Origin of the sequence: Kribbella sp. NPDC056951, from assembly GCF_042674205.1 — a bacterium.
In the GTDB taxonomy this organism is placed as follows: domain Bacteria; phylum Actinomycetota; class Actinomycetes; order Propionibacteriales; family Kribbellaceae; genus Kribbella; species Kribbella yunnanensis.
Genome location: NZ_JBHUQZ010000018.1, coordinates 57,064 through 112,943 on the forward strand (window position 1 = coordinate 57,064; position 55,880 = coordinate 112,943).

Consider the following 55,880-nt stretch of genomic DNA (forward strand, 5'->3'; position numbering starts at 1 on the left):
GCGGTCTCCTCGATGAGGTGACACAGCACGTACCGCACCGAGGCCTGCCCGCTGTCCCGCACGACTGCGCGCTCGACATCACCAAGGTCCATCGCCGCGACGACCGCGTTGGATCGCGCGTTCTCCGCCTCGTACTCATCAAGCAACTGCGCCAGCGGTACGTCGTCCACCAGCATCTCGGCATCGGGATGCCCATCCGGTGTCCACGGCGTCTGCCCGGTGTCCGGAACCCCAGCAAGGTTCTGCTGGAACCACGAGTACTCCACCCACCGCAGATGCGCCACCAGCCCGGCCACATTGGTCAGCGGCGAAGTAGGCAGAACCACGCGATGCGCATCCTCTTCACTCAAGCCTTCACACTTCACCCGCACCAACGACCGAAGGTGGTCGAGCCAACCAACAAGCTGTGTCCGCTCGTCACCGGTCAGGGGTGGTCTCATGCAATCTCCTCAAGTTTGGTGTAGCCGGTTCGGCCATCGATCAGTTCACGAATGATGTCGAGGTGCCCGACATGGCGGGCGGTCTCCTCGATCAGGTGACAAAGCACGTACCGCAACGACGCGGCTTCGCCCTTCGCGGCGTACGGGCCTTGTTCGAGAGTGTCGAGCGAGAGGTCGGCGATCGTCTCGTTGGATCGCGCACACTCCGCGTCGTACTCGTCGAGGAGCTGGGCGATCGGTACGTCGTCGACCAGCATCTCGGCGTCGGGATGGCCGCCCTCGGTCCACGGGGTCTGGCCGGTGTCGGGGACACCGAGCAGGTTGAGCTGGAACCAGGCGTACTCGTTCCAGCGCAGGTGGGCGACGAGGCCGGCCGGGGTCATCAAGGGCGACGTCGGCACGACGTTGCGGTGGGCATCTTCTTCGGACAGTCCGGTGCACTTCATCCGGACGAAGGAACGCTGGTGATCGAGCCATCCGATCAACTGCTCGCGCTCAGGTGCGGTCAAGGGTGGACGCGGTACGTCGGTCATGCGAAAGCTCCTGTGATGGGGAGCCACCCGACCTCAGCCGTGGGTACGGCGGACGGGCGGCGCGACGGTTCGGTACGACATCGCACTCACCTCCTTCCGCGTAGGGCAGCACCGTAGCCACCCGGCTCCCACGGTGGCAAACACATTTCTGGCAGTCTGTGGATCGACACCGCCCGCCCGCGTGAAGGGGTTCGACGTGGATTCACGGTTTGACCGGCCGTTGTACACGCGTGCCGAGGTGGCGTTGCATCTCGGGCTGCCGGCTACGACGCTTGGGGACTGGTTGCGGTCGGGGGCGTTGGCGGCTGGGTCGGGTGGGCGTGGGGAGCCGACGATCACGTTCGCGGGGCTGGTCGAGACCCACATGTTGCGGCAGCTTCGTCGTACTGGGTTGTCCTTGCAGGCGATCGGCGAGGCCGCGGTGGCGTTGCGGTCGCGGGCTGGGCGGCAGTACCCGCTGGCCTGGTCGGGGCTTGCGCATGACGGACGCGACCTGCTGATCGAGATCGCCGCCGAGGGGCGCGAAGCCGGGTGGGAACGCATCCGCGACAGCCAGGGCGGTCTGCCGGGTGTGCTGCGGCGGGGCTCGGCCGCGATCGGGTGGTCCGATGACGGGTACGCCGCCACGCTGCGACTCGTGATTTACCACGACATCGACGTCATCGTGGATCCGTCGCAGTCGCGCGGTCAGCCGGTTATCGCCGGCTCCGGCGTTCGCGTCGAGGACGTCCTCGACCGCATTCGCACGGGAGCGTCGTACCGGGAGATCGCCGGCAAGTTCGACCTGGAGGACTTCGAGGTCGAAGCCCTCGTCCGCCCGCACATCCGTCCGCCGGCCTTCCGCAAGTCGCGTTCGCCGGAGCCGCAGGACGCGCTGATCTAGCGATACAGCGCGAGTGCTCCGGTTAGGGAGTCGACGGCCTGCCGCGGGCCGTGGATCGCGAGGCCGAGGTATTCGACGTCTTCGGGCTTGGTTCCGGCCAATGTGTCGCTCATCTGCTGATAGGTCCTCGCCTGCTGGGCGATCTGGTTCATGTCGTGCACGACCACGTCGTCGCGTGCCGCGGCCTGTGCACGCAACTCGTGGAGCCGTTCCGGCGACGCCTTCAGGACCGGGATTGGGTACGCCGACATGCCGGTGTGCGGATTCCCGCCGGCATCCACGGTGTCGGCCCCGACCGTCTCGGCATGCCGGTGGCCGAGGCCGACCCCGAGCAACGCCGCGGTGTTCAGAGCGACGCCAACCGGGGCGTCGGCGGAAATGATGACCACGATCTTGTTCGTCAGCACAGTCGGAACGTATCCCGACGTACAAGATTTCACCCGTGCAACCGAACATCATTCGGCAGATCTGCGAAAATCGTGCTCATGGACGAACTTGATACGGCGTTGCTGCGGATCCTGCAGAACGATGCCCGGCGCACCAACCGCGAGATGGCGGCCGAGCTCGGCATCGCCCCGTCCACCTGCCTGGAGCGGATCCGTTCACTGCGCGAGCGCGGGGTGATCAGCGGCTACCACGCCGCGGTCGACCTGAAGGCGATCGACCGCGCCATGCAGGCGATCATCTCGATCAAACTGCGCCCGCAGGCGATGGCCGTCGCCACCGCGTTCCAGGACTACGTGATGCAACTCCCGCAGACCCTCGACATGTTCATGGTCTCCGGCGCCTCCGACTTCCTCGCGCACGTCGCTGTCCGAGACGCCCAGGCACTCCGCGACCTCGTCCTCGACCTCGCCAAACGCCAGGAGATTGCCGACATCCGCAGCTCGGTGGTCTTCGAGCACCACCACCGAACCACGGTCCTCCCGCTGTAGAGGGTCAGCGGTTGTCTTTGATGCGTTTCGCCTTGCCCAGCGAGCGTTCCAGGGCGTGCGGGTCGAGAACCTCGACGGTAGCGGTGACGCCGATGCGGTCCTTGATGCGACGAGACAGTACGGCGGCCGCGGCGCCCCGGTCGGTGAGTCCGGGGGCGGCCTCGACCTGGACGGTGAGTTCGTCCAGGCGGCCCGGGCGGGTGAGGACGCAGAGGTAGTGCGGGGTGAGGCCGTCGACCTCGAGGATCTGTTCTTCGATCTGGGTCGGGAAGACGTTCACGCCGCGGACGATCATCATGTCGTCGGTGCGGCCGGTGATCTTCTCCATCCGGCGCATGCCCGGGCGCGCCGTACCGGGGAGCAGGCGGGTCAGGTCGCGGGTGCGGTAGCGGATGACGGGGAAGGCCTGTTTGGTGAGGGTGGTGAAGACGAGTTCGCCTTCGGAGCCGTCGGGGAGGACCTCGCCGGTGACCGGGTCGATGATCTCGGGATAGAAGTGGTCCTCCCAGATGTGCAGACCGTCCTTGGACTCGACACATTCCTGCGCGACGCCCGGGCCCATCACCTCAGACAGGCCGTAGATGTCGACCGCGTGCATGCCGGTGCGTTGCTCGACCTCGGTGCGCATCTGCTCGGTCCACGGTTCGGCGCCGAAGATGCCGATACGCAGTTGGGTGTCACGCGGGTCGAGGCCGCGACGTTCCATCTCGTCGATGATCGCGAGGAAGTACGACGGGGTGACCATGATGATGCGCGCGCCGAAGTCGCGGATCAGGTCGACCTGCCGCTCGGTCATCCCACCCGAGACCGGTACGACGGTGCAGCCCAGTCGCTCGGCGCCGTAATGGGCGCCAAGCCCACCGGTGAACAGGCCGTAGCCATAGGCAACATGACAGATGTCGCCGGCCCGGCCGCCGGCCGCGCGGATCGAGCGAGCCATCAGGTCCGCCCAGGTGTCGATGTCCTGCTGCGTGTACCCGACGACGGTCGGCTGGCCGGTCGTCCCGGACGAGGCGTGCACTCGCGCAACCTGGGACTGCGGTACGGCGAACATGCCGAACGGATAGTTGTCCCGCAGATCCTTCTTGCCGGTGAATGGCAGTCGGCTCAGATCGGACAACTCCTGCAGATCACCGAGCGCGAATCCGACCTCGTCCAACGCTGACCGGTAATGCGGCACGTTCTCGTAGCACCGCCGTACCGTTGCCTGCAGCAACGACAATTGCCGGGACCGGAGCTCGTCGACCGACAGTCGCTCACCTGGATCCAGCAACTCCTCGGGACACGCATCACCGAGCATCTTCAGTACTCCTAGGGACGAGCCAGCAAGGTCGCGATGCCTTGCCCGACGCCGATACACATGGTGGCGAGCGCGTACCCGGCGTCGCGGTGGCGAAGCTCCAGGGCGGCGGTGAGCGCGAGGCGGGCGCCGGACATCCCCAGGGGGTGGCCGAGGGCGATGGCGCCGCCGTTCGGGTTGACGTGCTCGGCATCGTCGGGGAGGCCGAGTTCGCGTAGGACGGCGAGCGACTGCGACGCGAAGGCCTCGTTCAGTTCGATCGCGCCGATATCGGACAGTGCGACACCGGTTCGCGCGAGAAGTTTGCGGGTGGCCGGCGCGGGTCCGATGCCCATGATCCGAGGCGGTACGCCGGCCGTCGCGGTACCGACGATCCGCGCCAGCGGAGTAACACCGAGCCGCGAGACCATGTCGCCGCTCATCACGAGCAGGGCGGCCGCGCCGTCGTTCACGCCGGACGCGTTGCCCGCGGTAACCGTACCGCCGTCACGGAACGGCGTTCTGAGTCCAGCCAGGGCTTCGAGGGTGGTCTCGCGCGGGTGCTCGTCGGTGTCGACGACGGTCACCGCACCGCGCTTGCCCGGGATCTCGACCGGCACGATCTCCTCGGCCAACCGACCGTTCGCCTGGGCCTTGGCTGCGCGCTGCTGACTGCGCAGCGCGAACAGGTCCTGGTCTTCACGCGAGATGTTGTAGTCAGCGGCAACGTTCTCCGCCGTCTCCGGCATCGAGTCGATCCCGTACTGCGCCTGCAGTGCCGGGTTCACGAATCGCCAGCCGATCGTGGTGTCGAACACCTCGGCCTGCCGGGAGAACGCAGTCGTTGCCTTGGGCATCACAAAAGGTGCCCGCGACATCGACTCGACGCCACCGGCGATCAGTACGTCGTTGTCTCCGGCAATGATCGATCGAGCGGCATACGCCATCGCGTCGAGACCCGACCCGCAGAGCCGGTTGATCGTCGTACCGGGAACCTCGACCGGGAGACCCGCGAGCAGGACGGCCATCCGGGCTACGTTGCGGTTGTCCTCACCGGCCTGGTTCGCACAGCCGAGCACGACATCGTCGATCAGCGCCGGGTCGAGAGTCGAGTGTCTGGCCAGCAGGGACCGGATCGCGTGCGCGGCCAGATCATCCGGGCGAACGCCGGCCAGCGCACCGCCGTACCGGCCGATCGGGGTCCGGACTCCGTCGACCAAGAACGCCTCGCGCGTCATGACTGCTCCTCAAGGATTGTTCCCGACAACTGGCGGCTGCGGCCGCGGAACTCGGCGATGATTTCGTCGCCGCGGCGGACCGTCACGTCGTAGATCGCGTTCCGGCCGAAGGTGGTGCGCTCGGCCGCCTCGGCGACGAGCAGGTCGCCGCGGTGGGCGGGCGCGACGAAGACGATGTCGCAGGCCTGCGCGACGGTGACCTGGTTCCGGGAGTTGCAGGCGAACGCGAACGCGGAGTCGGCCAGGCTGAACACGAAGCCGCCATGGGCGATCCCGTGCCCGTTCACCATGTCGTCGCGGACCGGCATCTCGACCGACGCCGTACCGTCCCCGACCGCGACGAGGCGCATACCCAGGCCGGCGCTGGCGGTGTCTTCCGCCCACATCGCCGCCGCCACGCGGTTCGCCAAGTCGCCCATGCGTAATTGCCCCTTCGGGACGGGGGTTTGTGACACTCTAGCCCCGATAATGCCTCTGACTGTAACATCGCCAGCATGACCGATCTGCTGGCTGCTCATCGTGACCGTCTCGACGCCGCTCTGACCGCGATCCGCAGTCGCGGCTACCACTCCGCGTTCCCGGAGTCCCCCAGCCCGCGGGTGTACGGCGAGACGGCGGCAGCCGACGGCCAGGCCGCCTTCGAGGCCCACCTCGGTACGACGTTCGCCGTGGAGACCCCCGGCTCCCGCGGCACCGTGATCACCGAGGAGTCGCCGTTCGGGATCAAGCTCGACGTGTCGTACCCGCGGACTGTCGAGTCCGGTCTGGATGAGTTGATCGAGGCGTCGCGCAAGGGACTGACCGCCTGGCGCAACGCCGGGGTCGACGGCCGGACCGGAGTCGTACTGGAGATTCTGGACCGGCTGCACAAGCGGGTGTTCGAGCTGGCCAATGCCGTGCAGCACACCAGCGGCCAGGCGTTCGTGATGGCGTTCCAGGCCGGTGGCGCGCACGCGCTGGACCGCGCGCTGGAGGCGGTCGCCTACGCGCATGAGGAGATGAGCCGCTACCCGGCCGAGGCGCTCTGGGAGAAGCCGGCCAAGGGCGACCCGATCCGGATGCAGAAGAACTTCACCGTCACCGGCCGCGGCGTCGCGCTGGTGATCGGCTGCAACACCTTCCCGACCTGGAACTCCTGGCCCGGCCTGTTCGCCTCGCTCGTCACCGGCAACGCGGTCGTGGTGAAGCCGCACCCGCTCGCGGTGCTGCCGCTGGCGATCACCGTCGAGGTCTGCCGCGAGGTGCTCGGCGAGGCCGGTTTCGACCCGAACCTGGTCACTCTGGCCGTCGAGAAGGCCGGCGACGGCCTGGCCAAGCCGCTGGCCACCCGGCCCGAGGTGAAGCTGATCGACTTCACCGGGGGCAGCGAGTTCGGCGACTGGCTTGAGCAGAACGCCACCCAGGCGAGTGTCTTCACCGAGAAGGCCGGCGTGAACGCAGTCATCATCGACTCCACCGACGCCTTCAAGGCGCTGACCGGGAACCTGGCCTTCACGCTCGCCCTGTACTCCGGCCAGATGTGCACCACCACCCAGAACCTCTTCATCCCGGCCGGCGGTATCGAGACGGACGAGGGACACAAGTCGTTCGAGGAGGTCGGCGCCGGGATCGCCGGTGCGATGGGCAAGCTGCTCGGCGACGACGCCCGCGCGGTCGAGATCCTCGGTGGCATCGTCAACAACGCCGTGATCAGCCGCCTCGACCTGGCCGGCGAGTACGGCGACGTCGTACTGGAGTCGCGGGCGATCAAGCACCCGGCCTTCCCGGACGCGGTGGTTCGCACGCCGCTGCTGGTCGCGCTCGAGGCCAAGGACACCGATGTGTACGGGCGCGAGTGCTTCGGGCCGGTGTCGTTCCTGGTGAAGACGGCGGACACCGCGGAGTCGATCGAGCTGTTCCGGCAGACCGTCACCGAGGGTGGCGCGATGACCGCGGGCATCTACTCGACCGATGCCGGTGTCCTCGACCAGGCCCGCGAGGCCGCGCTCGACGCAGGGGTCGCGCTGTCGGAGAACCTGACCGGTCCCGTGTTTGTGAACCAGTCGGCTGCGTTCAGTGATTTTCACGGCACTGGGGCCAACCCGGCGGCGAATTCGACCTATACCGACGGCGCATACGTTGCGAGCCGCTTCCGGGTCATTCAGTCTAGGCGTCATGCCTGACGCTTTGGATGCCGCCAACCTTCGCGAAGCTCTCACCTACTACGACCGCTGGCTGGCGTTCAACCAGCGCTACCAGCGGGTGCCTGGAGTTCAGACTGCTGTCCACGCCGCGGACGGGATCGCCTTCTCCGCGGCGTACGGCCTGGCCGACGTCGAGAACGCCGTACCGCTGACCGAGTCCCACCTGTTCCGGATCGCCTCGCACTCGAAGACTTTCACCGCGACGGCAATCTTCCAGCTGGTCGAACAGGGCCGCGTGCGGCTCGACGACGCGGCCGCGCAGCACGTGACCGAGTTGGTCGGTACGCCGCTCGGTGAGCGCACGGTCCGCGAGTTGCTCGCGCACTCCGGTGGGGTGACGCGAGACAGCGGCGCGGCGGACTGGTGGCAGTTGGCGACACTCTTCCCCGATCGGGATCAGCTGCTCGCCGTACTGCGGGATTCGGGTGCCGCGGTGTTGCCCGAGAACGACCGCTTCAAGTACTCGAACATCGGCTACGGCCTGCTCGGACTCATCATCGAGGCTGCGAGTGGTACGTCGTACAACGCGTTCGTGCAGACCGGGATCGTCGACAAGCTCGGGTTGAGCGGGCTCGGTCCGGAGCTGGATGCGGCACGGCTCGGTGAATACGCGGCCGGGCACAGCGCGCTCTCGTACGCCGAGACGCGGGTGCCGATCGAGCATGTGGACACCCGGGCGCTGGCGTCCGCGACCGGGTTCTTCGGGAACGCTCGTGACCTGGTGACGTACTTCTCCGCGCACTTCCCCGGTGATGAGCGGCTGCTGTCCGACCGCTCGAAGCGTGAGATGCAGCATCCGCTGTGGAAGGCGGGCAAGGACGACGGAGTGCGGTACGGGCTCGGTCTGCAGGTGACGAAGATCGGTGAGCGGGACTACTTCGGGCACGCCGGCGGCTACCCGGGGCACATCACCAAGACCTTCGTCGACGGTTCGCGTCGCCTGGCGATCTCGGTGCTGACCAACGCCATCGACGGTCCGGCCGCGCAGTTCGCCGAGGCCGGTTTGAAGCTGATCGACCTGGCCTCGTCGAAGGATCGCGGGGACGCGGCCGGTCTGCACCGCTTCGTCGGCCGCTACGCCAATCTGTGGGGCGTCACGGACATCACCGTCCTCGGCGGTCGGCTGTACGCGATCGACCCGACCGACACGGACCCCGCCGACGACCCGCAGCCGCTCGAAGCCGACGGCGACCGCCTGCGCGTCACCGGTGGATCCGGGTATGGCGCGTACGGCGAGTCCTACGGGTTCACGTTTGATCCAGACGGGGCTGTGGAGTCGGTGCGCGGTTCCAGCGGACTGCTCATGCACCCCATCGACCGGTTCGCCCTACCCGCCCGGGTTACCGTGCAGGAGTGACGATCCACGGCGACCACCCGTTTCTGCCGCCCGAGTCCGAGCGCAGTCCGGTACGCCGGCTGCGCGGGCGGTTGCCGTCACCGGTCGGTCTCTGGACGACGTCGTACGGCGGGAAGCGCGCGGGGCTGACGGTCTCGTCGATGCTGATCGCCGACGGCGAACCCGGGTTCGTGATCGGCCTGATCGACCCGGACTCGGACCTCTGGGAAACGTTGCACAAGGCAAGGACCGCCGTGGTGTCGCTACTCGGCGGTCCGCACCAACAACTCGCCGACGCCTTCGGCTACGTCGCCCCCGCCCCCGGCGGCCCGTTCCGCATGATCGACTGGACCGACACCGACTGGGGCCCGGCCCCCGCAGGCGTCTCCACCTGGGCCGGCTGCACCCTCGTCACTCCTGACCCGCCCGAGATCGGCTGGGCCCTCCAAGTCCAACTCGAAATAGCCCACGTCGAACTCGCCACCGACGAAATCCCCCCACTCGTCCACCGCCGCGGCCGCTACACCACCCTCTGACTCGACACCCCGGTTGTGCGCGTGGTTCCGTGCGGATCGCCTTGTGTGGTTCAGTGACAACATGCGAGCCACCACGATCCATGCGCCGTACGACATCCAGCTGACCGAGGTGCCGGACCCGAAGATCGATGGGCCGACTGATGCGCTGGTGCGGGTTGTTGCCTCGTGCATCTGTGGGTCGGACTTGTGGCCGTATCGGGGGGAGAACAAGATTCGGCCGGGGAGCCGGATCGGGCATGAGTTCGTGGGAGTCGTCGAGGAGATCGGCGCCGACGTGCGGACGGTCAAGCCGGGGGACTTCGTGATCGCGCCGTTCGTGGTCAGCGACGGGACGTGTGCGCATTGCCGGGCCGGGTTCCAGACCGCGTGCGAGAACCTGGTCGGGTACGGCAGCAAACAGGCCGACGGCGGTCAGGGTGAGTACGTGAAACTCCCGTACGCCGATGGCACGCTCGTTGCGACTCCGGAACCGCCGGACGAGTCGATGATTCCGTCGCTGCTAACGCTTTCCGACGTGATGGGGACCGGCTGGCACGCGGCTCGGTCCGCGCGGGTGAAGGCCGGCGACGCGGTGGTCGTGGTCGGCGACGGTGCGGTGGGACTGTCCGGCGTACTGGCCGCGGCACGGATGGGCGCCGAGCGGGTGATCGCGCTGTCGCGGCACGAATCGCGGCAGCAGTTGGCGGTCGAGTTCGGTGCCACGGACATCATTTCGGAACGCGGTGACGAGGCGCGGGACGCCGTACTGGCACTGACCGGTGGAGTCGGGGCGGACGCCGTACTGGAGTGTGTCGGGACCGGGCAGTCGATGGAGACCGCGTTCGACGTGGCGCGGGCCGGGGCCACGGTCGGGTTCGTCGGCGTACCGCACGGGGTCGAGGTCCCGATCGGGACGATGTTCCGGCGCAATGTCGGGCTGGCCGGTGGGATGGCGCCGGTGCGGGCCTACCTGCCGGAGCTGATGGCCGACGTACTGGCCGGGGAGATCAACCCCGGGAAGGTCTTCGATCTGGACCTACCGCTGGCCGAGGTGGCCGACGGCTACAAGGCGATGCACGAGCGCCGGGCGATCAAGGTTCTCCTCCGCCCATAACGCTCTGTGGTCACGCAATAACCGACAAAAACGCGCGAAACCGCTCGTATGGTCTCGCTCTCACAGCAGTTGTGCGGTGCGATGACGGTTGCGCAACGCGCTCGCGCGCAGCGTTGACACCGGGGTTCGGGATGCCCAGAGTGGGGCGGTGTCAAGGGGGCATCGTTGTCATCGGCGGCGCCACAACTGCTTGATCGGAGAGTGGAAAATGCGTGGTGGTCTGAGCAAGACCTTCGCGGTGCTGGGCGCGGCGGGTCTTCTCGCTGTCAGCGCCTGTGGCAACAGCGACGACGGCGGTGGCAGCGGGAACACCGCCAGCAAGGACGTCACCGTCTTCACCTGGTGGGCCGACGGCGGCGAGAAGGCCGGTCTGGACGGCCTGGTGTCGGTGTTCAAGACCGACTGCAAGGACTACAACTTCGTCAACTCGGCGGTTGCCGGCGGCGCCGGTTCGAACGCCAAGCAGGTGCTGGCCAACGACCTGCAGGCGGGTAAGCCGCCGTCCACCTTCCAGGCGCACGCCGGGGCGGAGCTGAAGGACTACATCAACGCCGGTCAGGTCGACGACGTCAGCGGGCTGTACAAGGACTTCGGTCTGGACAAGGCTTTCCCGCAGAACCTGATCGACCAGCTGACGGTCGACGGCAAGATCTACTCGATCCCGGCCAACGTCCACCGCGCCAACGTGGTGTGGGCGAACCCGGAGGTCCTGAAGAAGGCGCAGATCGACGGCAGCAAGGCACCGGCGAACGTCGACGCCTGGATCGCGGACCTGACCAAGCTGAAGAACGCCGGGGTCAAGGCGCCGCTGGCCGTCTCCAAGGGCTTCGCCCAGGAGATGCTGGTCGAGGCCGTACTGCTCGGCGAGCTGGGCACGGACACCTTCAACGGTCTGTGGGACGGCAAGACCGACTGGGCCGGTGCGAACGTGACCGCCGCCCTGAACAAGTACAAGACGCTGCTGAGCTTCACCAACGTCGACCGCGAGGGTATCGACTGGCCGGACGCGCTGCAGTACGTGAACAAGGGCCAGGCCGGCTACACGCTGATGGGTGACTGGGTCGCCGCGCAGCAGCTCGCCGACAAGGTGCCGGACTCGGCGTACACCTACTGGCCGTCGCCGGGTACCGCGGGCACGTTCCAGTTCCTGGCCGACTCCTTCACGCTGCCGACGAACGGGCAGAACCCCGAAGGCACCAAGTGCTGGCTGAAGACCGTCGGCTCGGCCGAGGGCCAGAAGGCGTTCAACACCAAGAAGGGTTCGATCCCGGCCCGCTCGGACGCCAACGCGGCCGACTACCCGAAGTACCAGCAGGTCGCGATGGCCGACTGGAAGAAGGACAAGATCGCGGGCTCCTGCGCCCACGGCTCGGCCTGCTCCGCCGGTCAGAACAACGACATCCTGTCCGCGCTGAGCCAGTTCAGCGGTGCCCAGGACGTCGCGAAGCTGCAGACGGCACTCGGTACCGCGATGAAGACGAGCTGATGCACAGCGAGTTGGGGATCTGAGCATGTACGGAAGAATCCGGACCTGGGGCCCTGGCGCCCTGGTGCTGTTGCCGACCGTGCTGCTGCTCGGGTACTTCGTCTACGGGTTGATCGCGTGGTCGTTCAACACGTCGCTGACCGATCGGCACACGGCCCGCAAGGGCCCGGCCGATTACGTCGGCTTCGAGAACTACGCGAATCTGTTCGGTGAGGAGCGGTTCCTCAACTCGCTGAAGAACCTCGGCGTGCTCACGGTGGCGTTCATCGTGGGCACGCTGATCTTCGGCCTGCTCTGGGCCCTGCTGCTGGAGAAGGGCGTCCCGGGCGAGAGCATCTTCCGGTCGGTCTTCCTGTTCCCGATGGCGGTCTCGATGATCGCCTCGGGCGTGGTCTGGGCCTGGTTGCTGAACCCGTCCCAGGGCGACGACGCCCGCGGCCTGAACCGGCTCTTCGGGATCCTGCATCTGAACTTCCTGGAGAATCCGTGGTGGACCGCCGGCAGCCGGTGGACCACGATGGCATCGATCGCGCTCCCGGCGGTCTGGCAGCTGTCCGGCTACATCATGGCGCTGTTCCTGGCCGGCTTCCGCGGCATCCCGAACGAGCTGCGCGAGGCAGCCCGGGTGGACGGCGCCTCGGAGTTCAAGCTCTACCGGCACGTGCTGTTCCCGCAGTTGTCCCCGATCGCGCTGTCGGCGCTGATCATCCTGGGGCACATGTCGCTGAAACTGTTCGACCTGATCTACGCGATCACCGGGCCGAACCAGTTCCGCACCGAAGTCCCCGCGGTCTACATGTGGAACACCTTGTTACGCAGTGACCAGGCCAAGGCGGCGGCGATCGCGATCGTGCTGCTGGCGTGTGTCGCAGTACTGGTCATCCCGTACGTCGCGTACACCGTTCGGCAGGAGGCAGAAGAGTGAGCGCCGCAGATGCGACCGGTTCGGCCGCGGCGGCAATCCGTCGTACGCCGAAGAGCCGCGGGGTGATCGCGGACGGTTCCACGCGCAAGAGCCGGACCGTGCGCTATATCCTGCTGATCCTGTTCCTGCTGTTCGTGCTCACGCCGGTCTACGTCGTGGTCATCACCAGCTTCAAGACCTCTGCTGACACCACGGCCGCCGACCAGTGGGCACTGCCCCAGACCTGGACGCTGGAGCCGTGGCGCAAGGCGTGGGACGTCCTACAGCCCTACATGATCCGCTCGCTCACGCTGGCGATCCCGTCCGCGATCATCGCGTCGATGATCGGTTCCGCGAACGGGTTCGTGCTGGCCCGCTGGCGGTTCCCGGGTGCGAACCTGGTGTTCGCGTTCATCCTGTTCGGGATGTTCATCCCCTACCAGGCGGTGATGCTGCCGCTGCGCACGACGTTCACCGAACTGGACGTCACCCGCGGAGTGCCGACGCTGATCATCGCGCACTGCATCTACGGCATCCCGATCTGCACGCTGATCTTCCGCAACTACTACGCGACCATCGTCCCGACGGAGATCATCGAGTCGGCCCGGGTGGACGGCGCCGGCCTGATCCAGACCTACGCCCGGATCATCCTGCCGATCTCGATCTCCGGTTTCGTGGTGACGCTGATCTGGCAGTTCACCTCGGTCTGGAACGACTTCCTGTTCGCGTTGTTCCTCACCCAGCAGAACAACGGCCCGGTGACCCTCGGGCTCGCCGCGCTGTCAGGTGGGCAGAAGGTCGACTACGCGGCCAGTATGGCGGGCGCCCTGATCACGTCGTTCCCGACGCTGATCGTCTACATCGTGCTCGGCCGCTGGTTCATCGGCGGCCTGATGGCCGGAGCCCTGAAGGGCTGAGTCGTTTCGTGGTGACGGTCCGTACATCTTTCCCGTTCGGATGTACGGGCCGTTGTCATGTGCTCACGGCGTGTCTCAATAGTTGTCCACAGGACGCGCGCATGGGCCTGCGGCGAGTTAGGCGTGGACTGTAATCTCACGAAGGTGACCAAGTCACCCCGAGGGCGAGACGGACGGCGCAGCCACCTGCGGCTCGTCGATTCGAACCCGGATCCCACCCAGGCTCCCGCGGCCGGCGTCGACGTCGACACGACGCCGAGTGTCGCCGTGCTCGAGACCCTGCTGGAGACGCTGACCCTCGACCTGGCCGCCGCCCCGCGCAGTCTGCACCCGGTGATCGCCGAGGCCTCGGTGGCCCGGTCCGCCGCGATGCTCGCCGACCAGCTCTGGCCGGCCGGACGCCCGGACGAGATCGGTGAGGTCGAGCGGTTCTTCTGGGCCGACGCCGCACGCGTGCTCGGCGAACGGCGTGACCCCGAGTCCTTCCAGCTACTGACCTCACTCGCCCGCACGGTCGGACCGGCTGGGCGGCTGCCGCTGCAACGCGCGCATCTGTCTCGGTTACGCACCGAGGACGAGGTGCCCGACTGGGTGACCCGGATCGCCGGTTTCCGGCTGACCAGCGCGATCGTCTCCGAGGACATCACCGGCGACGGACTGAGCGTCGTACTGGATTATGACGACGAGCAGCATCCACACACCGTCGTCGTCTTCATCGACAACAACATCGGCGCCATCGTGAAGGACGTCTTCGTCGGTCCACCGGTCGACCGCGTGCTGGACGCCTACCAACGCGGTGGCCGAGTCACGATCCGCACCGTCCGCCCCGCAACCGCAGCCGGCATCATCCTGCAGGCACTCGGCGAAACCAACGACTACGACGACCCGCCGGTGACCGAGGACTTCGAGTTCTTCTCGGCCCTGCTGGTGAATCGCCTCACCCAGTTGCCCGAACGCCCCATCCGGCCGCCGATCCGCCCCCTGCTGTCCCGACGCCAGCGCGACCAACTCGTCGACGAGTTCCTCGAATCCACCTTCGCTTGTGAGCTCCCCGATGACGCGGCCGACATCGTCCGCCTCTGGATCGACCACGCCGTCGACCACACAGTCGGCGGTCCGCTGCGAGTGAGCGCCGTACTGGTCGAGCTCTTCCTGGCCCACTGGCTACCCCGCAAGGTCCTTGCTGACAGCACCTACTTCGCCGCCGTACCCACCGTCGTCAAAGCCTGGCTCGCCCACGCCGGCGACCGCACCCAACTGGCCCTGGACGTAGTAGAAGAAGCCGTCGACGCCGTAGACGTCTGGACCCCAGCCCTGGAAGCCGCCGCCATCATCGACCCCGTCGGCGAACGCGTCTTCCTCGACGACACCACCAGCGACCTGGAAGACGCCTACCGAGCCCTCTCCGGTCTGGGTTCCCCACCCCAACCAGACCTCCAAGGCCTCGACAAGTCCCAAGCCGCCACCCTCTCCGTCCTAGCCCCCCACGCCTGGCTCATGGCCGGCGAAACCCTAGGCACCGCCTACGCCCCCGACGCCTTCGACATCGCCGAACGCCTAGTCCGCGACGCTCCCGACTTGCTGGCCAAGGCTCGCCTCTCCACCTGGCCCCGAGCCATCGTCTGGCTCCTAGCCCACCGCCACCGCCTGGTAGGCCCCGGCGAACCCCTAACCCCCTACTCCCTAGCCACCGACCTGGCGTCGTCCCCCGCCACCCTCCGCAAAACCGCCAAGCTACTGACCGACACCCTCATCCTCCCCCGCTGACCCGACACACGCAGCCTTCGGCGCCAGCCACCAACTGTCCGTTGGGAGGAGCTGCTGCGGCGCGCACCCAGCCCCGCAATCACCTCCGGTCGGAAGGCTGCTGCGCGCACATCCACCTCCGGGTTGGGAGCTGCAGCGCGCGCCCATCCACCCGCAACCACCTCCGGTTGGGCTGCTGCGCGCACCCTTCCGCCCGACCGCGTTCGCCGGGGCGTGCAGCAGCAACCCACCACCTCAGCCAGTGGGGAGCGACACCCGCGGCACGCCCACCCCACCCAACCGCGGTTCAGCAAGCCGCGTGTCCGCGACGGAGGAGCGGGCGGGAGCGGCGGCGGTTGCGAATGGACGGTTGGCGGAAGTGTTGTTGTGAGGAAGCGGCGGCAGCCGCGTGGACGGGTGGGTGGGGCGTGCGGGGTGGGTAGCACGCGACGTAGGAGCGCGCGTGCCCCGGAGCGGGGGTGCTCACCGCGGTGGGTGTGCCCGGAGCGTGGGCGCGGGGTGGAGGGTGAATGGGGGCGAGCGATACTGGATGTATGCATGTGCGCGCGCCGGAGCTCAAGGGTCGTGGGTGGTTGAACACCGGGGGGCGGGAGTTGGCCTTGGCTGACTTTCGAGGACGCTTCTTATTGATCGATTTTTGGGCGTTTTGTTGTGTGAACTGTTTGCATGTGTTGGACGAGTTGCGGCCGTTGGAGGAGAAGTACGGCGATGCGCTGGTGATTGTCGGGGTGCATTCGCCGAAGTTTGCGCATGAGGGGGAAGAGGCGGCGGTTCGGGCCGCGGTGGAGCGGTATGAGGTGGGGCATCCGGTGCTGGATGATCCGGAGTTGGTGACTTGGCAGAATTACACGGCGCGGGCTTGGCCGACGTTGGTGTTGGTGGATCCCAACGGGTACATCGTGGCGCAGTACTCGGGTGAGGGGCACGCGCATGCGTTGGATGCGTTGCTGGCGGAGCTGATCGCCGAGCACGAGGCTGCCGGTACATTGACGCGGGGGAAGTCGCCGTACGTCGCTCCGGAGCCGGAGTGGTCGGAGTTGCGGTTCCCGGCGAAGGTGATTGCCTTGGACAACGGGAATCTGTTGGTGGCCGATGCGGGGAACCACAGCATCGCGGAGCTTCAGGCTGACGCAGAGACGTTGGTACGGCGGATTGGCACCGGGCAGCGGGGTTTCGCGGACGGGGTGCAGGCGAGTTTCTCGGAGCCGAATGGGTTGACGCGGTTGCCGGTTGAGGTCGCTGAGCAGGTTGGGTACGACGTGGTCGTGGCGGACACCGTCAACCACGCGCTGCGCGGGATCGACCTGACGACTGGTGAGGTCAGCACGCTCGTTGGGACCGGCAAGCAGTGGATGGATGGCGACAGCACCGACGTACTGAGTTCGCCGTGGGATGTCGCGTGGTTCCAGGACAAGGTGTGGATCGCGATGGCCGGGGTTCATCAGTTGTGGACGTTCGACCCGATCACGAAGGTGACCGAGGTGGCGGCCGGTACGACGAATGAGGGGTTGAAGGATGGTGAGCCGCGCGAGGCGTGGTTCGCGCAGACGAGTGGGCTGGCGGTGGACGGGGATCGGCTGTGGTTGGCCGACTCGGAGATCTCGGCGCTGCGGTGGATCGACAGTGAGGTGCACACTGCTGTCGGGACCGGGTTGTTCGACTTCGGGCTGCGGGACGGGAAGGCGAGCGAGGCGTTGCTGCAGCACCCGCTCGGGGTGACCGTGCTGCCGGACGGTTCGGTGGCGATCGCCGATACCTACAACGGCGCCGTACGGCGGTATGACCCGCGTACCGACACTGTCGACACGATGGCGACCGAGCTCGCCGAACCGAGCGGTGCTGTTGTCGTGGGCAACGAATTGCTCGTGGTGGAGTCGGCCGCGCATCGGCTGACCCGGATTCCGCTCGGGGCTTCGGCGACGGCGTCCGAGTTCAGCACGCGGACGCAGCGACCGCCGATGGATATCGCGGCCGGCGAGGTGACGCTCGAGGTGGTGTTCACGCCGCCGCCCGGTCAGAAGCTCGACAACCGGTACGGTCCGTCGACGCGGCTTCTGGTCTCGTCGACCCCCGACACGCTCCTGCGCGAAGGTGCCGGCGACTCCACCGATCTGGTCCGACGACTCGTGATCGACGAGCGCGTAGGCGACGGCGTACTGCATGTCGCAGTGCAGGCCGCGTCCTGTGATGACTCGGATGCGGTCGAGTTCCCCGCTTGCCACATGCATCGGCAGGACTGGGGTGTGCCGGTCCGCGTCACTGCTGACGGACCGGCACGGTTGCAGTTGGTGCTGTCAGGCGGCTGAGCGCCTACTCCTTGACGTCGCGGTGGTGCTCCTCGACGACCCAGTACTCCTCTTCGATGGCCGGGTCGATGGCGTCCGTCTCCACCCGGCGCCGCCGGTTCGTGATGTAGAACGACAACACGATCCCAGCCGCTCCGGCCAGCAGGAGGATGTAGCCGACCACCTGCAGGTTCACCGCATCCCAGGTGTCCCGGACCGCGAACGCGAAGATCGCGCCCACCACCATCAGAAAGATCCCCACACCGATGCTCATCCGAGCCTCCTAGTGAAGTACGCCCTACCAACGACGCTACTCCGTGCTAGCCACCGAATCCATCACTTGTCAGACACGCCACCAGTACCCCACCAGAAACACCCACAAGCCCCTCACCACGTTCCCCTCTGAAGGTGGTGAGGGGGATGAAGACCGCAGCCCCGGTGTGCCCCCAGTTCTCGCACACCGGGTTGTGGGTTTAGTTGTGGCGGAGGTCGATGTCTCCGCTGACGGTGGTGGCGGTGAGGGTGTGGGTGGCGGCGGTGTCGTTGCCTAGGGTGTTTTCGACCTCGCCGGAGCGGGTGTTGGTGGTTACTCGGTAGCCGGTGGGGGCGGTGATTTCTACGTCGCCGCTGGTGCCTTTGACTTGGATGTCGTTGGCTTCGGTGAGGTCGAGGCCGATGTCGCCGGAGGAGGTCTCGATGTCTACGGGGCCGCCCCGGAGGCCGTCGGCGTCTATGTCGCCGGAGTTGGCTTTGATGTTCAGGCGGCCGGTGAGGTTCTGGATGGAGACGTCGCCTGAGGTCAGGTCCAGTTTCACGTCGCCGGTGACGTCGTTGAGGTCTACCTCGCCGGAGCGGGAGGTGGCGTCGACGCCGGCTACTCCGGTGAAGGAGAGGTCGCCGCTGCCGTTCTCGCCGACGACCTTGGTACCGCGCGGGACGGTCACCTCGTAGTCGGCGCTGCAGTTCCAGCCGCAGTCGCCGTCGAGTTTCAGGGTGCTGCCGTCGACCGAGTAGGCGTCGCTGCGCTTGAAGAACCAGAAGTGGCGCATCTGCTTCACCGTCGTGGTGTCGTCGTCGGAAACCTTGATGTTGATGTCGGCGTTGTCGGCCGCCAGCCGCACCGTGTCGATCTTGGCGTCGATGCGGTGCTCGTCGTCACTGTCTCTTCCCCCGAACTGCCATAACCCGACGCCGGCCGCGATCACCAGCACCACGACCCCCAGCTGCCTGCTCTCCATCGTCCGCCTCCCAGCGTGTCAGCCTCGACCGTAGGTCGCGGACACCATCCGCCGGATCAGGCAGAACCCCCTAGCCGCCCCTGAGCCGAACCTCAGGGACACCTGAGGTCAGGAGCGGTGGTCGCCGCGCGACACCGCTCCGGCGAGGTCGTCGCCGAGTGCACCGAAGAAGGTCCGCGCCCAGAGATCGTCGCCATGCCAGTACGGCCCGTCGCTCCCGGGCAGCGACGACGGCGCCTGGCCGCGTTCGAGCGCGCGGCGACAGTCGGCGCACAGCGGCAGCGTCAGGGTGGCACCGTCGGACTTCACCTGGGTCTTCCGTCCGGACGACCGGCCGTGCAGTGGGTTGAACGCACACAACTCCGGTACGGCGTCGATCGGACGGTCGGCCGCCACCGCGACCGCGGCGTCGTACTCGCGCCTGGCCTTGTCCAGCAGGACCATCGCACCGACCACGTCGACGAGATCCTCGGACGAGTCGAGCACCTTCTCCGCGGCCTGGCGCGCGTCGAGGGCGGCTTGCTGATGCGACAGACCCAACCCGTGGGCGCTCGGCAGGGCGGCCAGCTTCGAGCCGAGTGTGGTCAGCTCGAGCGCGGTCTCCCGAGTCAGCCGCCGGCGCTGCTCGGCCGCCACCGTGGCAGCGACGTGCGGCGGGATGCTGAACGACTTCTCGCGGCGCAGTCGGCGCAGACCGCCGCCACCCCGGCGAGCCAGGCCGATCACAAGCCCGAGGACCACCACGCCGACAATCCCGAGTACGACGAACAGCGCGACCGCGCCACCCGACGAGCCCGACGAGCCGTCCGAGTCCCGACCCGCGTCGCGTCCCCCACCAGTGGTCGGCTTCGACGGCGGTAGCGCGGGCGAAGACAGCAGCTCGTACATCCGGGCGAGCACCTCGGTCGGACCGGCGTCGTACCCGGTGTCGGCAAGGGCGCGCTGCCGCACCGGCCGAAGCCGGTCCTCGTCGAGCTGCGGCAGCTCGTGCACCTGGTACCACGGGAACCGGCTGCCGCCATCAATCACGACGTACAGGCCGGGCTTGTCCATGGCGTCGATCACCAGCGTGAGGACGTTGCTTTCCTTGCCCTGGAAGGCGTCGCTCGGGGTCAGCGGCAGCACGATCGAGTAGACCGGGTACCCGAGCGCCTTGGCCTTCGCCCGAACGTCGGCGCGCATGCTCTCCGGCAAGGCAGCCTGGTACGCCGGATCGACGTACAGCCGGTCCTTTTCCAGGGCAGTCGCGATCTCGCGCGCACGTTCGGCCGGGGTCTGCGTGGTACCGGCCTGGGCCGGCGTCACGGTCAGCATCAGCAGCGTGACCAGCGCGGTCAACACCACGGCCGTCAGTTTGGGCAGCACCTTCACGAACGTCCTCCACGTCTTGGCCCGACCAGGGCCGCCACTCCCAGCACGACACCGGCCAGCAGCGCGCCCCCGGCCATTCCGAGCGCTCCGCCGCCGAGTCCGTTGCGGATCGCGTCGCTGGTGGTGAACCGTTCCGGTTCGGGTTCTGCGACCGGCCGCGGCGTCAGTGGCGTGGTCCGGGCCGGCTCGGCGTCGTACCGGTCGTTGAGTTTCACTCCGTCGAGGAAGTCGGAGAGCTGGCTGCTCATCGCCTGCTCTCGGCCCGACGACCAGGTCGAGCCCCCGGCGTAAGCGTGGATCTCGTGCGCGACCCCGTGAGTCTCGTCGCCGTCCATCATGACGTACACGCCCGGCTTGCTGTTCGCGTTCGCGAGCCAGCCGGCCAGCAGTTCGGGGTCGCCCTTCTCCTGGAACCACGTGCCGCTCGGTACGACGGCGACGTACACCGTGGCCGGCGCCGTGCGAATCTCTGCCAGCATCGGCCCGACATCGGCCACCGAGGCATAGTCGGGGTCGACATACAGCGGGGTGGTCGCCCAGGCCTCGATCGCGGCGGTAATCCGGGGATCATCCGGAACTGCGGCCGTGGCGGCCATCGGGATCCAGAGCACCGCAACCGTTGCCAACAGCAACATCATGGCCCGCCTCATCGGACATCCTCCGGCCGCTTGCAGACGCGCTCGGCCAGGTCATCGGTCAGCGCGCCGAAGCCGGACGCGACCATCGGGCTGTCCTCCGGATCCAGGGTCCAGTACGGGACGACCTCGCGACCGCGACCGAGCAGACCGGTGCGGCGGCTCACCTGCAGTCCGTACGGCGTCTTGCCCTTGCGGAGTCGTTGAGTGCACGTCCGGCAGGCCGGCACCTCGACGCCGTCGGCCCAGGCGACGCGGGTCGTCCCGGTTCGGTGGGTCGGATCGAAGAAGCAGGGCGGCTTGACCGAACCGCCGCCGACTGCTTGCTGAGCCTGCCGAGCCAGCACCAGAGCGCCGGTCACCGCAAGTAGGTCGTCCGGCTGATCCGCGCGCAGGGAGCGGGCAGCTTCCAGTCGGCGGTTCGCGTCGTCGCGCTGGTCGAGCTGCGTCAGCGACAGGTTCGGCCGCTTCTCCAGTTGCCGAATGGACCGGGCGGCTCGCTTGATCAGCTGGTCGGCCTGCTGACGGATCTGGTCCCGGTACGCCGTCGGTTCGTCGGCCTTCGGTCGTGTCCCCGGTCGACGGCGGCGGCGGTTGAGAACCAGGACCAGAACGAATCCCGCGAACCCGCCGACGCCGAGTCCGATGAACGCCGCGCGGTCCTCCTGGTCGGTGATCGACGGGGTGTCCGCCCGACGCGGCGGTTTCAGATCGCTCGCCGGAGCCGCCGGCAACTGGCGGCCGTCGTACGCGGTCTCAGCCTGCTGGATGGTTCGGACGATCTGGGGTGCAGGCCGGTCGTCGACGATCTGGCGACGCTGCGGGTCGTCGGCCCGGACGCTGGTGATGTCGCGCCCCTTGAGACCGCCGGGCCGGAACAGCTGCTCGACGCCGGTCCAGTAGTCGTCCGACACGACGCGGACGATGTACAGGCCGGGCTGCCCGACCCGCGCCTGCAACAGCGTCGGCAGGTCGTAGAGCTTCTCCCGCAAGTACGGCGTTCGTGGGACCAGCGCGACGTACACGGCGAAACCGGCCCGCTCGGACTCGGCGCGGATCCGGTCGAGCTCGGTGGTCGGGATGGCCGGGGCGATCCGGGAGTCGACGAAGATGCGGTCGGTCTGCCAGGCGGCCGCGATCCGGTCCGGGATCGATGGGGTGGCCGCGTGGGCGGGGAGAACCGGCAGGGCCACGAGGACGGCGAGCAGCGTGGCGAGGCGGCGGAGCTTGGCGGACATCGCGGACAGCCTACGGCGACACCCGCAGCCCTGGCTCGGACAGGGGAAGCCAAGCCAGGGATGCAGGTGCCTCGGGCAGAAACGCTGCTCCACGGAACCGCTTCAGGAGAAGGGCAGATGACGGGGCAGATCGATCTGCCCGTCCCCTGATGCGGAAGGAATCAGAACGCCGACTCGGGCAGATCCATGATGTCGAGGTCGGTCAGCTCGGCCTTGATCCGCTCGGCGCGGACCGACGGCATCGTCGACCGCACGAACCACTGGGCCGCCGCGACCTTGCCGCTGTAGAAGTCCTGGTCGGCCGGGGTCAGCTCGCCGCCGAGCCGCTCGAGGGCGACCTCGGCCTGGCGCAGCATCAGCCACGAGCAGACCACGTCACCGAGGACGAACAGCAGCCGCGAGGTGTTCAGGGCGACCTTGTAGACGTTCCGCGGGTCGCCGTTCTCGGCCTGCGGGTTGCTTGCCATCAGTGCCTGGCCCATGATCCCCAGCAGCTTCTGGGTGTCCTCGAGGCCCTTCGCCAGCAGCGCGCGCTCCTCCTTCAGACGGCCGTTGCCGGCCTCGGACGCGACGAAGCCCTGGATCTGCTCGGCCAGGTGGCCGAGGGCCTTGCCCTGGTCCTTGATGATCTTGCGGAAGAACAGGTCCTGACCCTGGATCGCCGTGGTGCCCTCGTAGAGGGTGTCGATCTTGGCGTCGCGGACGTACTGCTCGATCGGGTAGTCCTGCAGGAAGCCGGAACCACCGAACGTCTGCAGCGACTCGGTGCCGAGCAGGGTCCACGACTTCTCCGAGCCGTAGCCCTTCACCAGCGGCAGCAGCAGGTCGTTCACACCTTCCGCGACCACGTCGTGCTCACCGGCATACCGGGCCTGCTCAGCGCGGTCCTGGTAGGTCGCGGTGAACAGCACCAGCGCGCGCAGTGCCTCCGAATAAGCCTTCTGGGTCAGCAGCGAACGCCGTACGTCGGGGTGGTGGGTGATGGTGACCCGCGGCGCGTCCTTGGCCGGGTTGGTCAGGTCGGCGCCCTGGACGCGCGTCTTGGCGTACTCAAGCGCGTTGAGGTAGCCGGACGACAGCGTCGCGATCGCCTTCGTGCCGACCATCATCCGCGCGTACTCGATCACCTGGAACATCTGCGCGATGCCGTCGTGCACCTCGCCGAGCAGCCAGCCCTTGGCCGGTACGCCGTCGCCGAAGGTCAGCTCGCAGGTCGTGGAGACCTTGATACCCATCTTCTTCTCGACATTCGTGACGAAGGCGCCGTTGCGCTCCCCGGTCAGCTCGCCGGTCTCCAGGTCGAAGTGGTGCTTCGGTACGACGAACAGGCTGAGCCCCTTCGTCCCGGGGCCGCCGACCCCCTCGATGCCCTGCGGGCGGGCCAGCACGAGGTGGACGATGTTCTCGGTCATGTCCTGCTCACCCGAGGTGATGAACCGCTTCACGCCCTCGATGTGCCAGCTGCCGTCGTCCTGCAGCGTGGCCTTCGCGCGCCCGGCGCCGACGTCGGAACCGGCGTCCGGCTCGGTCAGCACCATGGTGGCGCCCCAGCCGCGCTCGATGATGTGGTGCGCGATCTTCTTGTCACGGTCGATGCCGTTGCGCCACAGCACGTGGGCGAAGTTCGGTCCGGCGGCGTAGATGTGCACGGCCGGGTTGGCGCCGAGAACCATCTCTGCCGCGGCCCAGCGCAGCGACGGCGGAGTCGGCTGACCGCCCAGCTCGGCCGGCAGCTCGAGCTTGAACCACTCGGCGTCCATGTAGGCCTGGTAGCTCTTCGTGAACGACTCCGGCATCCGCACCTCGTGCGTCTCCGGGTCGAACACCGGCGGGTTCCGGTCGGCGTCCTCGAACGACTCGGCGATCTCGTTCTTCGCCAGCCGGTCGATCTCGCTCAGCACCTCACGCGCGGTGTCGACGTCCATGTCGGCGTACGGTCCCTGCCCGAGCACCTCGCCCCGGCCGAGAACCTCGAGCAGGTTGAACTCGATGTCCCGCAGATTCGACTTGTAGTGACTCACAGGGGTCTCCCTCGACCTATACTCGCCAGTAACTTGAGTATATACCGGCCGGTAATAAAGGCAAAGCGGATTCACTGTTCGCGTGACCACAAAGCTGATCTACGAGACGCACTCCACAACGCTCGACAACGAGAACGGCATCGCCACGGGGTGGCTGCCGGGCGAGCTCTCGGCCGAGGGAAGGCGACACTCGGCGGAGCTGGGGGCGCGAAATCAAGGGGTCGACGTGATCTTCAGTTCGGATCTGCGACGCGCCGTACAGACTGTCGAGCTGTCCGGGCTCACCGCCCCGCACCTGAGGGACTGGCGGTTGCGTGAGTGCAACTACGGCGAGCTCAACGGGGCCCCGAGGGATGCGCTCGACCCGAGAGTCGAGCGCATCCGGACGCCGTTCCCCGGCGGTCAGAGCTACAACGACGTGCTGGAACTGACGCGGTCGTTCCTAGCGGACGTCAAGCGCTGGTACGGCGGCAGCGTGGTGCTCGTGGTCGCGCACTCGGCGAACAGATGGGCGTTGGAGCACCTGCTCGGCGGGGGCGTGCCGTTGGAGAAGCTGATCGCCGCACCGTTCAACTGGCAGCCGGGGTGGGAGTACGAGCTCTAGGGCGTGTAGACGGTGTTCTTGCCGTAGAGCTTCTGGGTGAAGGCGGACATGTACGACGCGGTGTTCGCCTCGGTGAGGTTGTAGGTGAGGAAGACGCCGTACCCCTCGCTCACCGTGCGCCCAGCGAGGCTGGCGGCCGTTGCCTGGCTGGTGGCGGTGTAGCTGACGGCGGCGGGCGAGTACTTCGACTTGTCGAACTCCTTGTCGGCCCCCCAGGTGCCGTAGTACGGCTGCCAGGCGTAGTCGAAGGTGCTGTGGATGTCCACTTCGCCGCTCTTCAGTCGATCCGATGCCGGGCCGATGTCGTACAGCGTGATGAGCTTGCCGGCCGGCATCTTCGCGCGCAGGGCCTGGACCAGCCAGATGAACGAGTCGGCGTTCGGCTGGCCGGTGCCGTTCTTGCCGTACTCGACGTACTCGTCGTCGAAGTCGATCCCGTCCAGGCCGTAGCGGGCGACCGCGTCGGCGAGTTCCTGGGCGAAGGCTTCGGCGGCGGCCTTGTTCGGGAAGTTGGCGAACCCGGCGCCCTCGTGGTTGCCGAGGATCGAGAGGGTGACCTTGATGCCCTTGGCCTGCAACGGACGGACCTGGGTGGCGACGTTGTTGAGCACGTTCGTCACCTGCGTGTTGAAGTGCAGGTACGCCTTCTTGGTCGTCGTGTTGTAGTTGATGTTCGCGGCGAAGATCACCGCGATGTCGATCACCTGACGGCCGTCATTGGCCAGCTTGTACTTGCCGGCGCTCAGCATGCTGTGGTCGTTGACCTCGATGTAGGCCACCGTGGTCGGCTTCTTCACCGCTCGGCAGGCCGCGGTCGCGGTGGCGGTGCCGGTCGCAGCCACGGCGGTACCCGCCGCGATAGCTGTCAGAAGGGTCCTTCGGCGCATGAGTTCGCTCATTCGGTCGGCTCCTCGTCACAAGGGTGGGCGGTCCGCTACACCGGTCGAACTAAACCGGTATAGCGGACTGATCATCGGCCGGGCCCAAACCCAGTGTCAAGGGATCAACTCGGAGTGACTACGACGATCTCCGTCCGGGCCGGAGTCTCGACCTTCACCTCGACGTCCTCGCCGTGCGGAATCAGCAGCGCGTGCTTCGAGGTCGCGCTCCACGCACCCTCGCCGTACCGGTAGGAGAGCGTGGCGTCCTTGGCGGCGACCGCCCAGCCCTGGTTGTCCGGCAGCCTGATCTGGACGGGCAGCGCGGCGCCGCGGTTCGGCTCGCCGCCGCCGATGATCTGCGCCTTCCCCTTCGCCGGCTGCAGTACGGCGTACACACGGCTCGCGTCGGTGTCGATCTGCTGCTCGCCGAGGTAGACGGAACTGCCGTTGGCCGTCACGCCGTACCCGATCCAGAGCGATGCCGAGAACATGTAGTGCTCCGGGTCGGCGGCCGCTCCGACGGTGTTGGTGAAGGTGTCCCGGGCGTCGCCGGCGAGTTGCTCGGCGCCCGCTGACATCGGCCAGAGCCCGTCGTTCGGGATGTCCGACGACCAGAGTCGATCGTCCGGCGTCGAGTTGCCCATGGTGTTCACTCCGCCGTTGGCGATGGCCAGGTCGGACGGGCCCTGCGCCGGCAGCGTGTGCAGAGCCAGCTTCTTCGCGTCGGTGTTCTCCGGGAGCTTGACGACGCCGACGCCGTTCTTGAACTGCACCTGCGTGTACTTGCGGCTGCTGCTGCCGTTGCTGTCGTCGTACTCGCGCGCTGGTGACCAGCCGACCTTCTTGCCGGTGTCGAGCACGACCAGGGTGTTCCTGGTGACGAAGCCGGTGGTCAGGCTGACGCCGGGTGCCGGGTAGCTGTCCGCGACGACGGCGGGTTTGCCATCCGTGCCGTCGGCGACGAATCCGACCAGCGTGTGCACACCTTCGCGGTCGAGCTGGATGTTGTCGTGATGGCGGAGATCGGAGTACTGCCCGATGATCGCGACCCGCCCGCCCGGGGTCTTACCGGCCCAGAAGACCTGCGGTTCGCCCTGCATGCGGTCGAAGATCCCGCGGTCCCGGTTGCCCGAGTTGCGATGCGACTTCTCCCACGCGGCCAGTGCCTGGTCGAGGTAGTTCTGGTCGCCGGCCAGGTCGCCGCGGGTGTGGCCCTTCATCAGGAAGCCATAGGGATCGTTCTGGACCGGTACGCCGGCCACTGGCGGATCCGTCAGTTGGTGGTAGAGCGAGGGACCGGTCAGCGTGACGCCGCCGACCGCCAGCACGACCATCGTGCTGACCGCGAGCGTGGTCAGGCGCCGGCGGCGGAGCCGGCGGGCACCGCCGACGCGGACCCGATCGAGTACGTCGGGCGCGGCCTCGATCTCGTCGACACTGGCCATCAGCCGGTCCTTGAGTTCGGTCTTGGTCATCGCAGTCCTTCCAGGAGTGCGGGTTCGGTGATCAGGCGGAGGCGGTCGAGGCCGCGGGAGGTCTGACTCTTGACGGTGCCGAGTGAGCAGTTCAGCGCTTCGGCCGTCTGCGCCTCGGTCATGTCCTCGTAGAACCGCAGGACGATCACCGCGCGCTGCCGTGGCGGGAGCTCCTGCAATGCCGCGAGCAGTCCGTCCCGGACGGCGTACTCGTCCGATCCGTCGGGTGCACCCTGGTCATGGTGGTCGGCGAGCGCCACCTCGGGCTTACGGCTCTTGCTGCGCCACCTGTTCGCGGACAGGTTGGCCAGCGTCTTGCGGGCGTACGGTTCCGGCGACCCGTGGATCCGCCGCCATTTCACGTACACCCGCTCGAACATCTCTTGCACGAGGTCCTCGGCCGCGGCCCGGTCCCCGGTCAGCAGTACAGCGGTCCGCAGCAGCCTGGTTGCGCTGCCACGGACGAATTCGTCGAAGTCGTCGCCCCGAGACACCCGGTGCTCCTCCCCGTGATCTGGTCTGTACCGAGAATGACACCGGCAAGGACCGCAAGGTTGAGACAGAATGTTTGTCGTGACCAACCCACCCACTTCGCACCGGCGCTCGCTGGTCGCGGGCACGGTCGGCAACTTCGTCGAGTGGTACGAGTTCGGCGCCTACGGCTTCTTCGCCACCGTGATCGCGGCGAATTTCTTCAGTACGACGGCCACCAGCGACGCCGAGAGCCTGATCAAGACGTACGCCTCGTTCGCGCTGGCGTTCTTCTTCCGGCCGATCGGTGCCGCGATCTTCGGCCGGGTCGGCGACCGGATCGGCCGTCGCCCGACACTGATCCTGGTGCTGCTGCTGATGACCGGCTCGACCACGCTGATCGGCGTACTGCCGACGTACGCGACTGTCGGGGCCTTGGCGCCGTGGCTGCTGACCCTGGTCCGGGCGCTGCAGGGGTTGTCGGCCGGTGGTGAGTTCGGCGGTGCGGTGTCGATCATGACCGAGTTCGCGCCCGCAGGTCGTCGGGGCCGGTACGGCGCTTGGCAGTCGTTCACCGTGGCTCTCGGTCTGCTCGCCGGAGCGGGGCTGGCGGCGATCCTGGCCACCGTGCTGAGCAAGGAGGCGCTGACCGATTGGGGCTGGCGGGTGCCGTTCCTGGTCGCGCTGCCGCTCGGTCTGGTCGCGCTGTGGTTGCGGCTGAGACTCGAGGAGACGCCAAGCTTCACCCGAACCCAGACCGCTGCTGCTCAGCCCGGGGCGGCGGGCGCTGCTGAGCCGGGGCGAGCGGGTGCCGGTGAAGTTGCCAGGGCGATTGCTCTGGGGATCGGGCGGCTGATGGGCTGGTCGGCCGCCGGATACACCTTCCTCGTCGTGATGCCGTCGTACCTGCAGGCGACGCTGAATGCGACCTTCCAGCAGGCGCTGGTCGCGACCGTGCTGGCGAACGCCGGTTTCGCCGCGTCGATCCTGCCGGCCGGGGCACTGAGTGACCGAATCGGGCGTCGGCCGGTGATGATGACCGGCGCCGCGCTCGTCGTCGTACTGGCGTTTCCGCTGCTCAACCTGCTCCAGGACAAGGACGCCGGTACGGCGGCCAAGGGTGCCGCGGTCTTCGTCGCCGGGCTGGTCGTGGGGTTGATGGCCGGGCCGGGACCCGCAATGCTGGCCGAGATGTTCCCGACCCGGGCGCGCTACACCGGGCTCGGCCTGGCGTACTCGCTGTCCAACGCAGTGTTCTCCGGGTCGGCCGGCTTGATCATCACCGAGCTGATCAAGCGGACCAAGAACATCGATATTCCGGCCTGGTACGTCGTGGTGACGTGTGCGGTGAGTGTCGTCGCACTGGCGACGTTGCGCGGCGACGATCATCGACGGGAGTTGCGGGACTGAGATGCGAGTCATCGGCTTGATGTCCGGGACGTCGTACGACGCGATCGACGCGGCGGCGGCCGACCTTCGCCTGGACGGGGACCAGTTGGTGCTGACCCCGCTCGGGATGCTCAGCCAGGCGTACCCGGACGAGGTCCGTCGGGAGTTGGCCGGGTTGTTGCCACCGGCAAGTACTTCCGTTGAGCAGGTGTGCCGGTTGGACACCGGGATCGGGCAGGCCTTCGCTCGGGTGGCGCAGCAGGCGGTCGAGCAGCTCAGCGGTGGGTACGCCGATCTGATCGTGTCGCATGGGCAGACGGTGTTCCACTGGGTCGACGACGGGCAGGTGCGCGGCACACTGCAGCTCGGGCAACCGGCCTGGATCGCGGAGGCGACCGGTACGACGGTGGTGTCGGATCTGCGGTCCCGCGATGTCGCGGCCGGTGGGCAAGGTGCGCCGCTGGTGAGCATCATCGACGTCCTGTGGTTGCGCGGGCGGCCCGGCGTACCGATCGCGTTGAACCTCGGTGGGATCGCGAACATCACCGTGGTGGACGGGGACCCGGTCGCCTTCGACACGGGACCGGCGAATGCGTTGATCGATGCGGTCGTCACCGAGCTGACGGTTGGGCGGCTCGGGTTCGATGTCGACGGGGTGATGGCTGGGCGCGGGCAGGTGCATGCGGAGCTGCTGGAGCGACTGCTCGCGGAGCCGTACTACGCGTTGCCGGCGCCGAAGACCACGGGCAAGGAGCTGTTCAACCTCGCCTACCTGGCTCGGATGATGGAGGGTCTGCCGGAGATCCCGGCCGACGACGTGGTCGCGACAGTCACTGCGCTGACCGCCCGCACGGTCGCGGACGCCGTACGGCGGCATGGTGGGACCGAGGTGATCGCCTCCGGTGGTGGGATTCGGAACCCGGCCCTGATGCAGCGGCTGGCTTTAGAACTCGAAGGCGTGCCGGTTCGGACCAGCGACGAGTTGGGACTGCCGTCGGCGGCCAAGGAGGCGCTGGCGTTCGCCGTACTGGGGTTCCTGACCGTGCACGGGCTCGGCGGGACGGTCCCGAGCTGCACCGGCGCGCGGCACTCGAGCGTGCTCGGATCGATCACTCCGGGTCTGGGTGGTGTGCCGCATGTCTCGGCCGATGTTCGACCTCCCGCGAGCCTTCTGATCGAGTGAGCGCGACACTAGTTCCGTGACGAGGTTGTTCGTGGTGACAGGTGCGCCCGGGGCCGGTAAATCGACCGTGGTTCCGGAGCTGGTGCGGTTGAATCCGGGCAATCTCGTCGTGATGGACATGGACGAGCTGCTCGACGACCAGGGGCGGTTGCTCGGGATCAGCATCGCGAGTCCGACCGCGGCACCCATCTGGCCGGCGTACAACGCTGTTTGGTTGCGGATCACCGAGCTGATCCGGCGGTCCGGGATTCCCGTCTTGCTGCTGACGCCTGGGTTGCCCAGTGAGCTGCCGGAAGGGCGCTGGCTGCACCTCGACTGCCCGGACGCCGTACGGCGCAAGCGGTTGGCTGCGCGCGGATGGCTTCAGGATCAGATCGACGACGCGCTGGCTGATGCGGCTGAGCTGCGGAAGTACGTTCCCCGGTCGGTGCGTGGGGATGTCTCGCCGGAGCGGGTCGCGCGCAGCATCCTCGACTGGATTCGCGGCGAGCGCTTCGGTAAGACCCTTAGTCTCTGGACGCGCTTCCGCAACTAAGACCTGTAGGGGAGGAGCGTCCCTTCCACGCCGCGTGATGGACAAGACGCTGTCCAGATGACAACATGTTGTCCATGACGATCCCGCCCCGCGCCGACTGGCCGAAGCCGGCCGAGGAGACCGAAGGCGGTGCCCTGTTGACCGACGTCATCCTCGCCACCTTCCGCCTGAACGCCCGCCTCCTGGAGGCGGCTCAGGACCTCGCCGCCCACGGCGGCCTCACCGCAGCCTGGTGGCAAGTCCTCGGCGGTGTCATCGACGAACCCCGCTCAGTAGCCGACGTCGGCCGCATCATGGGCGTCAGCCGCCAAGCCGTCCAACGCATCGCCGACCTCCTGGTCGACCGCGGCCTGGCCGAATACCGCCCCAACCCAGCCCACCGCCGAGCCAAACTCCTCGCCTGCACCGAACCCGGCTACTGGGCCATCCGCCAAATCTCCGTAGCCCAACACCCCTGGGCCGCCGACCTCAGCGCCGACCTCTCCCTCAAAGACCTCCAAACCACCCTAACCACCATGCAATCCCTCATCGCCAGGCTCGAACATGGGTGATGACGCTGGTGAGCGCACGGCGGAGAGCATCACCGTTCGCACGGATCCGGAGATCGAGCGGGCGCTCGACGTACTGACCCGGGGCGGCACTCCGCGGCCGACGGTCATTCGGCAGGCTGTCCTCGAGGCGGCCGCGCGGCTGGAGCGTGCTGTGGCGATGCGGCGAGCAGTCCTGCGCATGCCGCTCGGGGATCCAGATGGTGTCGAGGCCGGCGCCGCACTCGCGCATGAGCGGCAGGACCACGCCCTGCCTTGATCGCTCACCAGGCTCGAACGAGCTTGATGGTTTGGGTTTTGCCGTGGGTTTGGTGGGTGGTGAAGGTCAGGCGGGTGCCGGTGAGGGTTCGGGTGACTTGTACGCCGGGGGTGGGGGTGGCTGGGCGTAAGTATTGGGCCCAGAGGTTGAGGGTGATGGTGGCTCGGGTGGTGGTGGGGTCGGCGACGGCGACTGTGGTTTCGGTGGGGGTTCGGCGGAGGAGGGTTGCGGCGGGGCCGTCGATGGTTAGGCCTGGGAGGTGGTGAGGGCCTGGGGTGAAGGTGTTGGCGGCGGTCAGGCGTAGGCGTTGGTGGTGGATCGCCTGCAGGCGTGGGGTATTGGCCAGTACGGCGAGTCGGCCGTGGTGGTAGGCGCGGAGTGCTGACTCGGTGGCGTTGGGGACTAGCGCGTAGGCGAGGGCACGGGTGGATCCAGCCGGCTGGGCGGCGGTTAGGGCGAAGACTTGTTTGGTGACTGGGGTGTCGGGGTTCGCGGTACGGATCGTACGGCGGCTGCGCGTGACGTCTTGCAGGGTTGACGAAACGTCGGTGGGCGCGAGGAAGTAGTAGCCGACGGCAACGTTATCGGCCGCGTATCGCAGCCAGCGGGGGTCGCCGGATCCCGTCCAGGCGCGACCATCTCGCCGTACGCCGGTGATGGTGACGGGCTCGCCGGGCGCGGCGATGCGGGTGTCGAGAGTGGTGGTGACCGGGCGGTCGGGGTCGTGGAGACCGGCGGCGAGGACGACGATCTCGTCGTCGAGCAGGAACCACGACTTGGTTGCCGACGCGTTCCGATACGTCACGAAGTCGGCCGGGAGTTCGTCACGGGAGGCGTAGGCGAAATCATCCGACTGCACCCAGCCGACTGCGCCGTACGCGTCGAGGGTTGCGCCACCGGAGTGCTGGTTGGTGCCGGTCGGGAAATAGACGTACGTGTTCTGCGCCTCCGACGAAGGCGTGAACTCCGGCGGACGGTTGTAGTACGCCGTCCCGTAGAGCTCGGGGATCGTCTTGCGGGTCTCAACCGGCGCGGTTACCCCGCCGAGCGCGTACGGCGAGACGGTGGTGAAGTAGTCGACGCCGTACGAGCGGGTCTGGTCCTGACCGCTCAAGTACAGGTAGTGCGCGCCGTCGCCCTGGAACCACGGCATCAGGTTCTCGCCGCTCATGTACTCGTACTTGCTGATCCGCTCCGAGTTCCGCGCGAGCGCGAACGCATACCCCGGTCGCCGGTGCACAGTCCGGTCCATCGCGTTGAACGCCGTACTGCTCGCGGCCGGGTTGAGGTCCGCCGGTACGACGGTCGGGTCGGCGCGCAGATCCGCGAACCGCGCGATGCTCACCGGCGAGACGAAACTGTTCGGGTTGATCGTCGGCCGCGCGGTGAACTTCGCGAACGCCTTCAACCGCGCCGCGTCCTGCGCTCCCGCGTAATCGGCGAGGTCGACGACCGCCTCGACGATCACCGCCACGTCGTCGTACCCGGTGCCTGGTCGGGAGACCGCACGGCCCTTGACGATCTCCATCATCCAGCCCTCGAAGATCAGCGGGGCAAACCCGTCCTCGACCCAACCCTGGACGACGCCGATCAGCTCACCGGTCTGCGCGTACGACGTACCGGCGAGCACCTTGATCGTCTGCACGACTCTGCTGAGCAGCGCCTTGCCGTAGGAGCCCGTGTACGCGACGGACGAGTGCTGGATGAACGAGCCGTCGGCGTAATACCCGTCGGTGACGCCGTGCTGCAGGTTGTACGGATCGATGGTCGCGAACACGGTGAACTGATCCGTCAACGCTTTCCGCATCCGCGCGTCGTCGTTGAGTAAGGCGCCTTGCAGGACACGGTTCGCGGTGATGTCGACCAGGTTCGCGCCGGTATGGAACCGCGAGTCGAGGTCGACGTCGCCGTTCTTCCCGTTCCGCAGGTAGGAGTCCATCGACGCGACGTACTGCGTGATGAGGTCGGTGGGCGCGTCGATGAGTGCGAGTGTTTTGGAGACGAACGTGGAGATGCCGATCTCCCAGGTGAACCAGTTGCCGTAATACCCCTTGGCCTGGTCGCCGTACCAGCCGTCGTGGAGGCGGCGGAGTCCGTCGGCAACCCGGGTGCGGACCTGCTCGTTGCCTTGCAGGTCGGAGGCTGGGCCGGGTCGGCGGTAGGCGAGGGCGATCTCATAGAGGTGCAGGTACGACGCACTCAGATTCGGATCGCTGGTGCCTAGTGGGAGTCCCGCGAAGAGCTCGTTAGCGCCGGCCCGATCCATCGCGGCCAACCACGTCCGCGCGGTCGCGTCCATCGCGCTCAACTTGGCGGCGACTTCCGGCCGCACGTTCGATTCCGCCGTACCGGCGTAGATCGCAATCGCATTGGCCAGCAACAAGCTCGCCTCGTTCGTGGTGGCCGCGGTGGCGCGAGCCGGGTTGACCGCAGTCAGCAGAGTGGCGGCGGGGACGAACGACAGCAGGCGGCGGCGACTGATGTACACAAACACTCCCAGGGCGATGGGAAAACCTCACCCCAGAAGTCAACCAGCCGCAACTATCTTCCAGCAAGCGTTTACCACCTCCCAATCGCGCGCACGCAACATGCTGAACCGGCAGTTGTGGGCAAGGGCGTGCCGCGAGCGGTGGCGACTTATGCGCTCTCCCCACGACCCGGTACGACGTTGGGCACGGGGCAACCATCTGCGCGGGCCGAAGGTGGTCGAGTGGTGCCCAAGGTGCGCCGGTCGGGGCGACCTTGAGCACGGTTCAACCGTTTCGGCGGGTCCCGAATGGCTGGTGGGTGCACAAGGTGATCGCCGGCCCGCGATCTCGGGCCCCGGGGGATATCTGGCGCGTTGATCGGAGCATTTTCGGCGCGTGGACCCGAAAATCCTCCGACTAACGCAAGACCTCGAGCATCACGCACCTCAGCCACAGCCCGTCAGCCCCAAGCGACGCGCAGCCGCGGTCGCCGGCCTCGCCATCTGGCCCAGCCACCTGCCTGGCCCGCCCTCTTGCTTTGTCGGCCGCCTTTGGTGGTCGAGTCGGGGCACAGGCCCGAAAGAACTCGGCCGGGGACGACCGCTCTGGCTGATCGCCGCCTCCGGCCGACCAAAAAGAAAGCGTGGCCGGGCGCCGCGGTGGCTGAGGCGGATGGCGAGGCCCGGCGACCGCGGCTCCCCGCCGCCTAGGGTTGCCGGGCTGTGGTTGCCGGACGGGACAGAGGCCTGCTGGCAGCTGACCCACCCCGCCACCTCACCAAACCGCGCCGCGCCCCATCAACCGCGCCGCGCATCATCAGCCACCCCGCGCGTCATCAACCGCGCCGCGCCTCACCACACGCGCCGCGCCCTCATCAACCGCGCCGCGGCTCACCAAACCACCCCGCGCCCTCATCAACCGCGCCGCGGCTCACCAAACCACCCCGCGCCCTCATCAACCGCGCCGCGGCTCACCAAACCACCCCGCACCCCACCAAACCACCCCGCGGCTCACCACACGCGCTGCGGCTCACCAAACCGCGCCGGGCCTCGTCGTGTGGGCAGTGCGGTGGTGCGTTGGTCGGTACTTTTTTCGCGGATAGCGCACCAAAGTTACCGAGCAGCGCAACCTCCGCGGCCAACGTCCGGTGATCCGGCGACCAGGGCTGCGGGCGGACGTTGTGGCAGCGGTGGGGCGGGGGTGGTTAGGAGCCGCCGGCTCCTACTAGTTGGCCGTCCATGGAGAGGATTCGGATGGGCCCGCCGGTGGTTTTGGAGGGGATGACCAGGGCGATCTGGTGGAGGTAGTCCTGGTGCAGGGTTTGGGTGAACTTGACCATGCTGCTGAAGGCGGTTGCTTCGCCGCTCGTCCAGTAGGCGTTGGAGCCTGGTTCTACTCGTTGCAGGTACTGCTCGGTGAGGGTGAGGAAGACGAGGCCTTCGCCGTCTGCGGTCATGAAGGTGACGGGGGTGCCGGTTGGTTTGTAGGTGTCGGTGACGGCGGCGATGTAGGGCTGGGCGGCGTCGGCGACCTTTGATTTGGCGCGCTGTTCGAGCAGCTTCGTCGTACCGGGGGAGGCGGTGAAGAGCTTGGCCTCGGCTGCCTTCGGACCGCCGCTCAGGTACGCCGCGAGGGTCGGGGCGACTGCGGTGGGGTGGGTGGCGAGGTTGGCTACGTCGGCTCGGCTTGGAGTGCGCACGCCGTCCATTGACGGGAGGTCGATGGAGGGGCCGGGGTAGACCGAGTGGGTGAGCAGCCAGGGTGCGCCGGCGCTCTCTCGCTGCCAGACGCCGAGCTGCCGGGTGCCTGCCGAATTCGAGACGCCGGTGGTGACTACGAAGCGCATCGGGTACGCCGTGAACTCCGGTGCGCCGACCACCGGATCGGTGAAGGTGAACGGCTTCCCGATGGTTTTGCCGGCCGTGTCCAGTTTGCGGCCGATCTGGTAGCCGGCGAGGGTCTGGGCCAGGGTCGGTTCGGCCTCGATGGTCGCGGCGAGCTTGTTGTCGCGGGTCTGGTTGGCCTTGTTGTTGAGTTCGTTGTACTTCGTCACCACGGCTTTGGCGTCGGCGACCGTGACGGCGGGCCGGCGGTCGGGGACGGTCAGGTTGTTCTTCGGCGGCATCAGGCCGCAGCTGGTTGCCGTCAGCAACAAAGCGCCGCTGGCGAGGAGTGCCGCCGTCCGCTTCACCGCCTCATCACTCTTGGAGAACTCCGGCGACTCCACCAACGGCAACGTCTCGGTGGGCGGGGTGGTCGGGGCCTGCTCGGGGTCGGCGGTGGAGGCGGGAGCCGACGCGGCGACGGCGACCGGTGTGGAGGCGGCGTACGAGGTGGTGGGGGAGTTGTTTGTCGTGAGGGTTGCGCGGGACTTCGCTCTGGCAACCTCTGCGGGAGTCATCAGCATCGGTGCCGAGCGCAATGGCTGTACGCCTGGAATCGGTCGAGCGGGTCGCGGCCGGACCGGCGCTTCGGTCTGAAGTTGCACACCCGACGAAGGCCTGGGCTGGGCGATCACCGCGAGCTTCTCGGTTGCCTCATCGGCAACCACCTCAGGAGCCCGGTACGCCGGAACGTCGTCCGCCGGGGCGAACGGGCTGGTCTCGCGGGCGGGCGCCGCCGTACTCAGTGCGACTGCTGTGGCGACCGGGACCAGCAGTTCGTCGGTGGTGTGGGACGGCGAGCGGCGGAAGGCTAGGGCGATGCCTAGGGCGAGGGCGACTATGCCGGCGCCGAGGATGAGGAGGCTGATGCCGAAGGAGCGGTGTAGTTCGATGCCGAAGCTGACGTTCGCGTCTACCGCGGGGGTGCCGTCGGCGTTCATGACGACGACTGAGTAGCGGCCGTCTTGCATGGGCCAGGCGATTGACTGGTTGCCGTTGCCTCCGGACTTCGCGACCCACCAGTCCAGGTCGCCGGGCGGCGTGAGCTTGTGCTCGAAGCCGCGCATGGTCTGGGTGCTGATCGTGGAGGGGACGTCGTACCGGATCACGCGGGTGTGGGCGGCGCCGTTGAGGTAGTCGGTGACGTCGAGGTCCTGGGCGATGCCGACGAACACGGGCTTGGACCCGGTGACGCTGACGCGCAGGGTCGGGCCGTGGCGGTCGAGCAGGTCGGGTGCGGTGACCACGGCGACGCCGTCGCTGGTCAGCGTGCGGCCTCCGGTGGAGATGGTGTTGTCCGGGCCGACCAGCCAGAACGCGGCGGCGGCACCGGCGATGCCGACGACCAGGCCGATCAGGGTCAGCAGCAGGCCCAAAGCAGTGCGGGCGAAACGCATCAAGAGCTCCCGTTGGTACGACGAGGCCGGCCCGCGGACGGGGGACCGGACAGCGGGCTCAGCCGCGGGCCCCGTCGGGGATCCCGTACTCCACCCGTTGCCGTACCTAACTGACGGCGCACGGATCTGTTACGATCCCGTCAATAGTGAACGACCATTCGTAAACTCCGGAGGCCTTCGTGGCGCGTCCGCGGCTGGTCGATGACGACGCGATCCTGGACGCGACCCGGCTGGTGCTGGCCGAGGTCGGCCCGGCGAAACTCACCCTGGCCGCCGTCGGTGCCCGGGTCGGTCTGGCGCCCCCGACGCTGATGCAGCGCTTCGGCAGCAAGCGCGGTCTGCTGCTGGCCTCGGCGGCCCGCTCGACGCAGCTGGTACTCCGCGCGGCCGCAACAACAGAGGCCGCCAACACCTCCCCGCTGGCGACTCTGCGCGACTTCGCGCTCAAAGTGGTCGCTCAAAGCGAGCAACTCGACTTATCCGATCCGGAGTTCCGCGAACACGCCCGCGCTCACGCCGCCGCCATCGTGAACACCTGTGCCCGCTTCTACCGGGCCGCGGTGACAGCCGGCGAGCTCCGGGAAGAAACCGACGTACCGGCGTTGGCGCGGCACACGCTGGTCTGTCTCAACGGGGCGATTCAGGTCTGGGCGGTGAACGGCTGGGGCACGCTGCCGGCGTTCCTCACCGAGCAGCTCGACCTGATGCTCGAGCCGAAGATCTGGGCGGGGGGCGCCGCCCAGCCTCGCGATATCAGGGCTTGACGGCCAGTACGGCGCCGATCAGGCGTCCCCAGGCTGTTACTTCGTCGGGCTCGTCGACCGGGCGCCACAGGGCTGCTGGGACCAGGCCCGGCGGAAGGATCGTGATGCCTTCGGGGAGGAGGGCGAGGATCTCCTCGTCGGAGCGCCAGCGACCGCGGCCGATGGACTGCTGGACGACCTCCTGCAGCTGGAGGCTGCGCGGGTCGTCGGCGCTGCGGAAGTGGCTGACGAAGAAGTAGCTGCCGGAGGGGACGCGGTCGTACCAGAAGTTGACCAGGTCGGCCGGGTTCTCGTCGTCGTTGAGGTGGTGCAGGATCGCGCTCAGGATGATGGCGACCGGCTTGTCGAAGTCGATCAGCGAGCGGGTCTCCGGGCTGTCGTAGATCGACTTGGGCTCGCGCAGGTCGGCCTGGAAGACGACGGTGTTGTCGTTCTCGGCGAGCAGGGCGCGGCCGTGGGCCAGCACGATCGGGTCGTTGTCGACGTAGACGACCTTCGACTCGGAGGCGTGCCGCTGGGCGATCTGGTGGACGTTCTCGGCGCTCGGCAGGCCGCTGCCCAGGTCGAGGAACTGCCGGACCGGCGTGGTCTCGACGATCTCGCGGATCGCCCGGACCAGGACGGCTCGGTTGTCGAGGGCGAGCGCCGGCGAACCCGGCATCTCACTGACGATGTGGTCGACGAGCGCCCGGTCGACCGCGAAGTTGTCCTTGCCGCCGAGCATGTAGTCGTAGGCGCGGGCGATGCTGGGGGTGCTCAGATCGATACCAGGAGGAGCGGTCTCTTCGCTGTCCTGGGGTACTTCGTCGGCCATTACGGCAGTCCTTCCGGTCCCTTGGCGTGTAACTCCCGTCACTCTATGTCGAGTCCATGGCCGCGCGCACCGGCGGGAGCCCGGTGTTCTTTCTTTCGTGGTCGAGAGGACCGGCTCCGTTTCGGCCGGGGCCGGAAACATTCGTGGTTTCCGGGGCCGCAGAGAGCGGATGTCAGAACATTCGAAGGGGCCCGAAATGACAGAACGCCAGATCCGAAGACCTGGCGTTTCTCATGGAGCGGGTGACGAGAATCGAACTCGCACTGTCAGCTTGGGAACTGACTTGTCAACCATACGACGCCTGAGCGCGCCCACGCCTAGGCGCCAATGCGAGGCCGACTGACCGCTGTTGACCGCCACCAACCGGCGCTAGCCCTCCGATCGGGCACGGATCGGGCACACCGGGCCTATCGTTGGCAGCGTGCCCAAACGGTCGAACGACTATCAGCGGGTCGTGTACTACATCCACAAGCACCTCTCACCTGATGCCGTCGTCACCGAGTCGGCAATGTTGACAGACTCGCGGACGGGCAAGCCGCGCGAGATTGACGTCCTGGTCGAGGGTGAGGTGGGCGGATATCCAGTCCGGATTGCCATCGAGGTGCGAGATCACAAGCGACCGGCAGACGTCCAGTGGATCGAGCAGGTCTCGGGGAAGTACGAGTCGCTGCCGGTCGACAAGGTCGTGGTGGTCTCCCGGGCGGGGTTCTGGTCGACCGCACTTACCAAGGCCGCCTCGCTTGGCATCGAGGCTCTGACGCCGACACAGGATGTGAGCGATAGCGGTCCACTTGCCGAGCTCAAGGTTGACGTATCGACGGTGAGCTATCGGTGGACCCGGATGGTTGAAGGTAAGGCATGGGTTGATGGCTCCACCGAGCCACTGGAGGTTGTCTCGGGGACGATGCTGTTCACGGATGAGGGCGTAGAGGCTGGAACCCTCGGGCCATGCACGGCCGAGTGCCTCCTGGACCAACTTCAAGCGGAAGAGAGTCACCCGACAGCCGCTGGGACCTACCGACTCGCCGGATCATTCGGAGCTCTGCGAGGGCGCAACAGTGCTACGGGGGAAGAATTCGAGCTCATGCTCCGAGCTGAGCCACCCGATGGGAGACTGCTTCACCTCGATCGGGTAGAGGTCCTTTGGGAGGTCGAAATGGTTCTCAAGCCGGTGAGTCTGGAACACGGGCGGCTCCGCCAGGCTCCCTTCGCGTTCGGCCGCGTCGGCGTCGGCCAATCGGGCGGAGAGGTGCTCGTGATCGTGAATCCGACGCTGGCGGAGAAGCCGACCGGTCACTCGCACTAGAGGCGATTAGGCGCGGCAGGGTTCTCGATCCGCCGGCGAGCAACAGGCCAGCCCTCCGACCGGCCTGGATCGGCATGCTTCCTCGCTTCGCGCGAGCAGTACTGAGGTTCAGCCGACTCCCGCGAAGTACTCGCGCGCGAACGGTCTCAGCAGTGGCGCCCGCCCCGCCCAGTGAGCCATCATTCGGGAGCATGGGGTGGATGGAGTTCGTATCGTCATTGGTGGGGCATCTCGTTTGGCCTCTCGTGGTCGTGGTGCTGGTGTGGATATTTCGGTCCTCGATCGCTGGCCTCATTGGCCAGCTCAGCTCGTGGGAGGGCTTGGGCCAGAAGGTTCGGTTCGGACGCGAGTTGGCCCGAGTTGAAGAGGGCGTCGCCGAGGTTGCGGAGCGTGTCGAAGCGCAAGCCGACGCGGCTGCCGTGGAAGGCAAGTCGCCGACTCCAGAAATCACCGAATCTGACCCGTTCATAGCTCTTCGAAAAGACGCGGAAAGCAACCCGTCGCATGTGATTCTTGCGAGCTGGGAACTTCTAGCTGGATCCCTCAAGGATCTCTTCGGGACCGTCGCTGCTCACAGGCAGTTGTCATCAGTCGGTGACAGGATTTGGCAGGACGCGGTTCAAATGACTCGACGTCTTGAAGTAGCTGGGACGGTCAATCACGATATGACCAACAGTGTCGAAGAGTTGCGCCGCCTTCGCAATCTGGTCGCGCACGGGAGGTACAAGCCCACGCCCGGCGAGGCTCTTGCATATGAGGAAACCGCCCGAGAACTTTCCCGGGCCGCGATCGTGCTCGCCAATCTTGAGGTTCAGCAAACAGCAAGGAGTCAGTAGGGCGTGCGCATTGCCGCCAGTTCAATCGCGTGCTGCCAAATCGCCGAAGCCAAGCGATGCGGCCGTGCGTGAAATGGGGTCGATCTGTAAAATCCGGGGGTGACATCCCGGGCTAAGGAGCCTTCGAAGGTGCGCTCATCAATCCCAACTGGCGAGACCATGGACCTCGGCAATCTGCCGGTCTACTGGCGGCTCATTGCGCAAGAATTCCGAAAACTGGAGGCTCTGCCCTCGCTGGCATCAAATCGCATACTTTCTGCACGCGCGTTTGACGAAGCCCAGCCAGCCGGCCACCGGACGTACATGGGCGTAACGCGGTACCTCAACGTCGCGAGAGACAACCATGAGGCGCTCCTGGGCCTACTTGAGCATCACGGCGCCACCATGTGGGCGCCGTGGAGCTTGCTTCGGCCGACCTTCGAGAGCTCATTCCTCGCAGCCTGGCTGCTCGACCCTGAGGACGGCCGTGAGCGTCGAGCGCGAGGACTCCGATGCGAGATTGTCGATGCTCATGAGCAACGCAAGTATCGGGCAGAATTCAAAGTGCTCCAGCAAGCAAAGGATCTCCTTGCGGCCAGCGAGAAGAAGTGGGAAAGCGGATCACTCAAGACTTATCGCACCGAGGCGGCAGCACTTGGCCGCACATTCGATCAACTGAGACAGCGGATCGACGTGGCAGGAGAATTGCCCAAGCTGAGCTTCGTGCGGGAGCAGAAGCAACTGAGCCCGTTTCTGGTCGCAACCTGGCGTCAACTGTCGGGATTCGAGCACGGATTCGGTTGGGCATTGCTGAGCGGAACTGACCGCAAGGTTGAGGTCGAGATTCCCGGCGGGGTAGACGCGCAACTCGTCATCAACGACGAGTCATTTGTCAATGCAGCGAAGACCACGTATTTCCTTCTCCTCAATGCCTGTGAAATGCTCGTGCGTCGGCACACCGAACCTAGTCGGAAATAGGCGTTGAGAAAATTGCCATCAGGATCCGTGCTCTTGGCTAGCTTTGTGGATTCACGGCGTAACTCAGGTGATCTGGAGGCGAGATGGTCAACAGTCCGTCCATCACTGGTATAGGTATCTGTCGTTATCGAGATATCCGAGAGCCTGCTTATATCGGACCGCTCGCCCAGATGAACGTCCTTGGGGGTGTAAATAACGCTGGCAAGTCGAGCATCCTGGATGCGGTCTACGCCTATTTTCCGCCACTCAATGCTCCTGGACAGGCCCGGAGCATTCCTCTGGATAAGCCCGCCGGTCTGGATGAACCTCAGCTTCCTTCCTTGAACGGGTTCAAGGTCGGGTACGAGATCGACTTCGGCGCCGTGGACGGCCTTAGTGTCTCTTTCCTGGAAGCGATTTCGGGCGTCGAACGTACGCTGACGCATGAGGCGCGCGAAGTTCTTGACAAGTTTCTTCGCCAACCCGGGTTGATGCGTCCTGGGCAGAATGTTGAAGAATCGACTGCTCGCTGGATTTGGGGTGTGCCTGGCGTCGGCGACCACATATTTGAGGAGTTCGCTAATACCGTCACGGAGCCCGACAAGCATTTGGCAGATTCGGCGTTGAACATTGTGACGTCCGTCGAATATACCGGAGATCACACTTGGAAGGCAGTCTTCCATCGCTTGCTAACTCAAGCCGCGGGAGGGCCGACCCAGGTAGTCCACATTCCGCCGGTCCGGAGGATTCTGGCCTCTCAGCACAAAGACATCAGCCTCCCTGGGAATAATGGGGAGGGTCTGCCTGGCATGTTGCTTAGTCTGTTGGCGCCCAAGGCCCAGGAGTTCCGAAAGGCCAAAGATCGACTCTTCATCATCAACGAGTTTCTTAAGCTGGCACTGGGGAGAGCGAGTGCTGAGTTGCTGGTCCCGTACGACGCCGACACGGTCCATGTCGCGCTGGAGGACCGAGTCCTTCCTCTGAGCCATCTCGGCGCTGGCATCGAGCAATTGGTACTGCTGGCCACCGTGTGTACTGCGTATCAGGACGCTTTGGTGCTGATAGAAGAGCCTGAGCTATTCATGCATCCGACGCTGCAGCGCCAGTTTGTTGGGCAACTTATGAATATGACGAACAATAAGTACGTCATGACTACCCACTCCGCGGCGCTACTCGACACGGATGTTGCGAACGTGTTCAAAGTCGATTGGTCGCAAACTTCCGGTACGACGATGGAATTGGTTAGCTCACCGAATGCCAGAGCGATGCTCGCAACGTCGCTCGGATTTCGTGCAAGTGATCTAGTTCAGGCGAATGCAATCATCTGGGTGGAGGGACCTTCCGACCGGATCTACCTTAAGCGATGGCTCGCTCTCGCCGATCCATCCCTGTTTGAAGGCGTGCACTATAGCTTTATCATGTATGGAGGGCGTCTTGCGGAGCATTTGAGTGCGGTTGATGGAGAGCAAGGTCAAATTACCGAAGAGTCTATGGATCGATTCTTGAATATCGTTCGTATCAATCGAAATGCCGTCTTCGTCATGGACTCAGACTTGACTTCTGAAAGTCAACCTTTGGCTGGTTACAAAGAACGGATAGTCAACGAGATCGCAACTCACGGGAATGGTCTGGCGTGGGTTACTTTCGGTGTGATGATTGAGAATTATCTCACGTCGGAGCAGTTCTCGGCCGCCTACGAGAAAGTTCATACAAGGACCAAGGTGGCGGGCTATGACGGAGGCATGGATGCGAATCCATTCAGTGAAGGCGTGAAGCAGCCAGACAAGGTTCGGATTGCTCAAGTGGCGGTTAGTGAGCAGGTGGACATTCCAGACCGAGGTGACCTTCATGCCCGCCTCAATGAGGTGACCGCATATATTCGGAAGGTCAATGGGATGCATCCGCTCGCTCAGATGAGCGAATAGCGTCGTCGATCGTCCTGAGTTTTCGATATCGATACCAGACGATCTCTAGGAAGGCCTCGGGCTTCGTTCCAGCACGCTTGCCACATCAGGTGGCTTGTACAAGTCGCTCTTCTGGACCTTGCCGTTGCGCTCGATAGGTCGCCCGTTGCGATCGAGCTTGGTCATGTTGGCCCGGTGGATCTCGGTGATGACGGCATCCAGGTCGATGCCGTAGCTGATGGCCGTTCCGTAGGCGGCGTAGACGACATCGGCCAACTCGTGGGCGATCTCGACTAGGTTGCCGCCCTGGGCTGCCTCAGCGACTTCACGGACTTCTTCGTCCAGGATGCGCTGGCGGGCTTCGGCGAGTTCGGGTTCCAGGGGAGTTGGCCGGTCGGGGTGTGACAGGCCGAAGACCTCGTGGAACTCGCGGACTTTCCGCCAGGGTGACTCACTCACCGGCGAAGGTCTGCCGATTAGCCGGCGCGGTCTCGACAGGCTTCGGTTCGGGGTGGCGGCCGTACTCGGTGTAGAGCGGGGAGCCTTGTGCAAGCGCTTCCTGGGCACGGGCGATCCGCCGGACCATTGAGGGGCGCATGCGGTCGCTCGCCTGGTCGAGGGTCATGAACTGGAAACGTCGCGCTTCGGTGTCGTCCAGTGTGATCTGGGCGATCTGTTCGTCGGTCAGTACGCCGCCGTCGAAGATGAACATGATGCCGTCGAACCACGGGCCGGATGCCGGGATCCAGTCCACGACTAGGGGCGGGCCGATCTCGATGTCGATCCCGATTTCCTCGCGGGCTTCACGGCGAACGGCGTCTAGTGGCGATTCGTCGAACTCGGTTACCCCGCCAGGGATCTCAAGGGTTGGCTTGTAGACCGCCTCAAGGAAGAGGATCAGACCCTCGCTGTTGCGGACGAGGGCACCCGCCGCTGTTGTCTTCTTCGGCAGTCGAGCCGCGATTCCGGCGTTGAACTCTTTCTCCGGCTCGCCATCGGCTGCTACGTCGGCTTGGCGCTGGGGGTGGGTCATTTGCCTGCACCTTCTGGGTTGAGCCCGCTTTGATCAAGGAAGTCTCGAACAACCTGCGTGTTCTTGTGTGGCTTGAGTTTTTCGGCCAGACGTTCGAGGTGGCGACGGGCGCGGTTGGAATCAACGTTGTCGGTCAGCGCAACTATCTCCGCGCCGTAGTGACAAGCGAGCTCCAGTTCGCCTTCTCGGGTGGCCGCTATCCCGAGCTCGGCAGCGCTATAAATTCGGCGTCTGGGTCGGTCTCCCGATCCTTCCCAAACTATGGTGAGATGCCGCCTCGCTTCCTTCGTGTTGCCCAGGTCGTTCCAGCAAGTCCCTGCGTGGCTGGCGAACATGATTTCATCCCACTGCGGTTCCCATGCGCGCGGTTCGGCGGCCTGGATTCGTTCGTATGACTGCTCCGCCTGGTGCAGCGCGGCTGTGGCGTCGCCAACAGCGCCGAGAGCCGAGTGCGAGCGGGCGACGAGCAAGTCAGCTTCGACGAGTACTTGTGGGCTGCCAGCTGTCTCCGCGACATTCCTGGCGGCCTTGGCAACCCGCAGAGCGGCGCTCGACTGCCCCACGTGTAGTGCCTGGTGAGTGATGCTTGTGAGCAGGTACGCCGACAGGGCATGGTCGCCGACTTCGCGGGTTAGTCGGAGGGCTTGCGTGAAGTATGCCTGTCCCAATCCATGCTGCCCGGCGTCGTAGTACATCCATCCGACGATCTCGCAAAGCTCGGCCACGGCGGAGAACAGCTCCGAGCGGGCGTTGGTCTCGATCTCGCGTTGGAGCATTGGCAACGCGACCTCGTGGAGGTATCGGCGTGCGGTCGCTCGACAGTCGGCCCCGCCCGCCCGGCGCTCGATGGTGTCGATGGCGGAGATCATCGTCCGGACCTGCTCAACGTTGCCACGCGTAACCCGACGTCCGTCGGCGGTGGCAACGGCCTGCCCGACCGCTGAGGTGAGCCAGTCGAGCACCGTCGCGAGAAGATCTTCCGGCCGGTAGACAGCGTGCTCAGCTGATGACTCTGCAAGACCTACCAGGGTCGTGATGGCCGCATCGAGCGCAGATGGATACGTCGTGACGGACAGGTCGGAAACGCCGGCAAGGGCGTGGGTGGGGAGCGGGCGCATCTCCCGGTACCGCGCAACCACCGCTGGCGGTGCCTTTGAGAGCGCGCGGCTCAGCTCCCGCTGGACGTCCTTCCTGAGCTTGGTTTGTGGACGGCTCCGCCAGTTGTACAGCGTGCGTGTTGCGATCCTCAGGACGTCCTGCGCGAAGTCCTCGTCTGTCATTGCCGGGAACACGGAGCGGTAGGCGTCTTGCAGTACCTGGACGGTGGCCGGTGTCCATACCTCGGCCTGAAGGTCCATTCAGCCCACCCGTGGCATGCGGGTTCCGGCTGCAGTCCTCTCGCAGACTGTCACTGCGAGTCAGTGAGCCTCAGCGCCTGGAGCACGTCGTCGGGCGCACCCTGCAACAGCTCACGGAGACTGATCTTCAAGGCGGCGCAGAGCGCGACCGCATCGGCCAAGGTAATTCGCCGCTTGCCGGACTCGAGGTTGGTGACCGTCGCGCGCGGCCAGCCCATCTCGTCGGCTAGGTCTTCTTGCCGCTGCCGGGTGCGGGCGCGAGCCGCGCGCACGTTGCCCGCAATCAGCGCATCCAGCTCTTCCGGCGTCACGTCTCGATCCTGCCCGCTGGCATCAGGCAACGTCATGGCTAAAAACACGACGTGACGTAACTCAAGTTACCCAACGGTCTGACGTGAATACCTCAAGTTAGATATTCTGACTTCATGTCCAAAAATTCGACACAAAGTGACTCGTGCTGGCCCGAGGGTCACGGTAGTGCTGAGGGCCACGATGAGACGGCTTCCAGGTCACCGGCGATCGTGCTCGTCCAGGTGTGTCGCATTCTCGATGACCGGCGGCCAGCCGAGGAGACGATTCGCGCCATCCGGCGAGTGCTGGAAGCCCCGGCCGACCGACGCCCTGTTGAGCGCACCAGTCGTGGTTGGCCGGTGCTGCGGGCATCGATAGTGGGGGCGCGGGATGGCATGGGCATGCGCCAACTCGCGCCGCTCGACTGCGACGGAGTCCATTCGGCTACTGGTGAGGCCTGTGCTCTCGTCGACCATCACAAGGGCTTCCATCGCTCTGTCGGCGGCTCGGAGTGGGTTGACGACGAGTAGTCCTCGTGATCGGCGGGGCCCCGCGCCGACCTGTGACTGATGTCCTCCCTTGCGGGTGGGTCGGCGGTGGTCCCGCAATCGCCATGATCTGCGCCCCGTTGGAGGCCAACTGTGGCGCGCCGCCCGGCATGTCGGGGCGCGGTATGTGCAGGCAAGTTGCAGACGAGCAAGGCGAGTTGCAGTCGGTTGTTCATGGTCTGGACGTCGGATCCGCCGTTGACTTACTGGCATGAGCTTCCAGAGATTCAAGTCGCGCGGCGAGATCCTCGACCGTTCTGCGCAAATCGGTAAGTTGGCCTTCGATCGTCTTCCCCTCCGGGCCGTCTGTCGCCTCGGGTTCGGCTGGCTCCTCGCTCACGAAGGTGCCCCGGCCGCGCGAGGACACCACGAGACCTTCCCTTTGCAACTCCCGGATCGCCGCATGGACGGTCATCTCCGCCACGTCATACGCGGCCGTCAAGGCCCGCAGTGGCGGCAGTTTCATCCCCGAGGTGAACTCACCCTCGCGAATCCGCCGGCGGATGTCCTCTGCCACCTGCGCGTGCAACGGCTGCGCGCCACCTCGATCGATTGCCACCTGCCCACGGTACAGGGAATCACTAGGGCACGGCAGTGTATTGACAGGCGACAAAACCCTAGGGCACGCTAGGGCAATCGAAGTGACGCCCCGGCGGGTGCAACCGCCGAGGCGTCTGGGCCGCACCAATCCATTGCCTAGAGGAGCACAACCCAATGAGCATCATCCACCTTCCGAACCTTCGGGACGATGAGCCGTCCGCCGCTGATCTGGCGGCAATCGAGCTGGAATGGCCGTTGATCGCGGCCGAACAGCATTTGCTGGATGCCGAGATCGCATTCATCAATGCGGGGAACAACGTCTCGGCCCTGGACCGCCGCCGGATCCGCCGGGCAGAGCACCGGGTGCAGGTGATCGCTGGCGCTTTGGGCTTCCGTGAGGTCTGGACGGAGGTCGTCGCATGACCAGCTTCGACCACGCCAACCAGGCCACGCAGCCGGTTGAGGACGGCGACCTGACGAGGGCGCAGAAGGTTCACGACCTGGTGGCCGGATCGATCGGCAAGGCCGACGCCAAGGCCGGTTTCGTCGCCACACTGAACACCGCCGTTCTGGCCGGCGTCGTCGCCCTGGTCCAGCTCGACCACCTCGGCACCGCCGGGCGGATCCTGGTGTCACTCGGCTTGGTGTTGATGGTCGCTGCACTGCTGTGCGCGGTCGCGGTTGTCCTGCCGATCCTGCGGGCTCGCCACACCAAGCACGGCGCGGGCAGTGTCCTGTACTTCGGCACCGTTCGGCACTACACCCCGGATGAGCTGGCCGACCGGCTGGCGGCGGAGGACACGGTTCGGGAGGTCTGCGCGCAGTCGGTGATCTTGAGCCGGTTGAGCTGGCGCAAGCACCGCCTGTTGCAAGCTTCCATGCTCGCCACTATCGCCGGGGCCACCATCACCGGTCTCACGCTGCTGATGACCGGCGGTGCTCTGTGAACCGCCACCCGATGACCCTGCCGCAGCGGTGGGCCGCCGAGCTCGGCATGGACAGCGCCGCCGACGTCACGACCGGGCTGCGCGAGCGCTTCGAGCACCTGTCGCAGTTCCTGCTAGCCGACGAGATGCCCCGCGCCGGTGAGATCTCGGCTGAGGCCGCGACCGCCTATGGCGACTTCTGCATCTTGGTCGGCTTCCTGGCTGACGCCCACGACGTTCTGACCCGGAAGGAGACGCACCGATGAGTACCCCGCTTCGCACGTCGTACCCGGTCCCGGTGACCGACCTACTCCCGGCCGCTCAGAAGCTCGCGGCTGACCTGGGCTCGACGCCGTCTCGGAACCGGATCATGAAGGAGTTCCGGATCGGTGCCGACAAGGCGAGGCTGCTACTCGATGCGCTCGCGGCTTCGGCGTCGCCGGGATCGCACCTGCATGCGGTCCCGAACCAACCCATGACCGGGGCGACTGTCCCGGTCTCAGCGAGTCCCACCGCGCCACAGCCGGGCGCATCCGTGCAGGTCACGCCGCACACAGACCCGGTCTCGCCGGTTCGGTCGGGTTGGCGGAAGTGGGCTCCGCGGTTGTTGCAGCGCGGGGGCATCTCCCCGGCCGACGAGACGACCACGGAGACCGACTCCGAGACCGAGACTGACGCGCGTCCGATCCGGTCGTGGCCGGTGCTCTTGCTGGCTCTGCCCGCGTTCGTCGCGGTCTGGTCCGGCTGGGTCGGACTCGGCGAGCTGACCGGGTTCGGAGTCGTACATCCGCTGCCCGGGATCGCGGACGGCTTCACGATCAACTCGGCGATCACGCTGCCGATCGGTGTCGAGACCTATGCAGCGTTTGCGCTGCGGGTGTGGCTGTCCGGCCGCGTCCCGGCTCGTGCCCGGAGGTTTGCCAAGCGCACCGCGCTGTCCGCGCTGGCGCTGGGTGCGCTCGGGCAGGTCGCCTACCACCTGCTGGACGCCCAGGGCGTCACGTCGGCCCCGTGGCCGATCACCACCGCCGTTGCCTGCCTGCCCGTTGCCGTGCTCGGCATGGGCGCTGCGCTGGCCCACCTGATCCACACCCGCGACAACGGGAGCAACCGATGACTGAGCCGATGGGCCACGAGCTGCCCGACCCGATCGACCTGGACGCGCACCGCGCCCGCCGCGACGACGACTCGCGCACGCAGGACGAACGCGCCGGCGCGCTGGTTCCGCTGTCGCCGGGCGAGGTGGAGTCGATGGACACCGCCTATGAGATCGCTATCGATGACGCCGACGACGACCCCGCGACCGGCAAGGTCATGGTGCCGGTAGACACTCCCGGACTGCCGGTCCCGGTCGCCGATGGCGTCCGGTTGCCGATCATCCCGACCCATCTGCGGCCGCAGAACCTGCGCGCCACGACCACCCGCACCCTGGCTCGTGCGGGGCACGTGACGGCGTTTCACGCGGTCCGATCGCCTTGGTATGCAACGAAGTTCGGTTGGTTCGCCAGCCGTGGCCTGACCCGGATCGTGGGCAAGCAGATGCGGTGGTGGTGGGTCCCGAACTCGGTCGCGCTTGAGCAGAAGGCGGCTGATGCGGGGGAGCTGAAGGAGTGGGAGAAGATCCACCGCCAGTTGAAGGCCACTCGCATGTGGCGCGGCGGTGTCCTCGCATTGCAGAACCTCGGCCTGCTGATTGCAGCGCCGGTGCTGTGGAACGCCGCCCCTGCGGCCGGTCTCGTGGCAGGTGCGGTCGCTGCGGTGGCGGGGTTGGCGCACTATGGCCGCCCGGCCGGTCAGACCCTGGTCGGCACTGCCGTGGTCGCGCCGAGGTTCCGCAAGCTGAACTCGGACATCGTTCTGCGGGCCTACTACGCGGCCGGTCTGGGCAAGTTCGACAAGGCCGACCAGGAGGTGCGCTTCGGTTCCCCGATGTCGCGGGACGCGCGCAATACCGGGTCTCAGGTCGTGGTCGATCTCCCGTACGGCAAAGGCTGGTCCGACGTGGCGGGCGCTCGGGAGAAGATCGCCTCCGGCCTGGATGTGCACGTGAATCAGGTGTTCCTGACCCCGGACAAGACCAGTTCCCGGCGGCACACGCTGTTCGTCGCCGACCGGGACCCGCTCGCGGTGCCGGTCGGGCGCACGGATCTGCTGGACTGCAAGCCGCGCTCGATCTGGGAGCCGGTGAAGCTGGGCAAGGACGAGCGAGACGCGCTGGTCACGCTGTCGCTGATGTGGAACTCGCTGCTGATCGGTGCGCAGCCTCGCAAGGGCAAGACGTTCCTGGCCCGGCTGGTGGCTCTGCACGCGGCATCGGACCCGTACGTGAAGCTGATCATTGCCGACGGCAAGAACAGCCCGGACTGGCTGGCGTTCAAGAAGGTTGCCCACCGCACCGTGTTCGGCACGCACCCGAACCCGAACGACAACAACCCGATCGAGCGCTTGAACGCGGTGCTGGACGAGGTGCTCGCGCACATCGACAAGGTGAACTCGATCCTGACCAGCCTGCCGGTCGCGATGTGCCCGGACGGCAAGCTCACCAAGGAACTTGCTCGCGACCCGCGCTACCCGGACCTGCGCGTGATGGTGCTGGTGATGGAGGAGTTTCAGGTCTACTTCGAGACCGAGGACCAGGCGGTCAACAAGGAGATCGCGGCGAAGCTGTCCCGCATTCAGGCGGTCGGTCCGTCGGCCGGGATCATCATCGAATCCAGCTCGCAGAAGCCGTCAGGTGTTGGCGCGGGCGACGTGGCTCGGTTGTTCAACCGCTACCGCGACAACCACTCCCTGCGGGCAGCGCTCAAGTGCGGCAACCGGATCGTGTCCGAGGCGATCTTGGGCGGCGACGCCTACGCCGAAGGATTCGACGCCGCCTCGCTGCCGGTTGGCGACGAGTACCGAGGTGTTGGCTACCTGTACGGGGCCAGCGACCACACGCCCACGGTGCGCACGTTCCTGGCCGACGCGACCGACGCGGACAAGATCCTGACCGCCTGCCGCAAGTACCGCGAACAGCTCGGCATCCTGACCGGCGAAGCAGCAGGCGAAGAGATGGAGCGCGCCAGCCGGGACGTGCTGGCCGATCTGCTGGCGGTCATGGGGCCGGACGGCCGGGCGCACTGGGACACCCTGGCCGGGCGGCTCGCGAGCCAGATGCCGGAGCAGTACGACGGCACCACGCCCGATGCCATCTCTGCGCAGGCCCGTGCGCTCGGTGTCCCGAGCGTGAACGTGAAGCGGGACGGCGTGGTCCGCAAGGGCGTCAGCGCCGACGACATCCGCGCCGCGATGTCCCGCCGGGACGGCTCCGGCACCTAAGCCGCGGAGCAACACAGAGTAACCAAATCCATGAAGGGTGCGGGGCGGTCCAGGTAGCGGTCATGACGCTACCGGTAGCGGCAACGCTACCCGCCCCGCTACCCCGCAACCCGGACCTGACCAGGCCGTTCTTTCCCGCGTAGCGGGTAGCGGCCATGGCTCCTCACGTCCAAAAACAGCCCGTTGGAGGCTTCCCATGCTGTCCCGCGCCGCTACCGCTATCCCTGACCCCGCTACCCACGGTAGCGACCAGATCCACGCCGTCGCTACCCTCACCGCCGCCGCCCACACCGCCGGACAGGTCGCGACGGTCCTACTCATCGTGACCATCGCTGTCGGCTTCTACCTGCTCACCTGCCTGGTCTGGCCGTTCGGCAAGTGCCGCCGCTGCAAGGGCGTCGGCAAGTTCAAGTCCCCGTTCGGCAACGCCTTCCGCCACTGCGGCAAGTGCGACGGCTCCGGCCTGCGCGTCCGGCTCGGACGCCACCTCATCAACCACATGCGCGCCGTACGCGGTGCCGGGCAGAACTCGACCAGTAAAGGCGGCAAGTGATGACTATCCCGATGAACCGGACTACCGCCACGGCACTCGCAGCACTCGTCATGGCTGTGGCCACTGGGTGCGGGCCGACCGGAACGGTCGTGGACAAGGACCAGCGCACCCGCCAGACCATCGTGAACGGCAAGCCCCATTACGAGCCGTGCTGGTGGATCAAGATCCGCGACAGCGCCGGTGAGACGCACGCGTTCTGCACCTCGCGGGCCAAGTGGCGCAAGGTCGGCAAGGGCGACACCTGGAGTGGCGAATGACCACGCCGACGATGGCCGCCGCATTGGACGCGGCCGGACGGGGGTGGCCGGTGTTCATGCTGGGTCGGTCCAAGCGGCCGGTTGCCAACTGCGACGACTGCCCGAGAGACGCGCACGACCCGGCGACCTGCGGGCACCTGACCTGCCACGGGTTCTATGCCGCCAGCACCGACCCGGACCGCGTCGCGGCCATCGTGGACGCCGTACCGGGCGGTCAGCTCGCCGTACGCACCGGTGCGTTGTCTGGGCTCGTGGTGGTCGACGTTGACCCCGCGCACGGGGGAGCCGACAGCCTCGCCGAGCTCGTGCGCTGCCAGCTCGTTCCGCGCACGCTCTGGGTCCTCACCGGATCCATGGGACAGCACTTGTACTACCGCCACCCCGGCCACGACATCCCATCGCGGCCAATGCCGAACCGGCCCGGGATCGACATCAAAGCCGATGGCGGATACGTCGTACTCCCGCCATCCATCCACCACCGCACGCACCGTTCCTATCAGTGGGCCGCCGACCGGAGCGAACCCGTAGAGATGCCCCCGCCACTGGTCGACGCATGCCAGCCGCCCGCGCCGGCCAAATCTCCCGCCGTGCGAGCCGACGCCCCAACCCGCAGCGGCGGGGGCATCTCCAACCCGCAACGACTCCTCACGTCGAACCTCAACGCCGTGCGCAACGCGCCCGAGGGCAGACGCCGAACGACGCTCTACGGCGTTGCTCGGGGTGTCGCGCGGATGGTGCTGGCCGGAGCCATCGACCAGGCCGACGCCGTGGCCGTGCTGACCGCTGTGGGCCACGAGGTCGACCAATCCGCCCGCGACATCGCAGCCGCCATCACCGGCGGCTTCCGTGACGAAGGGATCGCCGCATGACCACCACCGACACCACGCCTGAGCAGATCGACGGTGCCGAACTGCTGGACGACGTAGCCGCGACCATCGTGCGGTACGTGATCCTGCCCAGCACTTCGGCGCTGACGGCGGTTGTTCTGTGGATCGCTGCATCGCACGCCATCCCGGCTTGGAACTGCGCACCCCGGCTGGTGATCCGCGCCCCTGAGAAGCGCTGTGGGAAGTCACGGCTGTTGGACATGGTCGAGGGGATGTGTCACCGGCCGCTGATGACCACCAATGCCAGCCCTTCGGCCGTCTACCGGTCCATCGGCAAGCGGCCGTCCGATCCGCCCACGCTGTTGATCGATGAGGCCGACACGATCTTTGGCGCGAAGGCTGGCGACAACGAGGACCTGCGCGGGCTGCTGAACGCCGGGCACCAACGCAATCGGCCGACGCTGCGCTACAACGCGAGCAAGGACGACGTTGAGGACATCCAGACGTTCGCCATGGCGGCGCTCGCGGGCATCGGCGTAATGCCCGACACGATCGAGGACCGGGCCGCGATCATCCGCATGCGTCGACGTGCGCCCGGTGAGAAGGTCGAGCCCTACCGGGTTCGCCGCGATGGTCCGCAACTGGGGGAGCTGCGTGGTCGGCTCAACCAGTGGCTCAGTGCGCACCTGGACGTGCTCACGGCCGCTGCACCGGACATGCCGTTAGAGGACCGCGCCGCCGACACCTGGGAGCCGCTCATTGCCGTTGCCGATCTGGCAGGCGGCAACTGGCCGCGTGCCGCCCGCAAAGCCGCTGTAGCGCTGACCAGCGACCGTGACGCGGGCGACGAGACCTCGCTGCACACCCGGCTCCTGACGGACTGCCGGATCGCGTTCCAGGATGCTGACGCGCTGCCGACCGCCGTACTGCTGGAACGGCTCAAGGCCGACCCGGAAGCCCCGTGGGCCACTCACGGAGCTAGCGGGCTGACCCCGATGAAAATGGGCAACCTGCTGCGTGACTTCGAGATCCGCAGCGCGAACATCCGGTTCACCACCGGGCAGGCGAAGGGGTACACCCGCAGCGACTTCATCGATGCGTGGAATCGCTACTGCCCCGAACCGAGAACGGCCGCCGATGGGGAAGGCGTCCCAGCCGTCCCAGGCGTCCCCGCCCAGGTCAGCACGGGGACGGCTTCCCCCAGTGGGACGGCTCAAGCCGTCCCAACGCACCAAGCCGTCCCCGGCGTGACCTGCGATGCAACGGCTGGGACGGCTGGGACGGCTTGGGGACCCAGAGCTGTTCCGGCCCTCTTCGATGTCGCCGACTCCGCCCGCGAGACCGCATGAGTACGACCCCGACGAAACGCGTCACGACCCCGAGGAGAACGACGTTGCCGACGTCAACGACTGACTCTGACCGACTTCTGGATGTTGAGGAGGCAGCCATCATGCTCGGCACCTTCAACACCAGCGGTGTCCGGTTTCCCCGCCGCCTGATCGCGGAGCGCCGAATCCGGTTCGTCCGTATCGGCCGGTTGGTGCGCATCCCCGAATCCGCGATCCGCGAACTGATCGACGCGAACACCGTGCAGCCGATGCGTGTCGGCTTCGAGAGGAAGGCTGCCTGATGACGAAGCGACGTTTCGGCCGGGTCCGCAAACTTAACTCCGGTCGATGGCAGGCTCGCTACCCCGCCCCCGATGGAATCGACCGCCCGGCCCCGGAGACATTCGCCACGAAGACAGACGCGGACCGATGGCTGGTCAACAAGGAAGCCGAGATCCTCAGCAAGCGGTGGTTCGATCCGGCCCGCGCGGCGACCCCGCTTGAGGAGTTCGCTCAGAGCTGGATCAACGAACGCCCGGGCCTGCGCCCGAAGACGCTGGTTCTGTACAACGGCCTACTCCGTAATCACATCAAGCCGCACATAGGCAAACGACCGCTTAACGAACTAACCCCGCCCGAGCTCCGGGCGTGGCGGAAGTCGCTCCTGGATGGAGGCCTTGGGCCTGTAACCACCGCGAAGGCCTACCGACTGCTGCGCTCGATCCTGGGAACCGCTGTGGAGGACAGAATGCTCGAGTTCAACCCGTGCTACATCAAAGGCGCCTCGTCCGAAAAGAGTCCTGAGCGGCCTACGCTGACCCTGCCAGAGGTGTACAGGCTCACGCGGGCGATCGAACCCCGGTTCCGCGCGCTCGTTCTGCTGGCAGCCATGGGGAGTATGCGCTTCGGTGAACTCGCAGGCTTGCA

General features: G+C 66.6%; 56 protein-coding genes (2 of these 56 only partly in view). 33 read left to right on the forward strand and 23 right to left on the reverse strand.

The features are described 5' to 3' along the window. Window positions 1-440 carry the 5' portion of a DinB family protein gene (locus ACFTSF_RS39100; protein WP_380160363.1) on the reverse strand. It extends 73 nt beyond the left edge of the window, so the window shows 440 of its 513 coding nt (coding positions 1-440); it begins with the start codon at window positions 438-440; the stop codon falls past the left edge of the window. Then, entirely contained in the window at window positions 437-973 is a 537-nt protein-coding gene (locus tag ACFTSF_RS39105; protein ID WP_380160365.1) for a DinB family protein, read from the reverse strand. Before ACFTSF_RS39105 ends, ACFTSF_RS39100 begins: the two co-directional genes overlap by 4 nt. A 196-nt stretch (window positions 974-1,169) precedes the next feature. Here ACFTSF_RS39105 and ACFTSF_RS39110 point away from each other — a divergent pair, with 196 nt between their 5' ends. Next, window positions 1,170-1,856, forward strand: a complete 687-nt coding sequence (locus ACFTSF_RS39110) for a DUF433 domain-containing protein (protein WP_380160367.1) — start codon at window positions 1,170-1,172, stop codon at window positions 1,854-1,856. On the opposite strand, the gene ACFTSF_RS39115 is transcribed toward ACFTSF_RS39110, so the two are convergent. After that, window positions 1,853-2,263 carry a DUF2000 domain-containing protein gene (locus tag ACFTSF_RS39115; protein ID WP_380160369.1) on the reverse strand — a complete coding sequence of 137 codons (411 nt, stop codon included), beginning with the start codon at window positions 2,261-2,263 and terminating at the stop codon, window positions 1,853-1,855. The two genes, ACFTSF_RS39110 and ACFTSF_RS39115, sit on opposite strands and share 4 nt — an antisense overlap. A 78-nt stretch (window positions 2,264-2,341) precedes the next feature. Between ACFTSF_RS39115 and ACFTSF_RS39120 the strand changes: the two genes are divergently transcribed. Then, window positions 2,342-2,791, forward strand: a complete 450-nt coding sequence (locus ACFTSF_RS39120) for an Lrp/AsnC family transcriptional regulator (RefSeq protein WP_380160371.1) — start codon at window positions 2,342-2,344, stop codon at window positions 2,789-2,791. A gap of 4 nt (window positions 2,792-2,795) precedes the next feature. Here ACFTSF_RS39120 and paaK read toward each other — a convergent pair whose 3' ends face one another. From paaK to paaI, 3 genes are read right to left on the reverse strand one after another with little or no spacing between them, the layout of a single operon-like run. Then, window positions 2,796-4,091, reverse strand: coding sequence for a phenylacetate--CoA ligase PaaK (paaK, locus tag ACFTSF_RS39125; RefSeq protein ID WP_380160373.1), 1,296 nt, complete (start codon window positions 4,089-4,091; stop codon window positions 2,796-2,798). A gap of 11 nt (window positions 4,092-4,102) precedes the next feature. Further along, window positions 4,103-5,308, reverse strand: coding sequence for a 3-oxoadipyl-CoA thiolase (pcaF, locus tag ACFTSF_RS39130; protein ID WP_380160374.1), 1,206 nt, complete (start codon window positions 5,306-5,308; stop codon window positions 4,103-4,105). Continuing rightward, window positions 5,305-5,727 carry a hydroxyphenylacetyl-CoA thioesterase PaaI gene (gene paaI, locus ACFTSF_RS39135; protein ID WP_380160376.1) on the reverse strand — a complete coding sequence of 141 codons (423 nt, stop codon included), beginning with the start codon at window positions 5,725-5,727 and terminating at the stop codon, window positions 5,305-5,307. The genes pcaF and paaI overlap by 4 nt, the downstream gene beginning before the upstream one ends. A 75-nt stretch (window positions 5,728-5,802) precedes the next feature. On the opposite strand from paaI, the gene paaN reads away from it, so the two are divergent. The 9 genes from paaN to ACFTSF_RS39180 all read left to right on the forward strand — a co-directional run bounded on the left by paaN (window position 5,803) and on the right by ACFTSF_RS39180 (window position 17,836). Further along, a complete protein-coding gene (gene paaN / locus ACFTSF_RS39140) occupies window positions 5,803-7,470 on the forward strand; it encodes a phenylacetic acid degradation protein PaaN (protein ID WP_380160378.1) in 1,668 nt (555 codons plus the stop codon). Continuing rightward, window positions 7,463-8,848, forward strand: a complete 1,386-nt coding sequence (locus ACFTSF_RS39145) for a serine hydrolase domain-containing protein (protein WP_380160380.1) — start codon at window positions 7,463-7,465, stop codon at window positions 8,846-8,848. The genes paaN and ACFTSF_RS39145 overlap by 8 nt, the downstream gene beginning before the upstream one ends. Continuing rightward, window positions 8,845-9,363, forward strand: a complete 519-nt coding sequence (locus ACFTSF_RS39150) for a flavin reductase family protein (protein ID WP_380160382.1) — start codon at window positions 8,845-8,847, stop codon at window positions 9,361-9,363. Before ACFTSF_RS39145 ends, ACFTSF_RS39150 begins: the two co-directional genes overlap by 4 nt. A gap of 61 nt (window positions 9,364-9,424) precedes the next feature. Then, a complete protein-coding gene (locus ACFTSF_RS39155) occupies window positions 9,425-10,456 on the forward strand; it encodes a zinc-dependent alcohol dehydrogenase family protein (protein WP_380160384.1) in 1,032 nt (343 codons plus the stop codon). A 208-nt stretch (window positions 10,457-10,664) separates the two neighbouring features. Then, on the forward strand, window positions 10,665-11,942 hold the full coding sequence (locus ACFTSF_RS39160; protein ID WP_380160385.1) for an ABC transporter substrate-binding protein: 1,278 nt from the start codon (window positions 10,665-10,667) through the stop codon (window positions 11,940-11,942). 25 nt (window positions 11,943-11,967) lie between these two features. Further along, window positions 11,968-12,867: a sugar ABC transporter permease gene (locus tag ACFTSF_RS39165; RefSeq protein WP_344162992.1), complete on the forward strand. Its 900-nt coding sequence runs from the start codon at window positions 11,968-11,970 to the stop codon at window positions 12,865-12,867. Window positions 12,868-12,902: 35 nt separating this feature from the next. After that, window positions 12,903-13,763, forward strand: coding sequence for a carbohydrate ABC transporter permease (locus ACFTSF_RS39170; RefSeq protein WP_380160514.1), 861 nt, complete (start codon window positions 12,903-12,905; stop codon window positions 13,761-13,763). 144 nt (window positions 13,764-13,907) lie between these two features. Next, a complete protein-coding gene (locus tag ACFTSF_RS39175; RefSeq protein ID WP_380160388.1) occupies window positions 13,908-15,530 on the forward strand; it encodes a hypothetical protein in 1,623 nt (540 codons plus the stop codon). A 533-nt stretch (window positions 15,531-16,063) separates the two neighbouring features. Further along, window positions 16,064-17,836, forward strand: a complete 1,773-nt coding sequence (locus ACFTSF_RS39180; protein ID WP_380160389.1) for an NHL domain-containing thioredoxin family protein — start codon at window positions 16,064-16,066, stop codon at window positions 17,834-17,836. A gap of 4 nt (window positions 17,837-17,840) precedes the next feature. Here the strand turns inward: ACFTSF_RS39180 and ACFTSF_RS39185 are convergent, their stop codons facing one another. From ACFTSF_RS39185 to ACFTSF_RS39210, 6 genes are all read right to left on the reverse strand, one after another. Beyond that, window positions 17,841-18,089 carry a DUF6458 family protein gene (locus ACFTSF_RS39185; protein ID WP_380160391.1) on the reverse strand — a complete coding sequence of 83 codons (249 nt, stop codon included), beginning with the start codon at window positions 18,087-18,089 and terminating at the stop codon, window positions 17,841-17,843. Between the two features lie 199 nt (window positions 18,090-18,288). Further along, window positions 18,289-19,053 (reverse strand): DUF4097 family beta strand repeat-containing protein, encoded by a 765-nt coding sequence (locus tag ACFTSF_RS39190; protein ID WP_380160393.1) that lies wholly within the window; start codon window positions 19,051-19,053, stop codon window positions 18,289-18,291. A 108-nt stretch (window positions 19,054-19,161) separates the two neighbouring features. Further along, window positions 19,162-20,424, reverse strand: a complete 1,263-nt coding sequence (locus ACFTSF_RS39195; RefSeq protein ID WP_380160395.1) for a hypothetical protein — start codon at window positions 20,422-20,424, stop codon at window positions 19,162-19,164. Beyond that, window positions 20,421-21,074 carry a hypothetical protein gene (locus tag ACFTSF_RS39200; protein ID WP_380160396.1) on the reverse strand — a complete coding sequence of 218 codons (654 nt, stop codon included), beginning with the start codon at window positions 21,072-21,074 and terminating at the stop codon, window positions 20,421-20,423. The genes ACFTSF_RS39195 and ACFTSF_RS39200 overlap by 4 nt, the downstream gene beginning before the upstream one ends. Further along, complete coding sequence (locus tag ACFTSF_RS39205) at window positions 21,071-22,297, reverse strand: hypothetical protein (RefSeq protein WP_380160398.1); 1,227 nt, start codon at window positions 22,295-22,297, stop codon at window positions 21,071-21,073. The genes ACFTSF_RS39200 and ACFTSF_RS39205 overlap by 4 nt, the downstream gene beginning before the upstream one ends. Before the next feature lie 161 nt (window positions 22,298-22,458). Continuing rightward, window positions 22,459-24,318, reverse strand: coding sequence for an acyl-CoA dehydrogenase (locus ACFTSF_RS39210; protein ID WP_380160399.1), 1,860 nt, complete (start codon window positions 24,316-24,318; stop codon window positions 22,459-22,461). Window positions 24,319-24,400: 82 nt separating this feature from the next. Here ACFTSF_RS39210 and ACFTSF_RS39215 point away from each other — a divergent pair, with 82 nt between their 5' ends. Further along, a complete protein-coding gene (locus ACFTSF_RS39215; protein ID WP_380160401.1) occupies window positions 24,401-24,922 on the forward strand; it encodes a histidine phosphatase family protein in 522 nt (173 codons plus the stop codon). Here ACFTSF_RS39215 and ACFTSF_RS39220 read toward each other — a convergent pair. The 3 genes from ACFTSF_RS39220 to ACFTSF_RS39230 all read right to left on the reverse strand — a co-directional run bounded on the left by ACFTSF_RS39220 (window position 24,919) and on the right by ACFTSF_RS39230 (window position 27,772). Beyond that, entirely contained in the window at window positions 24,919-25,821 is a 903-nt protein-coding gene (locus ACFTSF_RS39220) for an endo-beta-N-acetylglucosaminidase H (RefSeq protein WP_380160403.1), read from the reverse strand. The two genes, ACFTSF_RS39215 and ACFTSF_RS39220, sit on opposite strands and share 4 nt — an antisense overlap. Before the next feature lie 104 nt (window positions 25,822-25,925). Beyond that, window positions 25,926-27,278 (reverse strand): hypothetical protein, encoded by a 1,353-nt coding sequence (locus tag ACFTSF_RS39225; protein ID WP_380160404.1) that lies wholly within the window; start codon window positions 27,276-27,278, stop codon window positions 25,926-25,928. Further along, window positions 27,275-27,772 (reverse strand): SigE family RNA polymerase sigma factor, encoded by a 498-nt coding sequence (locus ACFTSF_RS39230; RefSeq protein WP_380160406.1) that lies wholly within the window; start codon window positions 27,770-27,772, stop codon window positions 27,275-27,277. The genes ACFTSF_RS39225 and ACFTSF_RS39230 overlap by 4 nt, the downstream gene beginning before the upstream one ends. 79 nt (window positions 27,773-27,851) lie before the next feature. Here ACFTSF_RS39230 and ACFTSF_RS39235 point away from each other — a divergent pair, with 79 nt between their 5' ends. From ACFTSF_RS39235 to ACFTSF_RS39255, 5 genes are all read left to right on the forward strand, one after another. Beyond that, window positions 27,852-29,159 (forward strand): MFS transporter, encoded by a 1,308-nt coding sequence (locus tag ACFTSF_RS39235; RefSeq protein WP_380160407.1) that lies wholly within the window; start codon window positions 27,852-27,854, stop codon window positions 29,157-29,159. A 1-nt stretch (window position 29,160) separates the two neighbouring features. Then, on the forward strand, window positions 29,161-30,321 hold the full coding sequence (locus tag ACFTSF_RS39240) for an anhydro-N-acetylmuramic acid kinase (RefSeq protein WP_380160409.1): 1,161 nt from the start codon (window positions 29,161-29,163) through the stop codon (window positions 30,319-30,321). Window positions 30,322-30,337: 16 nt separating this feature from the next. Further along, window positions 30,338-30,856 (forward strand): AAA family ATPase, encoded by a 519-nt coding sequence (locus ACFTSF_RS39245; RefSeq protein ID WP_344162941.1) that lies wholly within the window; start codon window positions 30,338-30,340, stop codon window positions 30,854-30,856. A gap of 74 nt (window positions 30,857-30,930) precedes the next feature. Next, window positions 30,931-31,407: a MarR family winged helix-turn-helix transcriptional regulator gene (locus ACFTSF_RS39250; protein ID WP_380160411.1), complete on the forward strand. Its 477-nt coding sequence runs from the start codon at window positions 30,931-30,933 to the stop codon at window positions 31,405-31,407. Further along, the gene (locus ACFTSF_RS39255; RefSeq protein ID WP_344162934.1) at window positions 31,400-31,663 is read left to right on the forward strand and encodes a hypothetical protein; all 264 of its coding nucleotides are present in this window, start codon (window positions 31,400-31,402) and stop codon (window positions 31,661-31,663) included. The genes ACFTSF_RS39250 and ACFTSF_RS39255 overlap by 8 nt, the downstream gene beginning before the upstream one ends. Window positions 31,664-31,667: 4 nt before the next feature. On the opposite strand, the gene ACFTSF_RS39260 is transcribed toward ACFTSF_RS39255, so the two are convergent. Together ACFTSF_RS39260 and ACFTSF_RS39265 are read right to left on the reverse strand one after the other, a co-directional pair. After that, window positions 31,668-34,151 (reverse strand): polysaccharide lyase family 8 super-sandwich domain-containing protein, encoded by a 2,484-nt coding sequence (locus ACFTSF_RS39260; protein WP_380160414.1) that lies wholly within the window; start codon window positions 34,149-34,151, stop codon window positions 31,668-31,670. Window positions 34,152-35,335: 1,184 nt separating this feature from the next. After that, window positions 35,336-37,411 (reverse strand): hypothetical protein, encoded by a 2,076-nt coding sequence (locus tag ACFTSF_RS39265; RefSeq protein ID WP_380160416.1) that lies wholly within the window; start codon window positions 37,409-37,411, stop codon window positions 35,336-35,338. A 179-nt stretch (window positions 37,412-37,590) separates the two neighbouring features. Here ACFTSF_RS39265 and ACFTSF_RS39270 point away from each other — a divergent pair, with 179 nt between their 5' ends. Further along, a complete protein-coding gene (locus tag ACFTSF_RS39270) occupies window positions 37,591-38,175 on the forward strand; it encodes a TetR/AcrR family transcriptional regulator (protein ID WP_380160417.1) in 585 nt (194 codons plus the stop codon). Here ACFTSF_RS39270 and ACFTSF_RS39275 read toward each other — a convergent pair. Further along, window positions 38,165-38,989 (reverse strand): SAM-dependent methyltransferase, encoded by an 825-nt coding sequence (locus ACFTSF_RS39275; RefSeq protein WP_344162919.1) that lies wholly within the window; start codon window positions 38,987-38,989, stop codon window positions 38,165-38,167. The genes ACFTSF_RS39270 and ACFTSF_RS39275 overlap by 11 nt on opposite strands. Window positions 38,990-39,410: 421 nt before the next feature. On the opposite strand from ACFTSF_RS39275, the gene ACFTSF_RS39280 reads away from it, so the two are divergent. The 4 genes from ACFTSF_RS39280 to ACFTSF_RS39295 all read left to right on the forward strand — a co-directional run bounded on the left by ACFTSF_RS39280 (window position 39,411) and on the right by ACFTSF_RS39295 (window position 43,992). Further along, window positions 39,411-40,295 (forward strand): hypothetical protein, encoded by an 885-nt coding sequence (locus tag ACFTSF_RS39280; RefSeq protein ID WP_380160420.1) that lies wholly within the window; start codon window positions 39,411-39,413, stop codon window positions 40,293-40,295. 200 nt (window positions 40,296-40,495) lie between these two features. Then, window positions 40,496-41,131: a hypothetical protein gene (locus ACFTSF_RS39285; protein ID WP_380160422.1), complete on the forward strand. Its 636-nt coding sequence runs from the start codon at window positions 40,496-40,498 to the stop codon at window positions 41,129-41,131. Window positions 41,132-41,260: 129 nt separating this feature from the next. Beyond that, a complete protein-coding gene (locus ACFTSF_RS39290) occupies window positions 41,261-42,088 on the forward strand; it encodes a hypothetical protein (RefSeq protein WP_380160424.1) in 828 nt (275 codons plus the stop codon). A gap of 83 nt (window positions 42,089-42,171) precedes the next feature. Then, window positions 42,172-43,992 (forward strand): AAA family ATPase, encoded by a 1,821-nt coding sequence (locus tag ACFTSF_RS39295; protein ID WP_380160426.1) that lies wholly within the window; start codon window positions 42,172-42,174, stop codon window positions 43,990-43,992. 45 nt (window positions 43,993-44,037) lie between these two features. Here the strand turns inward: ACFTSF_RS39295 and ACFTSF_RS39300 are convergent, their stop codons facing one another. From ACFTSF_RS39300 to ACFTSF_RS39320, 5 genes are all read right to left on the reverse strand, one after another. Beyond that, a complete protein-coding gene (locus tag ACFTSF_RS39300; protein ID WP_380160427.1) occupies window positions 44,038-44,430 on the reverse strand; it encodes a MazG nucleotide pyrophosphohydrolase domain-containing protein in 393 nt (130 codons plus the stop codon). Beyond that, on the reverse strand, window positions 44,423-45,004 hold the full coding sequence (locus tag ACFTSF_RS39305; RefSeq protein WP_380160429.1) for an NUDIX domain-containing protein: 582 nt from the start codon (window positions 45,002-45,004) through the stop codon (window positions 44,423-44,425). Before ACFTSF_RS39305 ends, ACFTSF_RS39300 begins: the two co-directional genes overlap by 8 nt. Further along, window positions 45,001-46,362: a hypothetical protein gene (locus ACFTSF_RS39310; protein WP_380160430.1), complete on the reverse strand. Its 1,362-nt coding sequence runs from the start codon at window positions 46,360-46,362 to the stop codon at window positions 45,001-45,003. Before ACFTSF_RS39310 ends, ACFTSF_RS39305 begins: the two co-directional genes overlap by 4 nt. Window positions 46,363-46,412: 50 nt before the next feature. Continuing rightward, window positions 46,413-46,709 carry a helix-turn-helix domain-containing protein gene (locus tag ACFTSF_RS39315; RefSeq protein ID WP_380160431.1) on the reverse strand — a complete coding sequence of 99 codons (297 nt, stop codon included), beginning with the start codon at window positions 46,707-46,709 and terminating at the stop codon, window positions 46,413-46,415. Window positions 46,710-47,373: 664 nt separating this feature from the next. Beyond that, window positions 47,374-47,760 (reverse strand): GntR family transcriptional regulator, encoded by a 387-nt coding sequence (locus tag ACFTSF_RS39320; RefSeq protein WP_380160433.1) that lies wholly within the window; start codon window positions 47,758-47,760, stop codon window positions 47,374-47,376. A 155-nt stretch (window positions 47,761-47,915) separates the two neighbouring features. Here ACFTSF_RS39320 and ACFTSF_RS39325 point away from each other — a divergent pair, with 155 nt between their 5' ends. From ACFTSF_RS39325 to ACFTSF_RS39375, 11 genes are all read left to right on the forward strand, one after another. Further along, window positions 47,916-48,164 carry a DUF6284 family protein gene (locus ACFTSF_RS39325; RefSeq protein ID WP_380160435.1) on the forward strand — a complete coding sequence of 83 codons (249 nt, stop codon included), beginning with the start codon at window positions 47,916-47,918 and terminating at the stop codon, window positions 48,162-48,164. Then, complete coding sequence (locus tag ACFTSF_RS39330; RefSeq protein ID WP_380160437.1) at window positions 48,161-48,688, forward strand: Pycsar system effector family protein; 528 nt, start codon at window positions 48,161-48,163, stop codon at window positions 48,686-48,688. Before ACFTSF_RS39325 ends, ACFTSF_RS39330 begins: the two co-directional genes overlap by 4 nt. An 11-nt stretch (window positions 48,689-48,699) precedes the next feature. Then, window positions 48,700-48,933 carry a hypothetical protein gene (locus ACFTSF_RS39335; protein ID WP_380160439.1) on the forward strand — a complete coding sequence of 78 codons (234 nt, stop codon included), beginning with the start codon at window positions 48,700-48,702 and terminating at the stop codon, window positions 48,931-48,933. Continuing rightward, window positions 48,930-49,784 carry an ABC transporter permease gene (locus ACFTSF_RS39340; RefSeq protein ID WP_380160441.1) on the forward strand — a complete coding sequence of 285 codons (855 nt, stop codon included), beginning with the start codon at window positions 48,930-48,932 and terminating at the stop codon, window positions 49,782-49,784. Before ACFTSF_RS39335 ends, ACFTSF_RS39340 begins: the two co-directional genes overlap by 4 nt. Next, on the forward strand, window positions 49,781-51,988 hold the full coding sequence (locus ACFTSF_RS39345; RefSeq protein ID WP_380160442.1) for a cell division protein FtsK: 2,208 nt from the start codon (window positions 49,781-49,783) through the stop codon (window positions 51,986-51,988). The genes ACFTSF_RS39340 and ACFTSF_RS39345 overlap by 4 nt, the downstream gene beginning before the upstream one ends. 196 nt (window positions 51,989-52,184) lie before the next feature. Next, window positions 52,185-52,541: a hypothetical protein gene (locus ACFTSF_RS39350; protein WP_380160444.1), complete on the forward strand. Its 357-nt coding sequence runs from the start codon at window positions 52,185-52,187 to the stop codon at window positions 52,539-52,541. Then, a complete protein-coding gene (locus ACFTSF_RS39355; RefSeq protein ID WP_380160446.1) occupies window positions 52,541-52,798 on the forward strand; it encodes a hypothetical protein in 258 nt (85 codons plus the stop codon). Before ACFTSF_RS39350 ends, ACFTSF_RS39355 begins: the two co-directional genes overlap by 1 nt. Then, window positions 52,795-53,667: a bifunctional DNA primase/polymerase gene (locus tag ACFTSF_RS39360; RefSeq protein ID WP_380160448.1), complete on the forward strand. Its 873-nt coding sequence runs from the start codon at window positions 52,795-52,797 to the stop codon at window positions 53,665-53,667. Before ACFTSF_RS39355 ends, ACFTSF_RS39360 begins: the two co-directional genes overlap by 4 nt. Continuing rightward, complete coding sequence (locus ACFTSF_RS39365) at window positions 53,664-54,974, forward strand: DUF3631 domain-containing protein (RefSeq protein ID WP_380160450.1); 1,311 nt, start codon at window positions 53,664-53,666, stop codon at window positions 54,972-54,974. The genes ACFTSF_RS39360 and ACFTSF_RS39365 overlap by 4 nt, the downstream gene beginning before the upstream one ends. Then, entirely contained in the window at window positions 54,971-55,255 is a 285-nt protein-coding gene (locus ACFTSF_RS39370) for an excisionase family DNA-binding protein (RefSeq protein ID WP_380160451.1), read from the forward strand. Before ACFTSF_RS39365 ends, ACFTSF_RS39370 begins: the two co-directional genes overlap by 4 nt. Then, on the forward strand, window positions 55,255-55,880 hold the 5' portion of the coding sequence (locus ACFTSF_RS39375; protein ID WP_380160453.1) for a tyrosine-type recombinase/integrase. The gene runs 541 nt beyond the window's last position; 626 of the gene's 1,167 nt are visible here — the first part of the coding sequence; its start codon is at window positions 55,255-55,257; the stop codon falls past the right edge of the window. Before ACFTSF_RS39370 ends, ACFTSF_RS39375 begins: the two co-directional genes overlap by 1 nt.

Coding starts and splice junctions, on each gene's coding strand:
- ACFTSF_RS39105 (WP_380160365.1), bottom strand. CDS start 973: ATGACCGACGTACCGCGTCCACCCTTGACCGCACCTGAGCGCGAGCAG.
- ACFTSF_RS39120 (WP_380160371.1), top strand. CDS start 2,342: ATGGACGAACTTGATACGGCGTTGCTGCGGATCCTGCAGAACGATGCC.
- paaK (WP_380160373.1), bottom strand. CDS start 4,091: ATGCTCGGTGATGCGTGTCCCGAGGAGTTGCTGGATCCAGGTGAGCGA.
- pcaF (WP_380160374.1), bottom strand. CDS start 5,308: ATGACGCGCGAGGCGTTCTTGGTCGACGGAGTCCGGACCCCGATCGGC.
- paaI (WP_380160376.1), bottom strand. CDS start 5,727: ATGGGCGACTTGGCGAACCGCGTGGCGGCGGCGATGTGGGCGGAAGAC.
- paaN (WP_380160378.1), top strand. CDS start 5,803: ATGACCGATCTGCTGGCTGCTCATCGTGACCGTCTCGACGCCGCTCTG.
- ACFTSF_RS39145 (WP_380160380.1), top strand. CDS start 7,463: ATGCCTGACGCTTTGGATGCCGCCAACCTTCGCGAAGCTCTCACCTAC.
- ACFTSF_RS39155 (WP_380160384.1), top strand. CDS start 9,425: ATGCGAGCCACCACGATCCATGCGCCGTACGACATCCAGCTGACCGAG.
- ACFTSF_RS39160 (WP_380160385.1), top strand. CDS start 10,665: ATGCGTGGTGGTCTGAGCAAGACCTTCGCGGTGCTGGGCGCGGCGGGT.
- ACFTSF_RS39165 (WP_344162992.1), top strand. CDS start 11,968: ATGTACGGAAGAATCCGGACCTGGGGCCCTGGCGCCCTGGTGCTGTTG.
- ACFTSF_RS39180 (WP_380160389.1), top strand. CDS start 16,064: ATGCATGTGCGCGCGCCGGAGCTCAAGGGTCGTGGGTGGTTGAACACC.
- ACFTSF_RS39185 (WP_380160391.1), bottom strand. CDS start 18,089: ATGAGCATCGGTGTGGGGATCTTTCTGATGGTGGTGGGCGCGATCTTC.
- ACFTSF_RS39190 (WP_380160393.1), bottom strand. CDS start 19,053: ATGGAGAGCAGGCAGCTGGGGGTCGTGGTGCTGGTGATCGCGGCCGGC.
- ACFTSF_RS39200 (WP_380160396.1), bottom strand. CDS start 21,074: ATGAGGCGGGCCATGATGTTGCTGTTGGCAACGGTTGCGGTGCTCTGG.
- ACFTSF_RS39205 (WP_380160398.1), bottom strand. CDS start 22,297: ATGTCCGCCAAGCTCCGCCGCCTCGCCACGCTGCTCGCCGTCCTCGTG.
- ACFTSF_RS39220 (WP_380160403.1), bottom strand. CDS start 25,821: ATGAGCGAACTCATGCGCCGAAGGACCCTTCTGACAGCTATCGCGGCG.
- ACFTSF_RS39225 (WP_380160404.1), bottom strand. CDS start 27,278: ATGACCAAGACCGAACTCAAGGACCGGCTGATGGCCAGTGTCGACGAG.
- ACFTSF_RS39240 (WP_380160409.1), top strand. CDS start 29,161: ATGCGAGTCATCGGCTTGATGTCCGGGACGTCGTACGACGCGATCGAC.
- ACFTSF_RS39250 (WP_380160411.1), top strand. CDS start 30,931: ATGACGATCCCGCCCCGCGCCGACTGGCCGAAGCCGGCCGAGGAGACC.
- ACFTSF_RS39255 (WP_344162934.1), top strand. CDS start 31,400: ATGGGTGATGACGCTGGTGAGCGCACGGCGGAGAGCATCACCGTTCGC.
- ACFTSF_RS39265 (WP_380160416.1), bottom strand. CDS start 37,411: ATGCGTTTCGCCCGCACTGCTTTGGGCCTGCTGCTGACCCTGATCGGC.
- ACFTSF_RS39275 (WP_344162919.1), bottom strand. CDS start 38,989: ATGGCCGACGAAGTACCCCAGGACAGCGAAGAGACCGCTCCTCCTGGT.
- ACFTSF_RS39285 (WP_380160422.1), top strand. CDS start 40,496: ATGGAGTTCGTATCGTCATTGGTGGGGCATCTCGTTTGGCCTCTCGTG.
- ACFTSF_RS39295 (WP_380160426.1), top strand. CDS start 42,172: ATGGTCAACAGTCCGTCCATCACTGGTATAGGTATCTGTCGTTATCGA.
- ACFTSF_RS39305 (WP_380160429.1), bottom strand. CDS start 45,004: ATGACCCACCCCCAGCGCCAAGCCGACGTAGCAGCCGATGGCGAGCCG.
- ACFTSF_RS39310 (WP_380160430.1), bottom strand. CDS start 46,362: ATGGACCTTCAGGCCGAGGTATGGACACCGGCCACCGTCCAGGTACTG.
- ACFTSF_RS39315 (WP_380160431.1), bottom strand. CDS start 46,709: ATGACGTTGCCTGATGCCAGCGGGCAGGATCGAGACGTGACGCCGGAA.
- ACFTSF_RS39325 (WP_380160435.1), top strand. CDS start 47,916: ATGAGCATCATCCACCTTCCGAACCTTCGGGACGATGAGCCGTCCGCC.
- ACFTSF_RS39330 (WP_380160437.1), top strand. CDS start 48,161: ATGACCAGCTTCGACCACGCCAACCAGGCCACGCAGCCGGTTGAGGAC.
- ACFTSF_RS39335 (WP_380160439.1), top strand. CDS start 48,700: ATGACCCTGCCGCAGCGGTGGGCCGCCGAGCTCGGCATGGACAGCGCC.
- ACFTSF_RS39340 (WP_380160441.1), top strand. CDS start 48,930: ATGAGTACCCCGCTTCGCACGTCGTACCCGGTCCCGGTGACCGACCTA.
- ACFTSF_RS39345 (WP_380160442.1), top strand. CDS start 49,781: ATGACTGAGCCGATGGGCCACGAGCTGCCCGACCCGATCGACCTGGAC.
- ACFTSF_RS39350 (WP_380160444.1), top strand. CDS start 52,185: ATGCTGTCCCGCGCCGCTACCGCTATCCCTGACCCCGCTACCCACGGT.
- ACFTSF_RS39355 (WP_380160446.1), top strand. CDS start 52,541: ATGACTATCCCGATGAACCGGACTACCGCCACGGCACTCGCAGCACTC.
- ACFTSF_RS39360 (WP_380160448.1), top strand. CDS start 52,795: ATGACCACGCCGACGATGGCCGCCGCATTGGACGCGGCCGGACGGGGG.
- ACFTSF_RS39365 (WP_380160450.1), top strand. CDS start 53,664: ATGACCACCACCGACACCACGCCTGAGCAGATCGACGGTGCCGAACTG.
- ACFTSF_RS39370 (WP_380160451.1), top strand. CDS start 54,971: ATGAGTACGACCCCGACGAAACGCGTCACGACCCCGAGGAGAACGACG.